At 57.9% G+C, this 54,369-nt stretch carries 65 protein-coding genes and 1 pseudogene (1 of these 66 only partly in view); 40 read left to right on the top strand and 26 right to left on the bottom strand.

From position 1 onward, the window contains the following. Window positions 1-203: 203 nt before the first annotated feature. Window positions 204-824 (bottom strand): transglycosylase family protein, encoded by a 621-nt coding sequence (locus HMPREF2878_RS07155; RefSeq protein ID WP_070653135.1) that lies wholly within the window; start codon window positions 822-824, stop codon window positions 204-206. An 870-nt stretch (window positions 825-1,694) separates the two neighbouring features. On the opposite strand from HMPREF2878_RS07155, the gene HMPREF2878_RS07160 reads away from it, so the two are divergent. Then, entirely contained in the window at window positions 1,695-2,126 is a 432-nt protein-coding gene (locus tag HMPREF2878_RS07160) for a cold-shock protein (protein ID WP_005511873.1), read from the top strand. 72 nt (window positions 2,127-2,198) lie between these two features. Here the strand turns inward: HMPREF2878_RS07160 and HMPREF2878_RS07165 are convergent, their stop codons facing one another. Continuing rightward, window positions 2,199-2,693, bottom strand: a complete 495-nt coding sequence (locus HMPREF2878_RS07165) for a DUF2771 family protein (RefSeq protein WP_016423315.1) — start codon at window positions 2,691-2,693, stop codon at window positions 2,199-2,201. 122 nt (window positions 2,694-2,815) lie between these two features. Beyond that, window positions 2,816-3,976: a glutaminyl-peptide cyclotransferase gene (locus HMPREF2878_RS07170; protein ID WP_070653137.1), complete on the bottom strand. Its 1,161-nt coding sequence runs from the start codon at window positions 3,974-3,976 to the stop codon at window positions 2,816-2,818. 23 nt (window positions 3,977-3,999) lie between these two features. Between HMPREF2878_RS07170 and HMPREF2878_RS07175 the strand changes: the two genes are divergently transcribed. The 3 genes from HMPREF2878_RS07175 to HMPREF2878_RS07185 all read left to right on the top strand — a co-directional run bounded on the left by HMPREF2878_RS07175 (window position 4,000) and on the right by HMPREF2878_RS07185 (window position 7,247). Beyond that, a complete protein-coding gene (locus HMPREF2878_RS07175) occupies window positions 4,000-4,692 on the top strand; it encodes a DUF3027 domain-containing protein (RefSeq protein ID WP_224433761.1) in 693 nt (230 codons plus the stop codon). A 158-nt stretch (window positions 4,693-4,850) separates the two neighbouring features. Continuing rightward, a complete protein-coding gene (locus HMPREF2878_RS07180) occupies window positions 4,851-6,365 on the top strand; it encodes an NCS2 family permease (RefSeq protein ID WP_070653139.1) in 1,515 nt (504 codons plus the stop codon). Window positions 6,366-6,374: 9 nt separating this feature from the next. Further along, window positions 6,375-7,247 carry a TrmH family RNA methyltransferase gene (locus tag HMPREF2878_RS07185; protein ID WP_070545908.1) on the top strand — a complete coding sequence of 291 codons (873 nt, stop codon included), beginning with the start codon at window positions 6,375-6,377 and terminating at the stop codon, window positions 7,245-7,247. A 3-nt stretch (window positions 7,248-7,250) separates the two neighbouring features. On the opposite strand, the gene HMPREF2878_RS07190 is transcribed toward HMPREF2878_RS07185, so the two are convergent. The 3 genes from HMPREF2878_RS07190 to serC all read right to left on the bottom strand — a co-directional run bounded on the left by HMPREF2878_RS07190 (window position 7,251) and on the right by serC (window position 10,574). Next, complete coding sequence (locus HMPREF2878_RS07190; RefSeq protein WP_070595312.1) at window positions 7,251-8,156, bottom strand: DUF6928 family protein; 906 nt, start codon at window positions 8,154-8,156, stop codon at window positions 7,251-7,253. A gap of 15 nt (window positions 8,157-8,171) precedes the next feature. Then, window positions 8,172-9,296, bottom strand: coding sequence for a septation protein SepH (gene sepH, locus HMPREF2878_RS07195; protein WP_083295721.1), 1,125 nt, complete (start codon window positions 9,294-9,296; stop codon window positions 8,172-8,174). Window positions 9,297-9,437: 141 nt separating this feature from the next. Beyond that, a complete protein-coding gene (gene serC / locus HMPREF2878_RS07200; RefSeq protein ID WP_070605449.1) occupies window positions 9,438-10,574 on the bottom strand; it encodes a phosphoserine transaminase in 1,137 nt (378 codons plus the stop codon). A gap of 725 nt (window positions 10,575-11,299) precedes the next feature. On the opposite strand from serC, the gene HMPREF2878_RS07205 reads away from it, so the two are divergent. Together HMPREF2878_RS07205 and HMPREF2878_RS07210 are read left to right on the top strand one after the other, a co-directional pair. Beyond that, window positions 11,300-12,595, top strand: coding sequence for a citrate synthase (locus HMPREF2878_RS07205; RefSeq protein WP_016423307.1), 1,296 nt, complete (start codon window positions 11,300-11,302; stop codon window positions 12,593-12,595). Window positions 12,596-12,810: 215 nt separating this feature from the next. Beyond that, entirely contained in the window at window positions 12,811-13,170 is a 360-nt protein-coding gene (locus tag HMPREF2878_RS07210; RefSeq protein WP_005511805.1) for an FKBP-type peptidyl-prolyl cis-trans isomerase, read from the top strand. 244 nt (window positions 13,171-13,414) lie between these two features. On the opposite strand, the gene HMPREF2878_RS07215 is transcribed toward HMPREF2878_RS07210, so the two are convergent. Then, entirely contained in the window at window positions 13,415-14,896 is a 1,482-nt protein-coding gene (locus tag HMPREF2878_RS07215) for a carboxyl transferase domain-containing protein (RefSeq protein WP_070653141.1), read from the bottom strand. Window positions 14,897-15,004: 108 nt separating this feature from the next. On the opposite strand from HMPREF2878_RS07215, the gene HMPREF2878_RS07220 reads away from it, so the two are divergent. Then, window positions 15,005-15,991, top strand: coding sequence for a ribokinase (locus HMPREF2878_RS07220; RefSeq protein ID WP_070653143.1), 987 nt, complete (start codon window positions 15,005-15,007; stop codon window positions 15,989-15,991). Between the two features lie 113 nt (window positions 15,992-16,104). Here HMPREF2878_RS07220 and HMPREF2878_RS07225 read toward each other — a convergent pair whose 3' ends face one another. The 4 genes from HMPREF2878_RS07225 to HMPREF2878_RS07240 are packed head-to-tail and all read right to left on the bottom strand — an operon-like array spanning window position 16,105 to window position 19,167. Further along, a complete protein-coding gene (locus tag HMPREF2878_RS07225) occupies window positions 16,105-17,370 on the bottom strand; it encodes an ABC transporter permease (RefSeq protein WP_016423304.1) in 1,266 nt (421 codons plus the stop codon). Then, window positions 17,367-18,272 carry an ABC transporter ATP-binding protein gene (locus tag HMPREF2878_RS07230; protein WP_069359659.1) on the bottom strand — a complete coding sequence of 302 codons (906 nt, stop codon included), beginning with the start codon at window positions 18,270-18,272 and terminating at the stop codon, window positions 17,367-17,369. Before HMPREF2878_RS07230 ends, HMPREF2878_RS07225 begins: the two co-directional genes overlap by 4 nt. A gap of 59 nt (window positions 18,273-18,331) precedes the next feature. After that, window positions 18,332-18,901: a hypothetical protein gene (locus tag HMPREF2878_RS07235; protein WP_049189717.1), complete on the bottom strand. Its 570-nt coding sequence runs from the start codon at window positions 18,899-18,901 to the stop codon at window positions 18,332-18,334. A gap of 2 nt (window positions 18,902-18,903) precedes the next feature. Further along, entirely contained in the window at window positions 18,904-19,167 is a 264-nt protein-coding gene (locus HMPREF2878_RS07240) for a helix-turn-helix transcriptional regulator (protein ID WP_042388879.1), read from the bottom strand. Window positions 19,168-19,300: 133 nt separating this feature from the next. On the opposite strand from HMPREF2878_RS07240, the gene HMPREF2878_RS07245 reads away from it, so the two are divergent. The 6 genes from HMPREF2878_RS07245 to gcvT all read left to right on the top strand — a co-directional run bounded on the left by HMPREF2878_RS07245 (window position 19,301) and on the right by gcvT (window position 27,187). After that, window positions 19,301-20,167, top strand: a complete 867-nt coding sequence (locus HMPREF2878_RS07245; protein WP_069359658.1) for an aldo/keto reductase — start codon at window positions 19,301-19,303, stop codon at window positions 20,165-20,167. Between the two features lie 61 nt (window positions 20,168-20,228). Then, window positions 20,229-20,981 carry an enoyl-CoA hydratase gene (locus tag HMPREF2878_RS07250; protein WP_048733677.1) on the top strand — a complete coding sequence of 251 codons (753 nt, stop codon included), beginning with the start codon at window positions 20,229-20,231 and terminating at the stop codon, window positions 20,979-20,981. A gap of 41 nt (window positions 20,982-21,022) precedes the next feature. After that, window positions 21,023-23,476 carry an HAD-IC family P-type ATPase gene (locus tag HMPREF2878_RS07255; protein ID WP_070653145.1) on the top strand — a complete coding sequence of 818 codons (2,454 nt, stop codon included), beginning with the start codon at window positions 21,023-21,025 and terminating at the stop codon, window positions 23,474-23,476. A 226-nt stretch (window positions 23,477-23,702) separates the two neighbouring features. Continuing rightward, complete coding sequence (locus tag HMPREF2878_RS07260) at window positions 23,703-24,080, top strand: DUF485 domain-containing protein (RefSeq protein ID WP_070437585.1); 378 nt, start codon at window positions 23,703-23,705, stop codon at window positions 24,078-24,080. A 2-nt stretch (window positions 24,081-24,082) separates the two neighbouring features. Continuing rightward, window positions 24,083-25,735 carry a solute symporter family protein gene (locus tag HMPREF2878_RS07265; RefSeq protein WP_016423297.1) on the top strand — a complete coding sequence of 551 codons (1,653 nt, stop codon included), beginning with the start codon at window positions 24,083-24,085 and terminating at the stop codon, window positions 25,733-25,735. Window positions 25,736-26,014: 279 nt separating this feature from the next. Beyond that, a complete protein-coding gene (gene gcvT / locus HMPREF2878_RS07270) occupies window positions 26,015-27,187 on the top strand; it encodes a glycine cleavage system aminomethyltransferase GcvT (RefSeq protein ID WP_070602777.1) in 1,173 nt (390 codons plus the stop codon). A 190-nt stretch (window positions 27,188-27,377) separates the two neighbouring features. Here gcvT and HMPREF2878_RS07275 read toward each other — a convergent pair whose 3' ends face one another. Then, window positions 27,378-28,013 (bottom strand): hypothetical protein, encoded by a 636-nt coding sequence (locus HMPREF2878_RS07275; RefSeq protein ID WP_070653147.1) that lies wholly within the window; start codon window positions 28,011-28,013, stop codon window positions 27,378-27,380. A gap of 280 nt (window positions 28,014-28,293) precedes the next feature. Here HMPREF2878_RS07275 and HMPREF2878_RS07280 point away from each other — a divergent pair, with 280 nt between their 5' ends. Then, window positions 28,294-28,869, top strand: coding sequence for an RDD family protein (locus HMPREF2878_RS07280; protein WP_016423294.1), 576 nt, complete (start codon window positions 28,294-28,296; stop codon window positions 28,867-28,869). Between the two features lie 14 nt (window positions 28,870-28,883). Here the strand turns inward: HMPREF2878_RS07280 and HMPREF2878_RS07285 are convergent, their stop codons facing one another. The 7 genes and pseudogenes from HMPREF2878_RS07285 to HMPREF2878_RS11570 form a co-directional block, all read right to left on the bottom strand. After that, a complete protein-coding gene (locus tag HMPREF2878_RS07285) occupies window positions 28,884-29,744 on the bottom strand; it encodes a siderophore-interacting protein (protein ID WP_016423293.1) in 861 nt (286 codons plus the stop codon). A gap of 254 nt (window positions 29,745-29,998) precedes the next feature. Further along, window positions 29,999-31,141, bottom strand: a complete 1,143-nt coding sequence (locus tag HMPREF2878_RS07290; RefSeq protein ID WP_070653149.1) for a site-specific integrase — start codon at window positions 31,139-31,141, stop codon at window positions 29,999-30,001. A gap of 24 nt (window positions 31,142-31,165) precedes the next feature. Beyond that, complete coding sequence (locus tag HMPREF2878_RS11275; RefSeq protein ID WP_245621857.1) at window positions 31,166-31,462, bottom strand: hypothetical protein; 297 nt, start codon at window positions 31,460-31,462, stop codon at window positions 31,166-31,168. Beyond that, window positions 31,463-31,555 (bottom strand): annotated as a pseudogene (locus tag HMPREF2878_RS11635) (DUF2335 domain-containing protein); the annotation flags it as partial. It lies immediately after the preceding gene. Between the two features lie 41 nt (window positions 31,556-31,596). After that, window positions 31,597-31,779 (bottom strand): hypothetical protein, encoded by a 183-nt coding sequence (locus HMPREF2878_RS11280; protein ID WP_053412745.1) that lies wholly within the window; start codon window positions 31,777-31,779, stop codon window positions 31,597-31,599. Between the two features lie 96 nt (window positions 31,780-31,875). Then, entirely contained in the window at window positions 31,876-32,748 is an 873-nt protein-coding gene (locus HMPREF2878_RS07300) for a DNA adenine methylase (protein ID WP_053412744.1), read from the bottom strand. A gap of 360 nt (window positions 32,749-33,108) precedes the next feature. After that, entirely contained in the window at window positions 33,109-33,237 is a 129-nt protein-coding gene (locus HMPREF2878_RS11570; protein WP_255456356.1) for a hypothetical protein, read from the bottom strand. Between the two features lie 394 nt (window positions 33,238-33,631). Here HMPREF2878_RS11570 and HMPREF2878_RS11285 point away from each other — a divergent pair, with 394 nt between their 5' ends. Next, window positions 33,632-33,778, top strand: a complete 147-nt coding sequence (locus tag HMPREF2878_RS11285; RefSeq protein WP_168165347.1) for a hypothetical protein — start codon at window positions 33,632-33,634, stop codon at window positions 33,776-33,778. 134 nt (window positions 33,779-33,912) lie between these two features. Here the strand turns inward: HMPREF2878_RS11285 and HMPREF2878_RS07310 are convergent, their stop codons facing one another. Genes HMPREF2878_RS07310 through HMPREF2878_RS11290 form a run of 3 tightly spaced genes read right to left on the bottom strand, consistent with a single transcriptional unit; the run spans window position 33,913 to window position 35,735 of the window. Continuing rightward, window positions 33,913-34,227: an ImmA/IrrE family metallo-endopeptidase gene (locus HMPREF2878_RS07310; protein WP_070653198.1), complete on the bottom strand. Its 315-nt coding sequence runs from the start codon at window positions 34,225-34,227 to the stop codon at window positions 33,913-33,915. A gap of 49 nt (window positions 34,228-34,276) precedes the next feature. Continuing rightward, window positions 34,277-35,275, bottom strand: coding sequence for a RhuM family protein (rhuM, locus tag HMPREF2878_RS07315; RefSeq protein WP_070653195.1), 999 nt, complete (start codon window positions 35,273-35,275; stop codon window positions 34,277-34,279). Next, complete coding sequence (locus HMPREF2878_RS11290) at window positions 35,268-35,735, bottom strand: hypothetical protein (RefSeq protein WP_168165348.1); 468 nt, start codon at window positions 35,733-35,735, stop codon at window positions 35,268-35,270. The genes rhuM and HMPREF2878_RS11290 overlap by 8 nt, the downstream gene beginning before the upstream one ends. Window positions 35,736-35,856: 121 nt before the next feature. On the opposite strand from HMPREF2878_RS11290, the gene HMPREF2878_RS07325 reads away from it, so the two are divergent. Further along, on the top strand, window positions 35,857-36,123 hold the full coding sequence (locus tag HMPREF2878_RS07325) for a hypothetical protein (RefSeq protein WP_070653153.1): 267 nt from the start codon (window positions 35,857-35,859) through the stop codon (window positions 36,121-36,123). A 72-nt stretch (window positions 36,124-36,195) separates the two neighbouring features. Then, on the top strand, window positions 36,196-36,366 hold the full coding sequence (locus HMPREF2878_RS11295; RefSeq protein WP_156324826.1) for a hypothetical protein: 171 nt from the start codon (window positions 36,196-36,198) through the stop codon (window positions 36,364-36,366). On the opposite strand, the gene HMPREF2878_RS11575 is transcribed toward HMPREF2878_RS11295, so the two are convergent. Together HMPREF2878_RS11575 and HMPREF2878_RS07330 are read right to left on the bottom strand one after the other, a co-directional pair. After that, window positions 36,367-36,501, bottom strand: coding sequence for a hypothetical protein (locus HMPREF2878_RS11575; protein ID WP_256375039.1), 135 nt, complete (start codon window positions 36,499-36,501; stop codon window positions 36,367-36,369). A 201-nt stretch (window positions 36,502-36,702) separates the two neighbouring features. Then, a complete protein-coding gene (locus tag HMPREF2878_RS07330; RefSeq protein ID WP_070653155.1) occupies window positions 36,703-36,972 on the bottom strand; it encodes a hypothetical protein in 270 nt (89 codons plus the stop codon). Between the two features lie 123 nt (window positions 36,973-37,095). Between HMPREF2878_RS07330 and HMPREF2878_RS11180 the strand changes: the two genes are divergently transcribed. Then, window positions 37,096-37,512, top strand: coding sequence for a hypothetical protein (locus tag HMPREF2878_RS11180; protein ID WP_141753123.1), 417 nt, complete (start codon window positions 37,096-37,098; stop codon window positions 37,510-37,512). A gap of 46 nt (window positions 37,513-37,558) precedes the next feature. On the opposite strand, the gene HMPREF2878_RS11185 is transcribed toward HMPREF2878_RS11180, so the two are convergent. Further along, a complete protein-coding gene (locus HMPREF2878_RS11185) occupies window positions 37,559-38,380 on the bottom strand; it encodes a hypothetical protein (protein WP_141753124.1) in 822 nt (273 codons plus the stop codon). Between the two features lie 495 nt (window positions 38,381-38,875). Here HMPREF2878_RS11185 and HMPREF2878_RS07340 point away from each other — a divergent pair, with 495 nt between their 5' ends. From HMPREF2878_RS07340 to HMPREF2878_RS07375, 7 genes are all read left to right on the top strand, one after another. Beyond that, entirely contained in the window at window positions 38,876-39,115 is a 240-nt protein-coding gene (locus HMPREF2878_RS07340) for a helix-turn-helix domain-containing protein (protein WP_070653159.1), read from the top strand. After that, a complete protein-coding gene (locus tag HMPREF2878_RS07345; protein WP_053412340.1) occupies window positions 39,116-39,427 on the top strand; it encodes a hypothetical protein in 312 nt (103 codons plus the stop codon). Between the two features lie 308 nt (window positions 39,428-39,735). Continuing rightward, window positions 39,736-40,239, top strand: coding sequence for a hypothetical protein (locus tag HMPREF2878_RS07355; protein ID WP_141753125.1), 504 nt, complete (start codon window positions 39,736-39,738; stop codon window positions 40,237-40,239). A gap of 596 nt (window positions 40,240-40,835) precedes the next feature. Next, entirely contained in the window at window positions 40,836-40,973 is a 138-nt protein-coding gene (locus HMPREF2878_RS11300) for a hypothetical protein (protein WP_168165349.1), read from the top strand. 2 nt (window positions 40,974-40,975) lie between these two features. After that, complete coding sequence (locus tag HMPREF2878_RS07360; RefSeq protein WP_070653165.1) at window positions 40,976-41,362, top strand: hypothetical protein; 387 nt, start codon at window positions 40,976-40,978, stop codon at window positions 41,360-41,362. A gap of 440 nt (window positions 41,363-41,802) precedes the next feature. Continuing rightward, the gene (locus HMPREF2878_RS07370) at window positions 41,803-42,864 is read left to right on the top strand and encodes an HNH endonuclease (RefSeq protein WP_070653167.1); all 1,062 of its coding nucleotides are present in this window, start codon (window positions 41,803-41,805) and stop codon (window positions 42,862-42,864) included. 315 nt (window positions 42,865-43,179) lie between these two features. Further along, entirely contained in the window at window positions 43,180-43,803 is a 624-nt protein-coding gene (locus HMPREF2878_RS07375; protein WP_070653169.1) for a hypothetical protein, read from the top strand. Window positions 43,804-43,992: 189 nt separating this feature from the next. Here HMPREF2878_RS07375 and HMPREF2878_RS11510 read toward each other — a convergent pair whose 3' ends face one another. Then, the gene (locus HMPREF2878_RS11510) at window positions 43,993-44,175 is read right to left on the bottom strand and encodes a hypothetical protein (protein ID WP_246821935.1); all 183 of its coding nucleotides are present in this window, start codon (window positions 44,173-44,175) and stop codon (window positions 43,993-43,995) included. 435 nt (window positions 44,176-44,610) lie between these two features. Here HMPREF2878_RS11510 and HMPREF2878_RS11305 point away from each other — a divergent pair, with 435 nt between their 5' ends. The 15 genes from HMPREF2878_RS11305 to HMPREF2878_RS07445 form a co-directional block, all read left to right on the top strand. Beyond that, on the top strand, window positions 44,611-44,775 hold the full coding sequence (locus HMPREF2878_RS11305) for a hypothetical protein (protein ID WP_168165350.1): 165 nt from the start codon (window positions 44,611-44,613) through the stop codon (window positions 44,773-44,775). Window positions 44,776-44,779: 4 nt separating this feature from the next. Beyond that, window positions 44,780-46,213 (top strand): terminase TerL endonuclease subunit, encoded by a 1,434-nt coding sequence (locus HMPREF2878_RS07380; RefSeq protein WP_246821938.1) that lies wholly within the window; start codon window positions 44,780-44,782, stop codon window positions 46,211-46,213. Continuing rightward, on the top strand, window positions 46,207-47,652 hold the full coding sequence (locus HMPREF2878_RS07385; protein WP_070653173.1) for a phage portal protein: 1,446 nt from the start codon (window positions 46,207-46,209) through the stop codon (window positions 47,650-47,652). Before HMPREF2878_RS07380 ends, HMPREF2878_RS07385 begins: the two co-directional genes overlap by 7 nt. Before the next feature lie 27 nt (window positions 47,653-47,679). Then, a complete protein-coding gene (locus HMPREF2878_RS07390; RefSeq protein WP_141753127.1) occupies window positions 47,680-48,894 on the top strand; it encodes a VG15 protein in 1,215 nt (404 codons plus the stop codon). Window positions 48,895-49,454: 560 nt separating this feature from the next. Further along, a complete protein-coding gene (locus HMPREF2878_RS07400; RefSeq protein WP_053084324.1) occupies window positions 49,455-49,985 on the top strand; it encodes a hypothetical protein in 531 nt (176 codons plus the stop codon). Window positions 49,986-50,028: 43 nt separating this feature from the next. Next, window positions 50,029-50,955 carry a phage major capsid protein gene (locus tag HMPREF2878_RS07405; protein WP_048731102.1) on the top strand — a complete coding sequence of 309 codons (927 nt, stop codon included), beginning with the start codon at window positions 50,029-50,031 and terminating at the stop codon, window positions 50,953-50,955. Window positions 50,956-50,959: 4 nt separating this feature from the next. Beyond that, a complete protein-coding gene (locus HMPREF2878_RS11310; RefSeq protein WP_160309997.1) occupies window positions 50,960-51,109 on the top strand; it encodes a DUF7302 family protein in 150 nt (49 codons plus the stop codon). A gap of 29 nt (window positions 51,110-51,138) precedes the next feature. Continuing rightward, window positions 51,139-51,630: a hypothetical protein gene (locus tag HMPREF2878_RS07410; protein WP_053084323.1), complete on the top strand. Its 492-nt coding sequence runs from the start codon at window positions 51,139-51,141 to the stop codon at window positions 51,628-51,630. Further along, entirely contained in the window at window positions 51,627-51,986 is a 360-nt protein-coding gene (locus HMPREF2878_RS07415; RefSeq protein WP_070653178.1) for a hypothetical protein, read from the top strand. The genes HMPREF2878_RS07410 and HMPREF2878_RS07415 overlap by 4 nt, the downstream gene beginning before the upstream one ends. After that, window positions 51,976-52,233 carry a hypothetical protein gene (locus tag HMPREF2878_RS07420; protein WP_083310831.1) on the top strand — a complete coding sequence of 86 codons (258 nt, stop codon included), beginning with the start codon at window positions 51,976-51,978 and terminating at the stop codon, window positions 52,231-52,233. The genes HMPREF2878_RS07415 and HMPREF2878_RS07420 overlap by 11 nt, the downstream gene beginning before the upstream one ends. Before the next feature lie 3 nt (window positions 52,234-52,236). Next, entirely contained in the window at window positions 52,237-52,611 is a 375-nt protein-coding gene (locus HMPREF2878_RS07425; protein WP_070653180.1) for a DUF3168 domain-containing protein, read from the top strand. Between the two features lie 37 nt (window positions 52,612-52,648). Continuing rightward, window positions 52,649-53,275: a phage tail tube protein gene (locus tag HMPREF2878_RS07430; protein ID WP_048731096.1), complete on the top strand. Its 627-nt coding sequence runs from the start codon at window positions 52,649-52,651 to the stop codon at window positions 53,273-53,275. 88 nt (window positions 53,276-53,363) lie between these two features. Continuing rightward, a complete protein-coding gene (locus HMPREF2878_RS07435) occupies window positions 53,364-53,612 on the top strand; it encodes a hypothetical protein (protein ID WP_070606487.1) in 249 nt (82 codons plus the stop codon). A gap of 116 nt (window positions 53,613-53,728) precedes the next feature. Further along, window positions 53,729-54,001, top strand: coding sequence for a DUF5361 domain-containing protein (locus HMPREF2878_RS07440; protein ID WP_141753128.1), 273 nt, complete (start codon window positions 53,729-53,731; stop codon window positions 53,999-54,001). 9 nt (window positions 54,002-54,010) lie between these two features. Continuing rightward, window positions 54,011-54,369, top strand: partial view of a tape measure protein gene (locus HMPREF2878_RS07445; protein ID WP_070653183.1) — the start only. The gene runs 5,002 nt beyond the window's last position; the window shows 359 of its 5,361 coding nt (coding positions 1-359); the start codon lies at window positions 54,011-54,013; the stop codon falls past the right edge of the window.

Consider the following 54,369-nt stretch of genomic DNA (forward strand, 5'->3'; position numbering starts at 1 on the left):
CAAGCCATTTTTCGGGCCATTTTTGTCATAAACGCAGTCACTAACTCGCGTTGGCACGCCGTCGCCAGCCATAAACGCAGGCAGTAATTCACGCAGTCACTATCTCGCGTTGGGTCGGCACCGCCAACCTGCGGAAGGCAAAAAGTAGCCCCGAGGGGGATTACCCTCGGGGCTACTGTGATGAGCTGGCTAGCTCGAAAGTCTTAAATCAGACCCTGCAGCTTCGACAGGTCGAACGGAATGGCTGCGACCAGTTCCTGCGGGAGCTCAACCTCGCCGGTCAGTGCACGGAACTCAGCGATGAGTGCCTGAGCGTCGGACAGGCTGTTGACGTTGGACAGGCGGTCAGCGAACTGCTGAACCAGGTCAGTCTTGGAGTCGGAAGCAGCAGCTGCCGGAGCGGCCTGTGCGCGAACAGGAGCGGAGCCCTGGCTCGGGTGCGGACGATCGGTCGGGCCGGAGGAGAGACCCAGGCTTGCGGAGCAAGCCGGCCATGCGCCCCAACCCTGCTGAGCCAGAACCTTCTCAGCAACGTAAATCTGCTGCTCGCGGGAAGCCTGATCAGCGGTCGAAGCGAACTCGTTACCACCGAAAGCGTTCCAGGTGCTTGCGGAGAACTGCAGACCGCCGTAGTAGCCGTTTCCGGTGTTGATGTGCCAGTTGCCACCGGACTCACACTGTGCCAGGCGGTCCCAGTCGGAGTCCGGAGCTGCAGAAGCGGTCGGTGCGAAGATAGCGGCACCGGCACCGAGGATTGCGCCGGTCAGTGCAACCTTTGCCGAAGTGGAAGCGAAGGTGTTGGTCTTAGCTGCGTGGCGAGCCATATGAAAATTTCCTTTTCGTCGATTTTCTTTGTGGCGCCAGTGGGGCTAATGCAACCCCATCTCACTCTTATGGAAAGTTCTTCACGTTATTGATAACGGGCCGATGTCATCGCACTGGAGTGAGATGAAGGCGATCTATGCGACTTCGTCCGTTAAACGCGTCGATTGCACACCGTAGCGGTTGATAACGAAATAGTCACGCGAATCGCCGGATTCTTAATTTTGAGCGCAGGTGGGAAATATGCATAAAAGTAGGTGAAACTGCAGGTAAGAGACGTGACTGTTATTGGTGTTGTGTAAGTTAAAACTTCAAAATGTGATAAAGCTCACGTTATCGTCTTGTTATTTTTCCTGTTTTGGCGCGTCTCCGGTACTTGAAAAGAGGTCATAAGAGATAGCCATAAAGAACCAACGCTGGCAGTTAGTTGCCGTCTCGGTGTGTCAATCCGCGAGCGTGCTCGCTTCACTCAAATCCGTCTTCCCTTTATGTCCCCATCTATGGGTATAATTGAGTTCTTTAGGTAATCGGAGGTGACGTGCACATGCACGCCGCTACCGCTGCCGCCACTTCGCACTAGTAAGCAGTAATAAATAATGTGTTCCCCGTTGGAGTGCGTCCTGTTTTGGTCGCACCTTAATTAAAGGAACACCATTAAGACAGCGCCCGGCCCGGCATATCCTCGCGATCCTGTCTGGCCAGGCTCGCCGCGAGCGAGCCTCTAACTCTGGCCGTTTGTGCGTGCGAGGACGGTGGCAAATGCGGAAGAATTGCATCTCCGATCCGAAGACCCCGAAGGGCAGTCACCGCTGCACAAGGGGGAACGAGGTTGAGTGCCCCCAGTCACAGGGCACGGGAAGGTTAGGTGGAAAGTGCCCATCGGTAAGGTCAGGTGGTACGACAAGGATCGCGGTTTTGGCTTCGTTTCGAATCCGGACGGTGAAGATGTCTACATCGGCAAGAACGTGCTGCCGAAAGGTGTGGAAGAACTCGTAACTGGTCAGCGCCTGGAGTACGACTACGCTGACGGCCGCCCAGGCCCGCAGGCCCTCCGGATCAAGGTGCTCGACGAGGGACCGCGCGGTGCCCGTCACCGCCGTGGCGGGGCAGGTGGGGGCGCAGGAGCCCGTCGTCAAGCAAAGAAGCACAGCCCCAGCGATCTCAACGGCATGATTTCGGACATGATTTCCATGCTGGAGTCGACGGTGCAGCGTGACCTGCGCGCCGGGCGTTACCCGGAGCGTAAGGACGGCCACCAGATGGCTGAAGTCCTGCGTGCGGTCGCGCGCGAGCTGGACTCGTAAGTCGGTAGAAGATGTGAAAAACGCCCGCTCACGAAGGTGGATAACCTCAGTGAGCGGGCGTTTTGCTGTGCTTTACGACGGTTCGTTGACGATCGACCAAGTAATACCGTAGGTGGTCTCTTCACCCTCGGAGTTCTTTCCGATGAGCGCGGTGGAAACCTCCACGACCCCGAGTGGGGTGCGTTTGCCGGCAACAGCTGCGGAGCCGGCGATGGTCTCGGTCGTGGCTTCGCCCGGATCCTTGCGAGAGGTGGAGTTGACCGCATCGTCGGAGAAGAAACGCTGCAGAGTCCAAGAGTTAGAGCCAACAGTGGAGCCGACGTTAACCTCAGCTGTCTCCTGCTCGCCCAGGGAGATCTTGGCGGCGTTGGCCTCAGTCGTGGTGCAGGCATTCTTCTCAAAGAGGTCGCAGACACGGTAGGGAAGAACCTCTGTGGTTTCGCCGTCCTGAATGACCTCGATGGACAGCGCGTGCGGGTCGTCGATTGCCTGGTTGGTCCACTTATTGACAGCAAGGACAATGCCGGTGACGACAAGACCCACCACGACAATAGCGCCGACAACCATGAACGCCTTACTATTCTGTTGCCAGCGGCGCCTACTCGATCCCATCAACTCTCACTTCCCGACATTCGTAACGGAATTGAAGCTACGTTCAGTCACACTAGCCGTTTTCGGGCCAGATACTGCTATTCACTCACGGTAACACGGTAGGCCGTGGGCCATTTCTTGCCTGTGAGCAGGAACTGGCGGGGGCCATTGGGGGAGGTAGAGGAAGAATCCGGCATTAGAGCAATGCCGTTGAGCACATCAATACTGTTTTGCTCTGCTGGGGAGAGCTGCGCGTACAAGTCGCGGAAGAGTTCGGTGGCATCGACGATACCTGTGACCTTTCCGTCTTCCGGGTTGATGCGGTAGATGAATGGACTCTGCCAGACGTTGGCCCAAATCTCGCGGTGCGATTGCGGGGAGTTTGGTCCGTCCGCGTTGCTCTGGTTGTTTGAATCGCTCGTGTCCGCTGGTGCTTCGTCCGGCACTTCGTCCGGAGCTGCGTCGCCGTCGACAGTGACGCACTCGAGTTCGTTGAGCCACGTTGTCTCTGTACCTGCTGCAGTGACGGGCAGTTGACGCTGGGAAGAGAGGTCATCGGGGGCGCGGAAAGTGAGGGTGCCACTGCCGTCGGAGGTCACGATGGTGTCCTCGAAGGAGCACGCGCCCCAGCCCTCGGTGTCGAAGGGAACCTCGCGACGCTGCTTGAGAGTAGCCGCGTCGCGTTCAATGGCGCGTCCTTCCTTCCACGTCAGCTGCCACACGGTATCTCCATGACGGGTAATCCCCTCGCCGAAGAGTTCAGGCTGTAAATCTTCCACGTTGGTCGGCTCGGCTGCAGAGTTGTCGAGCCACTGCGGTAATCGGTAAATCTGGGACTCGCCGTAGAGGCCAGTACCCATCAACAAAGAGCCATCGGGTTCGAACTCAAGGCCCTGGACAAAAGGCGCAGCGACATTCTTCTCCGTGGGAAGTGGTGGAGCCAAGACAGGATAGGACTGCTCGATGGCCAGTTTCAGTGTCGGAACGTCACCGAGCCCCGGCACCTTATCGGCACCGACCAGCTCGGAGGGATTAACCGATGCCGAAGTCGACCTTGGGGCGGTGCCGGAGTTCGAGTCCGCACTAGCGCCACTAGAAGGGGCCTCGCCTGAGGGATCGCCACCTGAACCAGTTTCAGCCGCACAGCCGGCCAATAGGGCGGCAGTTGCCACGGAGAGGATGGCAGCTCGGACCGTCGTAAAGCGTGATGAGTGGAAAGGGCGGGCGAGTTTTGCATCGCCCGACGGGAATCTGTCCATAGCTTCACTCTAGGATAGGAAACGTGACTGAAAATCGACGACGTTCCCGAAACAGCCGCCGACGGGGGAAGGTGATGAATCACCAGGCGGTCGACACTGCCCGTACCGCGATTGAAGAGCTCGGGGAGGGGCCTGCCGGCGCGCACACCGGTGTAAGTGTCGTAGGCGAGGGCGTTGCGGTGCATCGTTTTGCGGCTGACCTGCCCGGATACAGGGGCTGGGAGTGGCATGTGGTGGTCGCGTGCGCGCCGGGCACTCAACAGGCGACGGTCAGTGAAGTGGCTCTTGTCCCTGGCGAAACCGCGCTGCAGGCGCCTGAATGGGTGCCCTACGAGGAGCGGCTGCGCCCCGGTGACCTCGGTCCGCGCGATTTGTTGCCGGCTGCAGTGGGAGATGAGCGACTCGACGGCGATGACTTGCAGACCCGCACCTTGTCGGCGCGTGGTGTGGAAGACACCGAGCAGCGTTGGGAAGAGGGCGATACCGGCCCCGAGAGTGACTTTGCTCGGGAAGCATTGCACCGCTGCCGAACCTGCGCCTTTATGGTCCCGCTGACCGGTCCGCTCGGTAAGAACTGGGGCGTGTGCGTTAACGAATGGACATTCGATGCCACGGCCGTAAGCTTTGACCACGGCTGCGGTGCTCACTCAGCTATCCCGGAAGTAACGGGGCAGGGTGCACCGGTGGCGGAACCCTACCAGGATTCCCACCTGTAGCTTTCCACCTAGGCAAACGCGATGACGAAGAAGGTGCAGTTTCGACGCCACTGTGGCCCCAGAGACTGCACCGTTACGGATTTCGGCACAAAAATTCCGCTCTGACACGGATAAACACGTGACACGGATAATAAAGAGACTCTAGAGAGGCATAAAAAATGGACAAAGGTACGTCCACCTCTGCAACATCCTCAGATGAGGCGAAGGACTCCAAGCCTGCACGGAAGGGGAGCCATCTTTCGGCAGTGGACCGCTATTTTCACATCACGGAGCGCGGTTCGACGACCGTGACCGAGATTCGCGGTGGCGTAGTGACCTTCTTCGCGATGGCCTACATCATTCTGCTCAACCCGCTGATCCTCGGCAATATCGAGGATGTCAACGGCAATAGCCTGGGGATACCACAGGTCGCTGCTGTCACCGCGCTCGCCGCGGGTGTCATGACCATTACTTTTGGTCTCTTTGCCAAGTACCCCTTCGGCATTGCGACGGGCCTGGGCATCAACACCCTGGTTGCCGTGACATTCGTTGCTAACGAGGGGCTGGCCTGGGAAGAAGCGATGGGCCTGGTCGTGCTGGACGGCGTGATTATCGTGCTGCTGGCGCTGACCGGATTCCGCACAGCTGTCTTCCACGCGATTCCGTCCGATATGAAGGCCGCGATGAGTGTGGGTATCGGCCTATTCATTGCCATGATTGGTCTGGTCGACGGTGGCCTGGTTCGCCGTATTCCCGATGCCGCTGACACGACTGTCCCGGTGCAGCTCGGCATCAATGGTCAGATTGCCTCGTGGCCGACCGCCGTGTTCGCCCTCGGGCTGATTATCTGCGGCATCATGGTTGTCCGCAATATTCCAGGTGGCCTGTTCATCGGCATCGTGCTGAATACCATCATTGCGCTCGCAGTCGAGGCCTTGACGGATGCGGGCCCCTCCTTCGCTGATGGCAAGCCAGTGCCGACCGGTTGGAATCTCGCGGTACCGACTCTGCCGGACCGCGTAGGCGGCATGCCGGACTTGTCCCTCGTTGGAGCTGTGGATCTTTTCGGATCCTTTGCCCGCGTCGGTGCCCTCAGCGCCACCATGCTGCTGTTTACCTTGGTCCTGGCGAACTTCTTCGATGCCATGGGCACGATGACTGGTCTGGGCAAGCAGGCCGCACTTGTCGATGAAGACGGTGTGCTGCCGGACATGAAGCGCGCACTGGTTGTCGAAGGCACCGGTGCCATTGTCGGTGGTGCAGTCAGCTCCTCGTCGAACACCGTCTTTGTGGACTCCGCAGCGGGCATCGCCGATGGTGCACGCACTGGCCTTGCCAACATTGTCACCGGCATCCTCTTTCTGGCAGCGATGTTTTTCACCCCGCTCTATGAAATCGTGCCCATCGAGGCTGCCGCGCCAGTGCTGGTCATCGTCGGTGCCATGATGATCGGGCAGATTACCGAGATTGATTTCACCCGTTTCGACATCGCACTGCCGGCATTTTTGACTATTGTCACCATGCCGTTTACCTACTCGATTGCAAATGGTATCGGCATCGGTTTCATCACCTTTGCTGCGATGGCTATCTTCTCGGGTCGTGCCAAGTCCGTACATCCGCTGATGTGGATTGTCTCCGGCCTGTTCATCATCTACTTCGCCGCCGATCCGTTCACCGCTCTGCTGGGCGGCTAAAGAGTTTCCATGAGTACCACCACATCCCTCGAACGCTTTGCGCCCATCGTCGTCGACGATCCCGCCGACAGCCGTCTCGATGACATCCGCAACCTCAACAAGTCCGATTCCCGCCCCGATTTGCCCGGTGGGAAGGGGCTGGTCATCGCCGAAGGCACGCTCATTGTGCCGCGGTTAGTGCGCTCACGCTTTCCGCTCCGCGCAGTCTTTGGTACTCGCCAGAAGCTCGCATCGCTTGCCGACGGACTGACCGCGAGCGAGGCCGCTATTGCGGAAACGGTGCCCTGGTTTGAACTCGACCGCGAGGTTCTGGCCGCAGCGGCCGGATTTGATCTTCACCGCGGCCTTCTGGCCACCGCTGACCGCGCGCCGGAGCTATCGGTGGACCAAGTTCTGAGCGGAGCCACCACCTTGGCCGTGATGGAGGGAGTCGGTGACCACGAGAACATCGGAGCCCTGTTCCGTAACGCGGCGGGCATGGGCGTGGATGGGGTCGTCTTCGGCGCGGCCTGCGCCGATCCGCTGTATCGCCGCAGCGTGCGCGTTTCCATGGGGCATGTGCTGACAGTCCCATTTGCGACTCTGCCCGGTACTACGACCACCTGGCAGCGAAGCCTGGACCAGCTCAAAGAGCAGGGCTTCCGCGTGGTGTCGATGACCCCTGCGGGCACGGTGGACCTGTGGGATGCCATGGACACGGACAAGGTCGCGATTCTCGTTGGCGCTGAGGGGCAGGGGCTTACCGAGCACGCGATGGCAGCCACCGATGTGCGTGCTCGCATTCCCATGTCACCGGGAACTGACAGCCTGAATGTGGCTACCTCCGCGGCGATCGCGTTCTACGAGCGACTGCGCGTTCAGTCGCAGCGCGCAGGGCGGTAGAAACTATTTCCCGAACTTGCCTCGCGCCCGCTGCCAGGTGCGGCCAGCGAAGTTCTTGGCCTTAGCCCCAAAGCGACTGAGCTCCTCCAGAAAGTCTCGGTTCGGCTCTGCGTTGTGAACTTCGTAGTCGTCGTAGGCGCGGTCAAGCTCTGCGCCAGACTCGGACGAACCCGGCTCACCCATTAGCCCGCGTGGACTACGAGACGTCGAATACGAAGCCCCGGGAGCCGCACGACGGCCATCCACCGCAAAACCACTAACAGGGATATCGGTAGCGGGCGAATGCGGGTCGAATCCGAGCCAGTCGGTGATGACGGCGTCGGCAAGCTCTGCCGGAACGAACGGCAAACCGACCCCCTCGCGTGGACGTGAACCCGTACCTTCGAAAGCATCGGGCAGCGGGCGGTGCTTGCCCGCCCAGAAGCTGCCCTCTGCGGGGCAGGGAAGACCGATGTCTTCCAGTGTGCGGTAGCGAGTAGCGGAGAAAGCACGCTTGAGCTCACCATCGTGCCAATGCGCAAAGGCACCGAAGCCCGTGGATTTATTCGACACACTCGCGTAGACGTCCGTGGCGGCAATCTCCTGGCGCAGACGAGGCGACAGCTTGGACAGCTGCGAGACATCATCGAGAACCGTCTGCAGTACGGCAACGCCCTCAAATCCACCGATGTAGTATTCACCGTCACCGGTTTCCGCCGAGCGGTTGAGCGGGAAATCACCAATCGGTGTTACCGGCAACGTCGAGTCATAGAGAGCTAGGAAACGACGCCCGAAACCGCGGTCATGCTGAACACCTGTCTCCAGGGTCGCAGCAGGGTCATTGGTGCTGATAAACCAAATCGTGACTACACCGCGGCGAATCGCGGAGAATTCGAAATCAGAAGCGTTGCCACTGTTCATGGAGCTCATTGTCGAGGGAAACTCCTACTTCTTCGGGCCGTTCGGACGTACGCCGAGTAGCACATCCTCCCACGACGGCATGACAGTCTTCTTCTTGCGCTTCGGCTGCTCCGCGTCCGGGTGCTGCAAGAACTCCGCCTCGTCAACATCGTCGTCGACGTCGCTTTGCGACGGAACATCCTGCTCCCCGTGGCCTCGCTGCGGCTCCGCCGAAGACTGCCATGCGGCTGGCATCTCAGAGGTATCCGCGGTATCAGCAGCTCGATTGGCCTGCGGAGCCAAGTCTCGGTTGCGGCGGGCAAAGTCGGGGTCAATCAGCTCTGCTGCCAGCTCATTGCGAGCAATGGTGAGTGCGGAAAGTCCCTCCGCCTGGTAACTCCACTCAGCTACGTTGGTGGTGTGGCCGACATTCCAAGTAACCGTCACAATCCACTGTCCACTCGGGTCGCGGTAGGCATCCCACGAGGCATCGGCGAGTTCCTGGCCACGAGCGGCAAAAGCGGTGGCGAGAATCTCCCACAGGGACAACTTGGCCGGGCCATCAATGCGACGTGGCTTCGACTGCTTGCCGAGCTCCGCAATACGTGCGCGCTCTGCAAGCACCGGGTAGGCGAAGGACTCAATCTTGCGCGGCTGCATGCCGCTGTACTCAATGAGCTCCTCCACCGTCTGACCGCTGCGAATGCGGTCCTGAATTTCGCGCGGCGACAAAACTACGCGAGGCTCTTCCAGAACAGGCTTCGGCGCCGTTGGAGTCTTCTTCGGTGCCCCGCCTGCCGTAGCGGAGTTGCCGGCCGCCTCGCTGCCTTCGGCCGCGTCGCCGCTTGCGGTGGTGGCTTCCGCTGTGCTGCCACTAGTGGAACTTCCGTCGGTGGAGCCCCTCTCTGCGGTAGCACTCTCCCCAGAGCTACCGCTGGCAGTGGCGGTGGCGGCGCTGGATCCGTCGGCAAGCGATGCGGAATCAGCTGCAGCAGGGGAACCGGCGGCATCGGCGAGCTCGAAGTGCTCGACCAGGAAAGTGCGCAGGTTCTCGTCGAGAGGCAGCGTGAAGCGAAGTCCCTCCTGCCGTTCCTGCTCGGTGATATCGGCGGGAACGAGAATCAGTGAATCGGTCACATCGCCGTCCAGAACGGGCTTCAGCTCCCTCATGCGAGAACCTCCTTGTTGGTCGACGTTATAAGTAATGCTCACTAATCATGGTAAACGACAAAACTCCCGCGTCACGGACAAATGGGGCAATGCCCTTGCGCGTGGCGCGGGAGTTATGCGGCTGAGGCCGGTATTTGGCTGTTACTTTGCAGCGTAGCCGTTGTCCAGAACCCAGTCGATAGCGCCAGTCAGACGACGGATGTCCTCCGGGTCGATGGCCGGGAACATACCGATGCGCAGCTGGTTGCGGCCCAGCTTGCGGTACGGCTCGATGTCGAGGATGCCGTTGGCGCGCAGAACCTTGGCAATCTGTGCGGCGTCGATGTTGTCCTCGAAGTCGATGGTGCCGACGACCAGCGAGCGCTTTGCAGCATCGGTGACGAACGGAGTTGCCTCCGCGCGGTTCTCAGCCCAGTTGTAGAGGTGGGAGGAGGACTCGGTGGTGCGGGCAACCATGCCGTCGAGGCCGCCGTTGGCGTTCATCCACTTGACCTGATCAGCCAGCATCAGCAAAGTGCCGACGGCCGGGGTGTTGTAGGTCTGGTTCTTGCGGGAGTTATCAACGGCAGTCTGCAGGTTCAGGTAAGCCGGGATGAAGCGGTCGGAAGAATTGATCTTCTCAATACGATCGATGGCAGCCGGGGACATTGCAGCCAACCAGATGCCGCCGTCAGAAGCGAAGCACTTCTGCGGGGAGAAGTAGTAGACGTCAGCCTGGGACATGTCGACCGGGAGGCCGCCGGCACCGGAGGTGGCATCGATAGCCACGAGCTGGCCCTCGGAGCCTGCCGGGCGGGTGACCGGAACCATGGTGCCGGTGGAGGTCTCGTTGTGAGCCCAACCAATAAGGTCAACGCCCTCTTCGCCAGCGACAACCTCAGGTGCGGAACCCGGCTCTGCTTCGATGATCTGCGGAGCGTCGAGCCACGGAGCCATCTTGGAGGCCTTGGCAAACTTGGAGGAGAACTCACCGTAAGTCAGGTGAGCGGACTTCTTCTCGATGAGCCCAAAGGTGGCAGCATCCCAGAAAGCGGTTGCGCCGCCGAGGGACAGGACAATCTCGTAGCCTTCCGGAAGCTGGAAGAGCTCAGCCAGACCCTCGCGAACCTCACCAACAACGTTCTTCACTGCCGGCTGACGGTGGGAGGTACCCATGATAGAGGTACCGCCGTCAACGATTGCCTGAATCTGTGCCGGGCGAACCTTCGACGGACCGCAACCAAAGCGGCCGTCGCCGGGCTGGAACTCTTCAGGGAGGACTGGGAATTGATCGCTCATATGAGGCGCAACCTTTCAAAGTGCATTCAAAGTGAAGCTTGATATACAGCCGTTGTCTTCAAACTCTAGCGGTAATCGGGGGTACTTATAGCAAAAGGGTGGGGTTCAATTGCCCCCGCTTCCGTACTTTGCATAACAAAACAGGGTGGATTGGCGTATTTGCAAAGTTTGCGAAGAATTTTTTCCAGTTTTGTTGGTGCTGAAAACTTGGCGGTGTGGGGCCTCGGGCGGGCGGCGAGGGGTGAATTATTGTGGATTTAGTCGATGTGTTTTCGGGCGTCGGCTCAATGACTTTTGAACTTTTAAAGACATTGGCTGTTGAATGGGCTCCTGACCTCCTGATTAGTAAATGAGCAGTGACAACGTAATAAACCCGTTTTTTCCATTTGCATTTCGGGGTGAAGAAGGGTCAAGATTGGGTAAGCCCAGGCTGCCCGAATGGGGTAGAGGGTGTTGCACTGCTCACACTCTTTGATATTGTGTGTTCTAATCCACTGCAGGTGTCGGTTCTTTATGGTTACGACACGGTCGATGTGAACTAAGCAAACTTTTTTCACTGGGCAAGATGCAATGGAACGCAAATGTCGCGCATAATTGAATCATTGAAAACAATGCGACCCCGAAGGGGTGGCGTGGAGTTGGGAGGCAGCATGCTGTTTTCCGCTGTGCCTGCTTCCCCCGCACTCTGGAGTCGTTAAGAAGAATTTTTCTGTGAAAGGGAAGTTGTGGCTACTAAAGACGGCAAGGCTGTACTCCACTACCCGGGCGGCGAGTTCGAGATGGACATCGTCAAGGCAACCGAGGGTAACGACGGTATCGCACTGGGCAAGATGCTCCAGGAAACTGGACTGACCACCTTCGACCCGGGCTACACCGCCACCGGTTCTACCGAGTCCAAGATCACTTACATCGACGGCGGTAACGGCATCCTGCGCTACCGCGGTTACCCGATTGAGCAGCTGGCTGAGAAGGCTACCTTCAACGAGGTTTCCTACCTGCTGATTCACGGCCACCTTCCGTCTGAGGAAGAGCTTGCGCAGTTCAACCACGACATTCGTCACCACACCCTGCTGGACGAGGACTTCCGTCGCGCATTCAGCATCTTCCCGCGTGGCGCACACCCGATGCAGACCCTGGCTTCCTCGGTCAACATCCTGGCTTCCTACTACCAGGACGAGCTGGATCCGCTGAACGAAGAGCAGCGCAACCTGGCTGCGGTTCGCCTGATGGCTAAGGTCCCGATGCTGGCTGCATACGCTTACCGCGCATCCAAGGGTGAGCCGTACATGTACCCGGACAACAACCTGAACGCTCGCGAGAACTTCCTGCGCATGATGTTCGGTTACCCGACCGCTGACTACGAGGTTGATCCGGTAGTGGTTGACGCTCTGGACAAGCTGCTCATCCTGCACGCTGACCACGAGCAGAACTGCTCCACCTCCACCGTCCGCATGGTCGCTTCCTCCGGCGCTTCCATGTTCGTCTCCATCGCTGCTGGTATCAACGCTCTGTCTGGCCCGCTGCACGGTGGCGCTAACCAGGCTGTTCTGGAGATGCTCGAGGACATCCAGCAGAACCACGGTGGCGACGCAACCGAGTTCATGAACCGCGTGAAGAACAAGGAGCCGGGCGTCCGACTGATGGGCTTCGGTCACCGCGTCTACAAGTCCTACGACCCGCGTGCAGCTATCGCTAAGAAGACCGCTCACGAGGTGCTCCAGCACCTCGGCGGCGACGAGCTGCTGGATTTGGCTATGAAGCTGGAAGAGATTGCACTGGCTGATGACTACTTCGTCTCCCGCAAGCTCTACCCGAACGTTGACTTCTACACCGGTCTGATTTACCGCGCCATGGGCTTCCCGACGGACTTCTTCACCGTCCTGTTCGCCATCGGCCGCCTCCCGGGCTGGATTGCTCAGTTCAACGAGCAGGTCACTGACCCGGCATCGAAGATCAACCGCCCTCGCCAGATTTACACCGGCGAGACCGAGCGTGACTTCGTTCCGCGCGACCAGCGCTAAGGTTTCTAGCGATTACTGCGTAGGGGGTTCCTCGCAGGTAACTCAGCATAGAAAAGTCCAGCGTTGAAAACGCGAAAAGGCGCGTACTAGCCTTCGAAAGGTTGGTACGCGCCTTTTATTTTTCCTAGAATTCTAAGAAACCCCATTTAAGTTGGGTCCATTTACGTTGGGCTGAATACCAACTGTGAAAAAGCCAACTGTGATAGGAGATTGTCTTGTCCAAGCCAGAACTCACTGCTAAGTCCGGTCCGGCTCCGACGGAACTCGTCATCAACGACCTCACTGTCGGTGACGGCAAGGAGGCCACCCCGGGTGCTCGTGTCGAGGTCCACTACGTGGGTGTTGACTACGAAACCGGTGAAGAGTTCGACTCTTCCTGGAACCGTGGCCAGTCCATCGAGTTCCCGCTGAACGGCCTGATTGCCGGTTGGCAGGAAGGCATTCCGGGCATGAAGGTCGGCGGTCGTCGCGAGCTGATTTGCCCTCCGGAGAAAGCTTACGGCCCGGCTGGTGCAGGACACTTCCTGTCTGGTAAGACCCTGGTCTTCGTCATCGACCTGTTGGACGTTAAGTAGAAGTCCGCATGCTAGCTCTGTTGGCCGGCTGAGCTTCGCTCCGCTTCGCGGTTCCTGCCCATCCCTCCGTCGGCGGTTTGCAGGATTTCCGGCGAAGAAAGTGACTGCGTTTATGACACTTCAGGCGTGAAAAATTGCCCAAAAGTGTCATAAACTCAGTCACTTTCTTGCTTTCTGAGGTTGGGGTGGGGGGCTGAAGGCCCAAACCAGCCCCACGCCAGCCCCACACCAGGCCCCAGCCCCCTTACTCGCTCAGCGCGAAGCGACGGTAGTGGTCGAAACGCTGCTCACGGCCAACGCGAGCCGGATTCTTCTCTAGCTCCCAGAGGGCGTGCTCGATAGCACTCAGAGCACGGCGGGGCAGTTCGGCCGGATTCTCAGGTTCGGCCACAATCTCGTCGATGACCCCGGTCTTCAGCATGGCCTCGGCGCCAACGCCCTGCTCCTCCATCATTTCCGGGGCATGCTCGGTGTCTCGGTAGATAATCGCCGAAGCACCCTCCGGCGGCAACGGAGACATCCAGGCATCGTGCATTGCCAGCACGCGGTCAGAGGGCAGCATGGCCAGCGCACCGCCACCGCAGCCCTGGCCGAGAATGAGTGACACGGTCGGAACCTTCAAGTTCACCAGCGTGGTCAAGGTGCGGGCAATCTCGCCGGCCATGGCATTTTCCTCGGCGTCCTTGGTCAACTCAGCGCCTGGGGTGTCAATGACCGTGACCAGCGGAATGTTCAGGCTTTCCGCGATGCGCATCGCACGGCGGGCAAAACGCAGCGAACCCGGCCCCATTGGATGCGTGCCCAGCGGCGGCTGGTTATGGCGATCCTGGGCGACCAGAATCACCGGCCGCTCACCAATCCGCGCCAGGCGAGCCCGAACCGACAGCGACTTGTGGCCATCGCCAGTGCCGGAAATCGGCACGGAGCAGTCGACAAGGGCATCGATAATGTCGCCGCCACCTGGACGAGAAGTATCGCGGGTGCGCAGGATAGCTTCCCAGGTATCGCAACCGTCAATGGCTGCTACTGGCGGTGGGGTGGGTTCGCTGGGGTCTCCGTCGGCAAGCACGTCGATGGTGCGGCGGACAGCGCCGCGCAGACCTTCGAGCGGAATGATGCCGTCGATAATGCCCTGCTTGAACAGGTTCTCGGAGGTCTGAACGCCTTCGGGCATGGGTTCGCCGGTAGCGAGCTCGACGACGCGCGGGCCGAGGAAGCCAAGAAGCGCGCCGGGCTCTGCGAAGGTGAAGTGGCCTGCCGACCCCCACGACGCCATGACACCACCGGTGGTGGGATTGCGCAGGTACACCAGGAATGGCAAGTGAGAATCCTTGTGGCGCGCCACTGCGGTGGTAATAGAGATCATGAGCGCGAACGCCGCAGTGCCCTCCTGCATGCGAGTGCCGCCCGAGGTCGGGGAGAGCAACAGGGGCAGCTGCTCCGCAGTCGCGCGCTCGATGCTGCGAATAATACGACGAGCGGTTGCGGCGCCGATAGAACCGCCGAGGAAGCCGAACTCAGAACAGATGACGGCGACGCGCTTGCCGCCGACGGTGCCTTCACCGGTGATAACGGCCTCATCGAGACCGGTTTTCTCAGAGGCTCGGGACAGTGTGCCGCGGTAGGACTCGTCGATGTTGCCATGCTCGGGCGCGCCGTCCCAGGAGGTGAAACTTCCGTGGTCGAGGACGGTATCTATTACTTGTTGGGCGCTGATTCTAGCCATACCTCCACGGTAGTAAACAAGGGGTAAACCGGCTTAGTTGATGGTGGGCGGAAAGGGGTAGCGCTATTGTCGGAACAAACGTGTCCGCACTACCGAGGAGTCGAACCAATGCCGATTACTGAGCGCCTCACCGAGCTGGCTGAACAGAGGCCAAACGTATGTGTCGTCGGTTCCATCAACGCAGACCTGACTGTCACCGTGAAGCGCCTGCCGCATGGTGGCGAGACTATCGAGGGCAGTCCTCTGCGCATTCTGCCGGGCGGTAAGTCGGCGAATCAGGCGGCGACGGCTGGAAGACTGGGCGCGGCCGTGGAACTGGTCGGCGCGGTCGGTTCGGATCCCAACGCGCAGTTGCTGCGCGACGCGCTTACCGACGCTCACGTGGACATCTCCGCAGTTGAGACCGCCGACTCCGCCACTGGTACAGCCATGATTGTCGTCGATGACGCGGCGGAGAATTTCATTGTCATCTCCGCTGGCGCCAATGGTGAAGTCGATGCTGAGATGGTGCGCAGTCATGCGGACAAGATTCAGCGGGCTGGGTGCCTCGGTCTGTGCCTGGAGATTTGTGATGAGGCTGTCCTGGCCGCCGCACAGATTGCCCACGATGCGGGTGTGCCGGTGGTGTTCAACCTGTCGCCGATTCGGGCGGTCAGTGAGGATCTGCTCGCGCTGGTCGATGTCCTCATTGTCAACGAGCACGAACTCGCAGCCATCATCGGCTCCGAGCGCGCGGTCGCCGGTTGCGAGCACGGTCAGTGGGATGCGGTTGGGCGCGTGCTTGCCGACGAACACGGGATTTCCACGGCCATTGTCACACTTGGCGGGGAGGGGTCTGCGGTCTTGAGGACGTCGGAAAGCGAGGTGGCAGTCACTCGCATTCCAGCGCTGCCCATCGAGGTCGTGGACACCACGGGCTGCGGTGATGCGTACATGGGTACGGTCCTCACCGCGTTGGCCGCGGGCGATGATGTGGTGACGGCAGCTCGTCTTGCGGCGGTGGTCTCGGCTCATGCGGCGACAGGCGTGGGGGCGCAGACCTCCTATGGCGAGACAGGAAAAATCGCGAAGTTTGCGGCGGACCATGGTCTATAAGGTGCGCTGCGCAAAGGCCTATAAGGTGCGCTGAGCAAACTACGCGATTGACGATTATTCGGTTTTAGGTGACCGTGGCCGAAGGAGCCACGCTCTTTTGGGCAGGGCTGGGGCTAGCTCTTGGCTGTCAGAGCCTTCTTCCAGCTGACCGCGGCACCGGTGCGCAGGACATTGCGCGGGTAGATCCAGGCGGCGAGTGCGATGACTGCGGCTACTCCCACAACCATGATTAGCAGCGAAGCCGCCAACTGGAGTGCGGAGAAGTTGCCAACGGCGTACTGCATCGGGGCAGTGGTGATGGAAACCGGTGGAATCCACGCTGCAATCTGCATGACGGTAGAGTCCAGCTTGCTCCAGCCAAACAGCGGAACATACATCGTGATCAGCGAGAACACCAGTACCGGCATCTGTGCGCCCTGGAAATCTTCCATACGGCTGACCAAGGATGCGGAGGCTGCATACAGCGCGGCGAAGAAGAAGTAACCGAGGATGAAGCACGGGACCAGCAGCCAGACTGCGGACCACGGCACATCGAAGCTCTCCGCCAATCCGGTAATCATGAGGGCAACTGCGGCGCTGGCGGTCAGCACGCTCATCATGATGATGCCAGCCAGACCGGCGCCGAGGATCTTGCCAGCCAGCAGGTGCGCCGGGCGAACGGTCGAGAGAATGATCTCGATGACGCGGGAGGACTTCTCCTCGATGACGCTGGTGGCCACCGCGCCGCCGAAGACGAGGATGGCGGTCATCATGACCATCACACCAATCAGTGTGATGACCACTGCGGGCATCTTCTCGTCTTTGGCTTCATCCAGCGACTCCACCGACACGGCTGCGCTTTGAGTCTTGGAGAAAAACTCGCTGGGGTTGATTCCGTTTTCGCTGAGCAGCATGGCTTCATTTTGTTTCTGCAGCGATTCCTGCAGCATTGGGGCCAGCCAGGATGGGGCGTCGTCGGCAAGCAGCTTCCACGAGCCCTCCTTGCCTTCTGCGGTGTCGGGGACGAGAGCGGCGTCGGCGTCGCCGTCGGTGACGGCAGCGCGAGCGGCCTTGTCGTCTGCCGCGGACGTAATCTCCAACGGTGAGAGCGATGCTGTGGCAAATGCGCCGGCTGCGGCATCCGCGCCTTCAGCATCCTTTATTTCGGCGGTAGCGTCGGCGAGAGAGTCCGCGAACGGCGCTTCTCCGACGACCGCGATTTTTACGGTGTCATTATCGGACTTGGAGGTCATGTAGTCGGCAACGAAGATACCGCCGACGGCCGCCACTGCCATGATGATGAGCGTGATTAGCGAGCTTTTCTTCAGCAGATGCTCGCGGAGTTCGCGGACGAAAACAGTCTTGACGGCCGTTGAGGCGTTGTAAGTGTTGGTGCTCATTGCTGTACGGCCTCCTGGTAGAGCTCGGTAAGTGGAATTTGCAGAGGTCCAAACGAACGGACCGTTCCCGCTGCCATCGCGCTGTGTAGCAGCTTCTGGTCGGTGTCGGCGGGGGCGTTGGAATCGAGGTGAACGACGGTGGCACCATGGGTATCACGCTCCACGCTTGTCACGCCCTCGACGGAGGTCGCCCAATCCTGGGGCGCACCATCGAGCTTGACGACGAAAGCCCGTGGGCCCCGTGCTCGCAGCTCATCAACAGTGCCTTCCACGAGCATGCGGCCGTCGCGGATGATGCCGACGCGGTCACACATGCGCTCGACAAGGTCGAGCTGGTGGGAAGAGAACACAATCGGGGTGCCGCGGTCGGCGTACTCCTTGAGTACGGAGCTCATCACCTTGACCGCAACTGGGTCGAGACCAGAGAAGGGCTCGTCGAGGACTAGTATTTCTGGGTCGTGGACGAGGGAGGCTGCCAGCTGCACGCGCTGCTGATTGCCGAGCGAGAGCGTGTCGACCTTGTCGTTGGCACGCTCGGTGAGACCGAGGCGCTCCAACAAGTTGTCGGCATTGGATTCCGCGCGCTTGGTGGGCACACCGTGTAGGCGAGCAAAGTAAATCAGCTGCTTGCGGACTTCAGCCTTGGGGTAGAGGCCGCGTTCTTCTGGCATGTAGCCAATCGTGCGGCGCAGCGAGTCATTCATCGGGGTATCGCCGATGCGCACCTCGCCTTTATCGGTGGCCAGCACGCCCAGGGCAATGCGCATAGTGGTGGTCTTGCCGGCACCGTTAGAGCCGACGAAGCCGTAGATTTCTCCAGGGTGAACTTGGAAGCTCATGCCACGGAGAACCTGCAGGTCTCCGTAGGACTTCTCAAGCCCGTCAATAATGAGGCTGTTCATGGTGATCCTTAGATTGAGGAGTGAAGGGCAGAGGAGGGATATGAGTTTTTGAGCCCGTACTAGTCGTCGCGCAGATTCCAGGCGTAGACGACGGTGGGCAGCGTGGAAATGTAGAGGAAAGCGATAATTCCGAAGATTCCGAAGCTGTACGGAATGTAGCGTCCCCAGTCAGGTTGCGCGTTCAGGACATAGGTGCCCACCAGAACGAGAGCAAGGAAGGCCACCAAGCCGAAGTAGGTGAAGCAGCGATATGTCAGCCCCCGCAGGTTCAGAATCTGTTCCTGCTGGTATTCGTCCAGTAGCGAGGTCGGTGCGCTGTCAACCATGTCGACTGTGATGTTGAGGCTGGTCCAGACGACGACCATAATGAGGGAAATCACTGGCCAGAGCAGAGAAAGCCATCCCGGGAAAATATCGGTCAGGCTACCGAGAAGCGCGATGCCGCTCAGCAGCATCAGCACAAGGCACACCTCGAATGCGATGACCAGCTTCCGCCGCGCCGCCTGGTTGCGCCACTTGGGCAACCAGCTCGACATCTGCTCGACACGCTTTGTGTACTTCGCTTCGCGCCGGGCTTCTAGCTTTTCGAAAAAGTTCGGTGTTGCGTCTTCAGTCCGAATAGCTGGCATCGTTAGCTTTCCTTTCGGTATAGGGCAGAGGACATGGGCTTGAATTCCTCGCGAGAAAACACCGCCTCAACGGGGAGATCGAACACCGCGCAGATGCGAAATGCCAGATCCAAGCTGGGGTAGTGGTCACCTCGCTCCAACGCGCCAATCGTTTGAGGATTGACCTCTACTTGTTTGGCTAGTTCGGCTCGGCTGAGTCCGTGTTCTGCCCGCAGCACTGAAATTCTGTTGAATATCGGTTCTTTGGGTTTAATCTTTGGGGACACACTCCAAAGTGTTATATAAACACAACGCTACGTCAACTGTTCGCAACAAAATGAAGCGCACTCACCTTTCTAAACCGCAGGTCAGCGGGGTAGAAAAAATCTAAAAAATTTTCAGTCCGTACACTCGGTTGGCATGACCACACTCAATCTGAAGTACGATGCAGCGACAACCGGAATTGCCAACGTGGAAATGGTCGATGGCAACGCCATCCCGATTCTGGGGTTCGGTACCTACAAGCTTGACGATGAGCAGGCGCGCGAATCCGTGCGCTACGCCCTGGAAATCGGCTACCGCCACATCGACACCGCATCGCTCTATCGCAATGAGCGAGGGGTTGGGCAGGGTATTGCTGATGCGGTCGCTGCGAACGTCGTAAAGCGTGAAGATATCTTCGTGACCACGAAGGTCTGGAACGATGCGCAGGGGTCGGCGGCGACGCGCGAGTCCGTGCGGGCATCTTTAGAACGGCTCAGCCTTGACTACGTTGACCTGGTGCTTGTGCACTGGCCGGTGGAGAAGCAGGGGACGTTTGGGCAGTGTTTCGATACGCTGCTGGAGCTCAATCGTGAGGGGCTGATTCGCTCGGTTGGTGTGGCGAACTTTTACCCAGAGGTGCTCGACCAGCTCTCGGAGACTCCGGTGGTCAACCAGATTGAGCTGCATCCGCAGTTCCCGCAGAATGAGCAGGTTGAAGACGATCGTCGTCGCGGTATTGTCACGCAGGCTTGGTCGCCGTTGGGGCGCGCGAAGTACTTTGAGGGCTCGCCGATTGCTGAAATCGCAGATCGCCTGGGTAAAACTCCCGCCCAAGTTGCTATCCGCTGGCACCTTCAGCGTGGCATCGTGGCCATCCCGAAGTCGGGCACGCCGTCGCGCATCAAGGAGAACTTTCAGGTCACCGACTTTGAGCTCACCGACGAGGACATGGAAACGATTGCGTCGATGGCGCGTGCCGACGGGCGCCTGAGTGGCGACCCGCGGGTATTCGGCAACGAATAAGCGAATTTAGATTTGCTTATAGCCCCATCACTATTGGTGTTTCGCGGGTAGCCTAAATGCTATGACGAACCCAGCATCTGAAATCCGCGTCGAAGCCGACGGCGCAATTGTCACTATCACCATCGACCGAGATCATAAGCGCAACTCCCTGACTGCCGACGTGTGTCGTGACATCGCCGATGCGGTGGAAGCTGCCGCTGAGGTTCCAGAGCAGCGCGTTATCCTGCTGCGCGGCGAAGGCCGCGCTTTCTGTGCGGGCGCCGACCTGAGTGGCCAGCACCATGAAGATTCCTTCCACGAACAGCTCCGTCGAATGCTGCGCACAATCGAGGCCAGCCGTCTGGTGGTTATTGCGGATGTGCAGGGGCCGGCTGTCGGCGCTGGCATGCAGCTGGCGATGGCAGCTGATTTGCGCGTCGTGGGTGAGCGCGGCTGGTTTATGATTCCGCCGGTCAAGCTCGGTATCGCTGTCGATGCCTGGACAATTCGCCGCGTACGCGTACTCGTCGGCGGTGCCCGCGCCCGCACTATTTTGTTGGCGGCCGAGCGCATGGATCAGGAAGCCGCCCGCGGTTGTGGTCTGGCTTCCTACCTTGGTGGTCCGGACAAGGCGGAGGAGGTAGCGCTTCGTATCGCCACCTACGCGCCCCTGTCGCTGGCCTACCACAAGGCAGTGCTCAACGACGATGAGACACATAGCCCGTTGAAGGACTACCAGCAGGAGCTCTACGACACGGTGTGGGCTTCCGAGGATGCTGCGGAGGCATCGAAGGCGCGAGCCGAAAAGCGCGAACCAAATTTCATTGGCAAATAGGTCGAATAGGTTCAGCAATTAGGCGAATAGGGTAGGCAGGCATGGGCTCGTGGAAAACTCCCGACAGTGGTCTTACTCAACAGCAGGTCCAGCAACGCATCGAGTTGGGGCACGTCAACGAGCTGCCGCCAACATCCGGGCGCAGTGTGTGGGACATTATCCGTGCCAATGTGTTTACCCGGATTAACGGTATTCTCGCTGTTTTATTCGCAGTCGTGCTCTATACCGGCTCAATCGTCAACGGTGCCTTTGGTCTGCTGATTATCGCCAACTCTATCGTCGGCATCATCCAAGAACTGCGTGCCAAGCGCACACTGGACAAGCTTTCCATTGTCGGCCGTGCAAAACCCATGGTCATTCGCGACGGGGAGCCTGCTCGCGAGATCGACCGCGAGTCCGTCGTCCTCGACGATCTCATCGAGGTTGGTCCCGGTGACCAAATCGTCGTTGACGGTATTCTCCGCTACGCCTCTGACGTGGCTGTCGATGAGTCCTCTCTCACCGGTGAATCCGATGCCGTCGATAAGAGCGTTGGGGACATGGTCTACTCGGGTTCCTCGGTCGTGGTGGGGTCGGCGCGATATCAGGCCACCAAAGTGGGCAAGGAGGCTTACGCCGCCAAGCTCGCAGCTGAGGCCAACAAATTCACGCTGACTGATTCCCAGCTCTTCCGCGGCATCAACAAGATCCTGACCTACATTTCCTGGATTCTCATTCCCGTCGGCGCCTTGGCAATCTATACGCAGCTCTTTGTCGCCGGCGATGATTTCAACGATGCGCTGCTGGGGATGGTCGCCACGCTGGTGCCCATGGTTCCTGAGGGGCTTGTCCTCATGACCACCATCGCATTTGCCCTTGGGGTGGTGCGCTTGGGGCGACATCGCGTGCTGGTCAATGAGTTGCCCGCCATCGAAGGTCTCGCGCGTGTCGACACCGTGTGTGTCGACAAAACTGGCACGCTCACTGAAAATGCGATGCAGCTAGTGGAAGTCGACATCGTATCGGGTGACGGTACCTCCCGCGATGAGGTCGACTCCGCACTCATCGATCTGTGCAAGCTCGACGATCGCCCCAACGCAACGGCTCGTGCACTGCTCGAGGGGCTTGCGGACGCAGGGGGCGTCGTAAAGCATGAACAAACCAAAACCCGCCCCTTTACCTCGGCGAATAAGTGGTCGGCGCTGACGTATCACGGCGGTGCGACGTGGGTTTTCGGCGCGCCCGATGTGCTTGTCGACGACTCCGCGGTCGGCATGCAGAAAGCTCGGGAGCTTATGGAGGAAGGACTTCGTGTGCTCCTGCTCGCGCGGACCTCAGTTGGGGCAGATGACCTGCCCGGCGGTGCGCTGCGGAAGAGTGGCGAGGTGGAGTTGGAGCCAGTCGCACTTGTCGTGCTGGGGCAGAAGGTGCGTTCAGATGCGGCGGACACGGTGGCCTACTTCTATGAAGAAGGCGTCGAGGTCAAGGTCATTTCTGGTGACAATGACCGCTCCGTGGGGGCTGTTGCACGTGAGCTGGAAATGGAGGGGGCTAACAATCCTGTCGATGCGTCTGAGCTTCCGGTCAGCCGCGATGAGAATAGCGAAGCCAAGCCCACCGAGATCCGCAACGAGTTCGCAGACATTGTGGAGTCGCGGCAGATCTTCGGCCGTGTCACGGCGGAGAATAAGCGCGATATGGTTCATGCGCTGCAGTCGCGGGGGCATCATGTGGCGATGACCGGTGATGGTGTCAATGATGTGCTGGCGCTAAAAGCGGCGAACCTGGGCGTGGCTATGGGCGATGGGGCGCCGGCGACACGTTCGGTTGCGCAGTTGGTGCTGTTGGATAATCGCTTCGCCGTGATGCCGATGATTGTGGCGGAGGGGCGTCGCGTCATTGGCAATATCGAGCGTGTGGCCAACCTCTTTTTGACGAAGACCATCTACTCGGTGGTGCTGGCGCTGGCTGTGGGGCTGTGGGGGATGGATTATCCATTCGAGCCGATTCACGTGACGATTACGGGTTGGTTCACAATTGGAATCCCGGCGTTCGTGCTGTCGTTGGCTCCTAACTTGGAGCGTGCGCGCGATGGTTTCGTGCGGCGCGTGTTGCGCTTAGCGATACCGGCGGGCATCACGGTGGGGTTGTTGACCTTCATGTTTTGGTTGTGGGCAAACCCGGGAGTCGACGCCAGCGATGCGGCACGAGGGGAGGCGTCTACTGCGACCCTCATTGTGCTGATTGTTTCGGCATTTTGGGTTTTGGTGGTCGTGGCTAGGCCATACACCTGGTGGAAGGTTCTGTTGCTGGCGGTATCGGCAGGAGCCTACCTGTTCATCTTCTCGGTTCGTTCAGTGGCCACAGTGCTTAATCTGTACTGGGTAGGGCGGGAGCTGTTGATTCCCGCGCTGATCGTGGGGGCCATCGGCGCGGTCATTATCGAAGCGCTGTGGTGGTGGCGTCAGAGTAAGCCATTGCCGGAAGAAGCGGAGAACACGAGTACAACGGCGTAAATGGGGGTAGTAAAAACGGCGCCTAAGTATGCAGGTAATGGCGTTTTTGGGGGTGCCTTAAGGCTCGCTGAGAAGTAGTTAGCCGCATTTAACTTCTTTGCTAACTGTGTTCCAGGTAACTTTGTTTCCACACATAATGAAAAATGTGGTGCATGGCACACCCTCGGGGTGGCTGTGCTGAACCTCATTACGAACACCTGCATAACTTCCTGGAAAGGATTAGCCCGTGTCCGCAACTCCCTTGCCGACAGACCGGCATAAGCCACAGGCGGCCGAGTACCGCTACGTGCAAAACTCAGCGCAGTTCCAAGAGCTCCGCTCTACATTCCGTTCTTTCGCCATCCCGATGACCGTCGCAGGTCTGGTGTGGTACATCGCATTCGTTTTGCTTGCGACGTTCGCGCCGGATCTCATGGCGACTCCCGTACTGGGCAATATCAACCTGGGCATCGTCCTTGGTCTGCTCCAGTTCGTGACCACCTTCGCCATCACCTGGGTGTACATCAACTTCGCCAACAAGAAGCTTGAGCCGATGCAGGCAGAGCTGCGCGAGGCACTGGAAAGCGGAGAAATCGCTGAAATCGTCGCAAAGAAGGAGGCATAGGCATGCTGACTAGTTTCTTTGCTGCAGATGACACTGCAGCAGCAGGTAACCCGATTCTCAACATCGCGGTCTTCGTCGCCTTCATTGTTGCGACCATGTTCATCGTTACTCGAGTGGGCAAGGGCGGAAACAAGGGAGCATCAGACTTTTACACCGGTGGCGCACAGTTCTCCGGTACCCAAAACGGTCTTGCCATTGCGGGTGACTACCTCTCGGCGGCTTCCTTCCTCGGTATCGTCGGCGCCATTGCGCTGACTGGTTACGACGGATTCCTTTACTCCATCGGCTTCTTCGTAGCCTGGCTGGTCGCGCTGCTGTTGGTTGCAGAGCCGCTGCGTAACGTCGGTAAGTTCACCATGGCCGACGTGCTGTCCTTCCGTCTTAAGCAGCGCCCGGTACGTACTGCGGCTGCTATCTCGACCCTCGCGGTGACCCTGTTCTACCTCATCGCGCAGATGGCCGGTGCAGGTTCCCTGGTCGCCGTGCTGCTCAACATTCACGACTCCACTCAGCAGTCCATCGTTGTCGCGGTCGTCGGCATCATCATGGTTGCTTACGTTCTCATCGGTGGTATGAAGGGCACGACTTACGTGCAGATGATTAAGGCCGTCCTGCTGGTCGGTGCTGTCATCATCATGACTCTGATCATCCTGGTTGGCGTTAAGGGTAACTTCTCCCAGCTCCTGCAGGACGCAGTGGACATGCACGCGAGCTCGGATCACATCGCCGAGAAGGGCTACGAAGCCTCCGCCATTCTTGAGCCGGGTCTGAAGTACGGCGGCTCCTTCGTTCAGCAGCTGGACTTCGTCTCTCTGGGCCTGGCACTGGTCCTCGGTGTTGCTGGTCTGCCGCACGTGCTCATGCGCTTCTACACGGTGCCGACTGCAAAGGAAGCTCGTAAGTCCGTGACCTGGGCAATCATCCTCATCGGTGGTTTCTACCTGTTGACCCTGGTACTCGGTTATGGCGCCGCCGCACTTGTTGGTCCGGACCGAATCAACGCCGCCCCGGGCGGAGCCAACGCTGCAGCTCCGCTGCTGGCCTTCGAAATCGGTGGCTCCATCTTCATGGCAGTGATTTCCGCAGTGGCGTTCGCTACCGTGCTGGCCGTGGTCGCTGGTCTGGCAATTACCGCTTCCGCGTCTGTCGGCCAGGACCTCTACCAGGCCGTGATCCGCAAGGGACAGGCCACGGAAGCCGAGCAGGTTCGTGTCTCCCGCATTACCGTAATCGTGCTGGGCGTTGTCGCCATTATCCTCGGCATCCTGGCCATGGGGCAGAACGTCGCCTTCTTGGTGTCGCTGGCCTTCGCAGTGGCAGCATCCGCAAACGTACCAACCATCCTGATGTCCCTGTTCTGGAAGCGCTTCAACACCGCAGGCGCAGTTGCCTCCATGTACACCGGTGTCATCGCCTCGCTGGTTCTGATTATCTTCTCCCCGGCAGTTTCCGGCAGCGAGTCCTCGATGATTCCGTCGGTTGACTTCTCCTGGTTCCCGCTGACCTCGCCGGGTCTGCTCGCAATCCCGCTGGCGTTCCTGGCTGGCATCATCGCCACCTACATGGGCAAGCCGGATAACTTCGATGACCTGGCAGCTGAGATGGAAGTTCGCTCCCTGACCGGTGTTGGCACCGAGGCTGCGGTTGATCACTAATAACCACTGCGTCCTTGGCTGGCAACGCTGCCCGAACAGCTCAGCCAATCGCAATTAACTGAATAGACAAATGCAAAGGCCCCGTTATCGTCACTGGTAGCGGGGCCTTTGTGGTGGGCGCGGGGTCGTCGTCAAGCATGTGCGAATCAGTGCATGATAGTTAATGGACGGGCCTGTTGCCCTGGATCCGCAGGGGCTCGCGGAAGCGAGCACGGAGTCTTAGATATAAGGTGGGAAGGTAACAATCTGGTTTGCCCCACCGCAATAATTGGAGTGTGTATGACTGACAATTCTGGCGCTTCTGAGAACAACAATTCTTTCCGTAGCGCCCTGCATGATGAGCACGTAAGCCTTGGCGCAGAAATGCGCAATGTTGGTGGCTACGAAGTGCCGTTCCGCTACTCTTCGGAAATTGCAGAGCACAACGCAGTGCGTGAGGCCGTTGGTATTTTCGACCTGTCGCTGATGGGTATCATCCGCGTCACTGGTGAGGATGCGGCGGCGTTCCTTGCACACTCCCTGATTTCGGCAATCAAGCCGCTGGCGTTGGGCCGTGCCAAGTACACCATGATTGTGCAGGAAGACGGCGGCATTATTGATGACCTCATCATTTACCGCCTCGGTAGTCACGAATTCATGCTGGTGCAGAATGCCGCAGCCGCTGAAGATGTGTACTCGACGCTGCGCGAGCGCGTTGGTGGCTACAACGTCCAGGTTGAGAGCATGAATGACAAGAATGTGCTCCTGGCCATTCAGGGGCCGAAGGCTGCGAAGCTTCTGCGCCGTCTGCTGCCGCAGGATCTGCACGCGACTCTCGATGGCATGAACTACTACTCTTGCACCCTGCTCGAGGTCGCAGGTGTGGAAATGATTGTTGCCCGAACCGGCTACACCGGTGAGGACGGCTTCGAGATCTTCCCGCCGGCTGACCGCGCCGTCGAGGTCTGGCGTGCAATCATTGCAGCAGGTGGCAAGGTGGAAAACCCGGAGGATCCGGCTGACAACGGCGCTGACCTCGGCCTGCTGCCGTGTGGTCTGGCCTGCCGCGACACCCTGCGTCTTGAGGCCGGTATGCCGCTCTATGGCTACGAGCTGACTCGCGACCGCACTCCGCTGGAGGCCGGCCTGAAGTCCATCATGGGGCCGACCAAGGGGCAGTTTATTGGTCGCAACGCACTGATTAATCGTCCGCAGTCGAAGGAGCTACTGGTTGGTCTGCGTTTCTCCGGTGATGAAGCTCCGAAGCGTGGCACCAAGCTCATTGATGCGGAAGGTAACGAGGTTGGCGTGCTGACTTCCGCCAAGGTGTCGCCGACTTTGGGTCACCCCATCGGTTTTGCATACGTTCAGCGTTGGCAGTCCTCCACTGGCACGGAGCTGACCGTTGAAGGCGCCGACATTACCGCCACCGTCGTTCCGACGCCGTTCTACAACCGCCGTCACCGCAAGTAGGGGAGCGCCACGATTTCTGCTGTGCGGTGGCGAGCCGAAGTTTCCTTCAGGCTCGCCGCTGCCTGAGTGATTCTGCAATCACAAAAATCCGCTGCAGTATTGTTGCAGCGGATTTTGGTGTTTTAGGGCGAGCTAGTGCACCTTACCTAACTAAGTCCCGAGCCGACGAACCTCGCAGCCAGAGACGAAGCTAGCGGAACAGGCCAGTGAGCCCTTGATTATCTTCGCTCGGCCGCTCTTCTTGCTCCGATTCCGATTCTGTCGGCTCGCCGGAGGTTGTCGGAGTCGTTGAAGTATCGGGCGGCGTGGAAGAATCAGAGGTCGTCGAGCTCTCCGTCTCACTTGTCTCCGTTGTGCTCTCACTCGGAGTCGTCGGCTCAGGTTCCTGAGGCAGTGGCTCAGTGGTCGTCGGAGTAGTGGAGATCCACATTTGCTGCGATGTCGGGTTCGCGGGGGTTTGCTGCAGCACCGTCCACACTTCCTGCTCGCCGACTTGTGCGCATTCAAGATTCTGGCCGTTGGCGCTCATTCGTATTTCGCCGGTCTGGTTCGGGCACAGGTGCCCGATGCGCGGCGTACCGCCTTCTCGAACCTTTGGTCCCGTCGTTGTCGGCGAACTCGTCGTCGACACCGTAGTAAGTTGGCTTGACGACGAGGTTTGCGTCGCGGCAACCTCCTCGCTTTCGCTGTTGGCACAGCTGGTGGCCGTGGCTGCGAAGGTGAGGAAGCAGCAGGCCAGCGCCAGCTGCCGGCGGTTCTTGCGCCGGACGGCAGTGAGTTTAGGGTGCTGTACGGCTGACAGCTGAGTTCGCGTATTCACATCCATCTCACTTTCTGGGCTTCTCGGGCCTGCGTCGCGTGGTTTAATTCTCGGCTTTCTGGGTAGGGACTCCTGAAAAACCACTGGGGGTGCCAGCTATAGGGGAACTTGCCGAGCTATTGGCAAGGAAGCTGCTGACACCCAATAGATAGGTTGATTCAACCGGCAACTATACAGTCGACTTTTCGATTTGCATACTGGATGCTTCTAATCGTGGCAGAACGGGTGCGGTAGGGAAAGGCAATTCGTCTGTGAAGTCATAAGTGGTTTTGATAGCGTGTGTCCCATGTATCGGCGCACCCCGAATCGATTCCCCGTAAAGAGTAATGCGGATTTGTTCGCTCGGCGCAGTGGCGCGTGGATACTGGATTCGTTCCTTGTAGGAATCTTTGTTGCCATCATTGTGGCACTTGGCAAACTTGCGTGGGAAGCAGCCATGGCGAACTGGGCGCTGCCGAGTCCGCCAGAGTTCAGGATTTTGTATGGTGTCATATTCCCAGCTGTCTTTTTCTTTGTGCGCGTGGTTGCAGAGGCTCGCGGTGAACAGACGTTTGGTAAAAGCGCATTTTTGCTACACGTTGTTCCAGCGCGGAAAGCAGACTCTGGGGCAACTCCGTTCGAAGTCGCTCAGCCAGAGGGAACATCGGAGCTCGAATCAGGAGACGATTCTTGGCACAGAGGTTGGCGGGCAGCGGTACGTAATTGTTACCTATTGTCGCTGATTTTCTTGCCTACGGGTTTTGAGCCAAACGTTGAACTGTTTTTTGGTGTCCTGATGATTTGGGTTGCTGTTTGCCGCTGGCACCCATTCGACTGGTTGGCAGGAAAACGCGTCGTTGTTGAAAGGCGTAGCGAGCGCTAACGTTCGAGCAAGCGTCAGGCCCTGGCTCTTTCCTCCTCGGCCTCAACCTCAGCGTTGAATTCTCGTTTAGAAGACTGCCACTGGTCTTCGGTCATACCGATACGCCAGTAGCCAGAAATGGAAACGTCTTTCTTCGGGATCTCAGATTCGACGAAGAGGAAGCGGCGCAATTCCTTGATCATCTCGGCGACACCGTGGATGAACCAGCTAGTTTTCTTACCTTCTGGAATGCCCGCCTCGCGCACTGCGCGGGATAGCTCTGTGCCGTGGGTTGCGCCGTTGCGGAGGACCCAATGGACTTCCACACCCTCTCGGGTTGGGAGCTCAAACTTCCGATCTTCGGACTCGATTTCGATGTATGCGGTTGCGGTCGTGCCTGCTGGGAGGTGCTTCAGTCCGGCGCTGATAGCTGGCGCTGCGGACTCGTCTCCGGCGAGTACAAAGTGTTCATATTCTGCTGCAGGTCCCCATGCGCCTCCTGGCCCTAAGAAGCCACGCTTGTCTCCGATTTCGGCTACGCGTGCCCACGGTCCAGCCAGGCCGGAATCGCCGTGGGTGACGAAGTCGACGTCAAAGTCGCCGGTTTCGGAGTCCACATTAATCAGAGTGTATGTGCGGGTGATTGGCAGTTTGTCTCGCGGCTGTTCGGCGCGAATTTTCGCAATATCGAACGGCCAGGAGTAATCAGCGTCCTCTGGCACAAACAATAATTTGATGTAATGGTCGGTAAACTCCAGCTCCTTGCCCACAAATGCAGGCGAGTTCATGCTCAAACGAACAAGGTCTGGGGAAATCTGGCGACGTCCAGTAACTGTTGCCTCGTGTGCCTTACGGGGCTTACGCTTCGGTGCTGCTGCTTTAGCTAGGCCAGCCATAGTTGTCACTGTCCTTCAACAAGTCTTGGGCTGTTTTGTACTGGCGGAAGTCTACACGCCACGTGATTAGGTAAGCCTAACACAAGTGTTTCTGGAAATTGCTGGGTGATGCGTTCTCAGGAGGGGGCGTAGTGGCCGGTCGTGAGAAAAACAAAGAACCCTCGCGCCCTATATGTAAAAGGTCACGAGGGTATTTGTGCCCCAGAGAGGAATCGAACCTCTGGCACGACCGTATATATGCAGGATATGGAAGTTTAGTCGGCTTTTTGGCTCACTTTTGGCTCACCCTTGTTCTTTCTTCGAGACCCAGCAGCACGCTGCGCACGACCAACAGCATCAATCACTGAATCAAGATCTTCGTCAAAAAGACCAGAGTAAATATCCAGTGTTTCCTTCGCGCTCGCGTGCCCAAGCTGAGCCTGAACGACCTTTACAGAAGCCCCATTAGAGATAAGCAACGACGCCGCAGTATGCCTCAAATCATGGGGGGTAAGCAAAGAAGGAAAACTACTGTCCTCAGCAACACACGCATCCACAGCAGAATGCCACCACGACCGCTTCGACGGCGTAGTCAAATGCCCACCACCACGCTTCTCCCACAACAGGCAATCAGGACTCTTCCCAGCCATCAGCGGAACCAAAAGCTCAAAAACGGCCGGCGTCGCAGCAATCACACGATCACGACGCCCCTTAGTCGCTCCAACCACAACCCGGCCACCGACAGTCGACGCGGACTTAGTCACCGAAATACGGCCCCGCAAAGGATTCACATCACCAACCGTCAAACCCACAGCCTCGCCCCAACGGCAACCAGACGTGCCCAACAACCAAACCAGCGCCTTCTTATCGTCCGAGCACTTCGACGCCAGGGCCTCCAACTGCTCCAAAGACAAGAACACCTGCTTCGGCCGCTTCCGCGCCGGGCAGTGCACGGCAGTAGCCGGATTTGTGCTGAGGCGTTTGTTGGTGACGGCAAGCTCGAGCAACCCGCGGATAACGCCTAGGCAGCGTTCGACGATAGTGACGGATTTATTCTCAGACAGGTCTACTATCCAGGTCTGTAGTTGCTCGGTGGTGATTTGGTTAATAGGCGTTAATCCCCAGCGGGGTTTGACGTGGGTGCGCCAGGCGGAGTCTAGTGGCTTCCATGTTGAGGTACCGTGGCGCATTTTCTTGATTGCTATCCATGGATCCCATAGCTCGGATAGGGGGATGTTGGACAGAGCGGGATCTACCCACGTGCCTTTTCTTTGTGCGACGCCTTGGTCTTCTATCCAGGCTTGGGCTTCTGCTTTGGTTGGGAAGCCGCGTTTGCGGGTACGTGAACCATCTGGTTTCGTGTATTGCACTTGCCAGCGTCGGCCGCTTTTCGTTTTGTAGTAGGAGACGGTAGCCATGACAAACGCCTTCCTGCGGCGAGATTACTCCTGCGGTGAGGAGCTTTTGTCTTTATTACTCCAGCTAGTCATCGCGCGCGGTGCTAGTAGGACTCCTAAGCCGCTTAATGCGGCTAGGAATGCGAATGCGGTTGTGCCGCTGGTGCCACTGACGGAAGTTAGTACGGCACCCACAATCAAGGTTGCGGTGAGCGCGGCAAAAATCCATTGGGCGCGGCGATGTGAGTTTGCATCTTCGCGGATTGAGTAGGCGATTGCGTTATTCACTTCGGCTTCGGATAGTGTGGCCTCGTTCGCAGCAGAGATACTTCCTTCGGACATGCATACAATTCGTTCTGCAATTCCAGGGAAGGCTTGCTCGTATCGGGCTAGTTCCTCGGCTGGAGGAAGCGGACCTTGCCGAATTTGAAGCATTCGGGCGAATGCTTCTGAGTTTTCGGATACTACTTCGGCTGTTATCGCGTCATCGCTCCGTAATGGTCCATTGCTTTGCGTAGAGCCGTGCCTGTCTGTTCCCAGCCCTTCCGAAAGTTTTCCGATGGGTCGTGAATCGGAGTCGCTCGAATCACTCGACCGTCCGTCGAGCGGGCGATTACTGGAGTCTTGCGACGGCTCATGATGTACTCCAGGTTGGTCATCGGTCATCACTCCTCGCCTTCTGGTTAAACTGTTGGGGACGTGACAAAGCCTACTATACGGAAACGTTGAGGAACATAGGGGTCTACGATATGCGTCTACGTAGTTACCCACTCTGCTGTTCGGCCTCTGGTGAGCTGTACGTCTGGTACGTGGAGCGAGTCTGAATAGATGACAGCTTCTGTTCCGATGTGTTGCTTATGTGCTGTGTGGGCGATGGGGAAACGTGCGCACCGCACGTTTCGATAGAGGATGTCCGTAATTCGGGGATCATCGTCGTAGGTGAGCATCCATGGTGCGTGTGTATCTGCGAGTTTGCTTGCCAGGTCTACGTGCGCTGCTTCGTCGAAGGCATGCAGGTATAGGCCGTCACCTTGGACAACGTAGGGAGGGTCTGCGTAGATGAATACTTTGGAGCCTAGATCTGAGATGGAGTCGAGGAAATCTAGGCCTTCCATCTGCGTGACGTGTATTTGGTGTCGGTATTGTGCGAGATGCTGTACACGCGTGATTAAACCGCTCTTGTTGTAGCGTGCGTCTATTTTCCATGTGCCTTTTTGGTCGTGGCCACCGATGGGGCCGGCGTGGAGGATTCCCGAGCGGTTGGTTCGGTTAAGGAAGAAAGTTGCGAATCCTAGTGCGAGATCGTTTCCTGTCTCTCCTGCGAGGTAGGTGACACGTTGTTTGTGCCATTCGTCCAGGTTCACTGCGGTTTCGGAAATCAATTCGCAGAATTCCTCTGGGGCGGTGGTGATGCTGCGCCAGAAGGCTGCGATGCCGGGGTTAAGGTCGTTGAGGTGTATTTCTTCGACGATGCCATCGGTGAGAAGCTTCAATGCTGCGCCTGCTCCGCCCGCGAATGGTTCTGCGTAGTGCGTGGGTCGGGGTGTTTGGGCGGTGATGAGTCGCTGAAGGTAGGGGGCTAGTCGTGCTTTGCCTCCTGGATAGCGCAGCGGTGAAAGATACCTCATGAATCAGTATTATTGCGTAGTTTCTCGTTCATGGCCACCAGCAGCGGCTCGATGCGGTCGAACCAAACATTTGCTGCCGAGGTGTCTTATTGCTTCATGAGTCTCATGGTTCGTTGATGTCGACGCCGTGTTTGGTGGGGTGATTTTTGACGGGTGAGCCTGGGCGGTTTTGGTGCCAGGTTTTGATTTCTTCAGCGTCCCAGAGGGGGGCTGATTTGCCCCAGGTTGCTACCGGTTGGGGTGTGCGTTTGTTGGCGTGGTAGTTCGCCCAGGTCCTGGGGCTAACTCCGATGTGGGTTGCGCATTCGGCGCTGTTCCAGAGTCGGCGGCCGGTGTCTTCGTCGATGATGATGGGGCGCATTAGGAGATTTTCTTTCGGTTGTGGTCGATGGCGTAGCCGATGGCGAGGAAGGCTGGGATAAAGAATGGTGATGCTCCGGCCAGTGTCATGATGGTGGCGGTGCATGCTCCGATGAGTATGAATCGCATTACAGTGTGTCCTTTCGTGTAGTGTGGTGGGGGAAGTCCCCCGGCTAGCTGCTTTAGCCGGGGGCTTCTTTATTTGTTCCTGGTGTCTAGCCAGATGATGATCATGACTACCAGGGTTATGGTGGCAATGATGTCGGTGTAATCCACATCTTTCACCTCTCCTTCTAGTGCGTTTCGCTCGCGCACTATAACCATTATAACGTAAATATGCGTTATGTGTCAAGTTTGGAAACCAAAGGTGCCATCGGGAAACAACAACCATGTAAGCTAAAGAAGACGCTCTGATAGCGTCCCCTTTCCTAGCGGTGCGAAAAGTCTCCACCGCAAGCGCGTGGAACTGGAATAGCACCAGCTAGTTGGGTCCACCTCCGTTTAAGGAAGGGGGTGAGATGAAATGCCGAAACCGGAAACCGGCGATAAGCCGGAAAAAGGGAAAGCTCGGAAAGCAATTGGTGAGATTGCAGTCCGAGCCTTCACGGTGTTAGTAGCCAATGAACTCGCGGATGCGGTTCGCGAGACGATAACTTGGCTAACTAACTAGTCTCACGAAGCCCTCACGTTTGCTTGGCGGCGGCGTGGGGGCTTCGCCTTATCGGTGACATGGGGCGCGTTGGGCGACGATTCATGTCAAGCCCAACTATAGCGAACCAATCTAACTAACGTAAGCCAAGCCCCTCACACAGTGCGCCTTTCATACATACCCCGCCATATGGCAAGTACTTCGTTTGTAACCCCTAATTCCGCTGCAATTAACTGTGGACGTGCCTCGTAAATCTGTTCCGCGAGCGCATATTCAACCGGTGATATGAGTAACCGAGCCGCGAAACGATCAGCTTGCCGCTCTTGTCTATTGCTCGCCGGAGCTGGGTGGCCTAGCCACATGTGAGCGAGTTCGTGGGCCATAGTGCAGCGGGTGGCGGCGTCGTCCATGCCGTGGCGCAGGCTAATGCGTCGCTCATAGGGTATCCATGCCCCTTTGGGGCCTCTCATGTGCCATGTGACGCGCACACCGGCGGCTTCGGCGATGGAGATGAGCTCGTTAGTCGATGGGGTTTTCACCTCGGCTCAGTTCCTTTACTTCCTGCTCCAATTGCTTCATGTCCAACTCATTAACCCTGGTATCAAGGGTCCTTTGATACTTGTCCCACTCGGTGTTTGCTTTGCTGATTGCCTGCTTGCTTGACCTTGTCCCGTAGCCTTGTAGTACTTCTCTATCGTTGAAGACGAGCCAGGCGTCAGCTTTGGCTATCCAGTCCTTTAAGAGAACAGATTTTCTGCGTTCAGCCTGGTCTTCCGCATAATCAAGGAACATGGATGTGAGCCTGTTCATTCTCCGTAGTTCGTCGCTGGTGAGGAAGTTCTTTGCTATCGCCATATCCGCTTTGTGGGGCGATTCTCCCGCCCACGTCGTGAGGCCTGCGTTGGTCTTTGTGTGGTCGGCGCGCATAAAAATGATTTCCGCAGCGGTGTGATGGTGGGTTGCGAAGTGGAGCCTATTTTGGATGCTGGCGAAAAAGTTCTTGACTTCGGCGTAGTTCTTTTTCTCTTCGTAATCATCGCTGGTTTTTGCAATAACGTCGCAAATCTTGCGGAAGAATTGTCGTTCTGAGGCGCGGATTTCCCGGATGCGTTCGAGCAGTTCATCGAAGTGAGTGTCTGCGCCGTCGTTTTTGAGGCGTTGGTCGTCCATCGCGAACCCTTTGGTGAGGTATTCGCTGAGCACTTCGGTTGCCCATTTTCGGAATTGCGTGCCTCGGGGGCCGCGTACCCGGTATCCGACAGCGAGGATCATATCGAGGTTGTAGTGGTTCACAGACCTGCTCTGACCGGGTACTTTCAAAAGTTGTTTGAAACTGCCGGATACTTCTTTTTCCCTGGTTATGTTCTGTACGTGATGTGAGATGGATGCGCTAGTGACGTCGAAGAGTTCGGCCATTTGTTTTTGGGTTAGCCATGCGGTGCCTTGGGTGAGTTGGAGGCGGACGTGTCTCTTGCCGTCTTCTGTGGTGTAGATGGCGATGTGGTCTGGTCTAGTCAATGGGGTCTTCACCTCGTTTGATTCGCTCTTCGTTTTCGTCTGGGCTGCTATCGGCGGCGGCTGGTTTGCTGCCGTCCCATTCCGTGACGGTGCCGTCATGTGTATCAGCCGGGGCGGATTCAGGCCCGGGGAATTCGAACACCGTAGCGTTGAACGCATCATTCTGCTCACGGGCGCGAAGCCTGCGAACGATCTCCTCCGATAGCTCAACATCGCTATATGCATCGAGGTCTCCTTGTCGATGGAACTCTTCGAGATCTGCATTAGAGATACATCCTCCAGCGAGCAGGCCGTAAACAGGGTTTGCGCTGTAAACGGTTGCTAGTTCTATGACCGTGCTTGCGGTGTCAGCTTTTAGCCGTCTTTGAATCGTGGAGTGCGTTGTACCGAGTTCATCTGCGATAGAACGCCAGGATGCGTCATTGGTGATGTTTTTGACCCATTCAGTAAGTGTTTGCATGTCGCCAATGGTACATAAATAAGCCACCTCGAACAACTGTGACCTGGGTGGATTGTAAATAAGCCACCCCGCGAAAGGGGTGATGGTTGCCAGGTAGGCCATCGTGGCTTAAGGTTAAGCCATGACGGTGAATGAGAAGCGCGGAGGTGATTCAGTGAGCTACGCAGTCAAGGTCAAGCGCGAGCAGATGAACGAACTGCGCCGATTGACCCGAAAGAACGAGACCGAGATGGCCAAAACCATCGGAGTTAGCCGGGGAACATACCGGCGTGCGATGGAGGGCGAAAACGTATCCGCAGCATTTATCGCGGGAGCGTCACTAGGTTTCCAAGTTCCGTTTGACTCACTGTTCTACACAGTCGAGACGGCAACCAAGCAGGCGGCATAAGAAAAATCGCGCCGGGCACTGGGGAAGGTGCCAGGCAACAACCGTCGACAAGCGAAAAAGGAGATTGCAGTTATGGGCGCAAAAGTAGCGAAGCTCAATATCGAGGGCACTGATACAGGAGTCAACATCGATGTAGACGGTGCCAGTGAGGGAATCCACATCGAATACGAAATTCTGGCGAATGTGATGGCAGTAATCGTGCAGGAGGCCCTGGACGCAACGAAGCACGACCAGGGCAACTAACTACTTCTTACCCCTAGACCGAGTCTCGGAAACCGTGGTCTTCGGGTGGCGAGCAGCGGTAGAGGCCTTCACGAAGCGTCCTGTAATAGCGCTGCGGTGAACCTTGCCAGAACTCTTGCCAGCAGATTTAGCCAAGACAATCACCTCCTTTCTAACGCAAAAGCGTTATCGAGGAGGTTACTAAACCAGCGTGACACGACCGCCGGGCCCTGGGGAAGGTGCCGGGCAACAACCGTCGAAAAGCGAAAGGAGGAAATAGAGATGTGTGAGAACAAAAACGAATGTCCCACCGCGCGAATGCTGCGAGTACCACAGTCGACGCGATGGGACAGTGACCTAGTCGAGCGGATGTTCGCCGACTTGCCGTTCAAGCCACGCGATACGTCGTTCCAGTCCAGTAATCGTGTGGACAACTTCTTGAAGCGAACGGTCAACGTGGCTGAAAAAGACCCCGGCCGGATTGATTTCACTCTGCTTAACAGATGCATTCCGAACTCTTGCAAGCAGAACAACCAAATCAGCCGAATCATTCAGACCAGCCTGACGAAGCGCGAACTCTACGTCTTCATTGCTGTAACCGCGTGGGCGGGCATCTGGATCCTCCACAGAAAATCACCTCCCAACCGGGGAAGCGTCCCCTAAGCGGGAATCTTATCCAACTGAATAGCTGCCCAGTGCTGGGGAAGGTGCGGGGCAGCTGTCGACAAACGAAAGGAAGGAAACACAAAGATGGCATGGATATTTCGAGCCCAAACCACAACGAATCTCGCAATGCTGGGGCTGCTCAACGCGCTTGGCACAAACTTGGCTGACGGCGGCACCGTTGCGAATTCTCTTGGCCGACTAGACGCGCGCGGAAAACTACTGGCGCTTTCCCTCGCGCAACGCCTAGCCGGCGCATTCGGAGTAGCGCTTGCAATCGAAGATGAACGACTCCAACGAGCACTACTTGAACTCAACAGTGAACGGGACGTGTTCGGACAGGTTCATCATCTCAATCACCTCCCTTCCGGGGAAGCGTCCCCTAAGCGGGAATCTTATCCAACTGAAGAGCTGCCCAGTGCTGGGGAAGGTGCTGGGCAGGGCAACCGTCGACAAGCGAAAGGAGGAAGCGGCGATGAAGTACATGAATCTAGCCAAAGCTAGAGGCCAACTGCGTCAACGAATGTTAACCAGACTCCATGACAGTGGCCTAAGCCAGTATCTCGTCATCAACGATGAAGAGTTGCTCGAACAACTCGATGGTCTTACTGAGATACATTTCTGCGTTGGCCATTCGGTCATCGAGGCTCCAAACACCGTAGCTGCGGGGAATGCGCTGGACCCAGTCGGCTACATCGAATTGGAGACGCCAAGTGATATCTACTCCGTCATTCGCGTTGAGTTCGACGCCGCGGCGGAGAGCGATCCACGCGGCTTCCAACTCCTCATCACCCCGGATGAAAGCCTCGAGCTGATTGCATACACCACAGCGCGAGGCGTCGATGGCCGGGCTGTTGGAATTGACCTGCAGCTCGATGATGCGCCACACGAGGCAATGCCCACGTCGATGGCGGTCAATTCGAGCGAGCTCATGAATCCACCACAGCGCACTTCCGCTGAATCCTCCGGTGGCGTGATAGGGCTGCGTGCGTTCAATAGCTCGGCGAATCCTATCGGAAACTCCATAGGTATTGCACGAGGCGAAAGCACCGGCAGATCTGCACAACGGGTAGGAAATCCGGCCGGCATTTGGCGGAGGGTCCAACTTGGTTTCTCGGACAACGATTTCGTACATCAGCCCATCGAGAGCGGCACGAAGTTGGTACAGCCACTCTCCGAAGACGAGGGACAGCTCGGTTGGCACAGGTGCGGTCGCCTGGAGACGAAAGGAACGGATATCGCCGTCGCCTACAACCCGGCGCTCAATCGGGTTCGCCTTCAGATGTTCGACACCAAGACTCCACAGCTCATGGCGGTGCGAAGCCGCTCGCTCTACTCGAGCTACGAGGCGCCGGAATTCGTTTTCACTCATGGACAAATCGTAACGGCTGACACTAATGCAACTGCGTCAACAAAACCAGGGCAGTAAAGGGGAGCACACGTGGAATTAAAAGCAGCAATCGGAAACACGAGAATCGACGCCAACGAAAGCGAAATCACAATCACCAATACGGACAACGACACATCAGTGTCGATTCCTTACCGGGCAGTCGGCACCGTTGTCGAAGTGTTGGAGCTCGCAGATAGGTGTCGCACTCCTCTTACACATCCATATGTAGCCAGAGCGGTCCCTTGGTCGGACTACAGCAGATTGGCGAAATAAGAACAGCCCGAATGGTTACTCAGGGGTTCGATTCCTCTGCCGGGCACTGGCGCGTAGGCGATATGAGAATCGGTCGCCGCAAGCCAGCCACAATGCCGTGGGCCTTTCGCACGGCGGTTTGGCTGCGCGCCGCACAAACCAAATAAAAGGGCCCGCCCCCGCTAGCACCAGGGACAGGCCGAAAGTGTTGAAAGGAACACTGCCATGAAGCATACACAGTCTACGGAGGTAACCATGATCGCCAGACGGAGAACTCTGACGCCGCGCGAGTTCGCCGACGAATTCGGCATAGATGTTCAACGCGTCTATCGCTGGTGCCAGGCGGGACGCCTTCGCACGATGCCAAAGACCCCTGGGAGTCGCCAGCACTGGCGCATCTTCAGCTCCGAAGTTGATCGCGTTATGACTGTTGGGTTCCCGAGCGATCCACGGGAGGCAGCATAAATGAGTAATCCAAACGTTAAGTTCAGCCGCTCAATGTGGCGCGACGCCTACGATTTGCTGGACCACGTCAACACCAGGAACAAATTGCAATGGGCAATGTCGCTGATTCTTGCCGCATCCTCTTTTGTAATGGTCATCATTACTGGCTACGACAATTTCAATTTTGTGCCAATCATTTGGACAATCACAACAATTTTTTGGTTGTGCACGGCGGTCTTTATTTCAAAGTCTGTCAAAAGCATTGAGCGTGTTCTCCAGATGAAAAAGAACAACAGTGGCGTTTCTGCGACCCGGTATTGGCCGGAGGCATGACATGAAACAGCTTCGTCGAGTTCGCTCACCGAAGAATCGGTGGGTGCTCGTAGTAGTCCCCGTGCCCCGAGGTAACAGAAAACCGGCCACGATTGATTTCGAGGTGTCGTTCGGTGATGTGATGTCAGAGATGCCTCGTAGTCTGAGGTTTCCGGCAACGCTTCCTCGGCGGTTAGGCCGGCATGGGGATGGGCAGCAGTTCATCACCAGAGGGGCCTTGGAGAACCTGGTCACTTTCAATAAGGATGACAAGCGCGTTATGCGCCAGCTTGAGGAGTTCATCGAGCACATCGCAAGTGAGGTGCAAGGTGAACCAGAAAGATAAGCCACGGTGCGCCCGCCGAATCTCAGACGGTCGCTGGCAGGTAGCAATGGCAGGGATTCCGCCGGCCGTGATCTGTAATTCGCTGCAAGATGCCTTGAAGACCGCGGTGGGTATTGAGGAAGTTCCGCCAGGCGGTGATGAGGTGTGCCGGCTTGATGCTCGGGGGCATGTTCTTGAGCTCATAGAACTGGGAATGTCAGTAGAACATATCGCTGAGTCAGCTCGAGTGCGCTGTGAGGCAGTGGAAGCAATCATCGCCGGTACTGCATCCGTCGCTATGGCTGACGTCAATGCGATGGCGCAGGTTGAGTTTGAGCTGTCAGATACGGAAGCCACTGCGCTAGATCTCCTGCACTTCACGTCATTAGGGGCCACCCTTCGGGAAGCGATTGCATGGTGCCGAAAACGGGATGGCCTGTCGGCGCAGAAAGCGTGGGCTGCAGTTCCCGTCGTCAAGCAGCGTATGGAGGGGCTGAAATCAGCATGATGCGCAGAAGATGGCTGATTTTCCAGATGAAGGTCGAAGCCCACGTGTTGCGGATTGTCCACCGCGGCGAAAAGCACTAAGCAGCCGATAGTAGTCAAACATGAGGAGGAAAAATGCCACGCCAAAGGGTTTGTAGGCACTGCGGTTTCCCTATCCGGTGGGCGTGCACACCATTGGGGCATCGACTTGCCCTTGATGCATCGTCTGATCCAGATGGGAACGTGCAGATCGTACATGGTGCTGCTGTGTTCCTCAGTGCGGAAGAAGCTCTGCGGAAGCGGTCTCAGGGGTATTTGCTGTTCCAGCGGCATGTGTGCGCTGGTGCTCATGGTAAACGGCGAGCGGGCATGCCTGAGCGGGAGAAACAGCGCATGCAACAGCGACGTGTTGCGCGTGAGCGCAGACGGCTTAATGAGATGACGAAGAACTATAAAGCGACAGCTAGATGACATCAGATGAATCAGCTGCGCAGCGTTGGTGGGAGCAGCAGCAAACGCGACGCCAAATTCAGATTTACCGATTCCTTGGCCCTCGTAAGCGCCCCGCCCGCACTGAGATTCCAGGGCAATTAACCATTGATGGACAGGAGATACGCGATGACCACCAAGAAGATTGACAGTGACGCAGAAGACCAGAACCAAGACCACAGGGAGCCAGAGACGCCCGAGTTGCAGGAGGATGCCCCGGCCAAGTGCATTGTCGTCAACGCTCGTCCGCTGGGAGGCGTGGCGTAGCCATGACGCTCCAGGTGAAGAAGACGGGAAGCAGTTTGTTGCCGTGGGTTGTTGAGGACGATACCGGTGGCATCGCGTGGTGTGGCTCGTGGGAAGACGCTGTCAGTACTGCGAACGAGTACGCCCGCGCGGTGGAGGTCCAGCTCGTGCGGCCGGACAAGCTGTTCATTGAGCATTGCTACTCATGGGATGTTGGGCGTTACGGCCGTGATATCGCACAGTTCGGCGATGTTGAAGCATCTCGGAGTATGTCCGCCTGTGGTAGCCCCCAGGTTCGCCTGGGGGACATTGAGTTCGCCTCAGTCGACGAGGCTCGTCGGACGGCAGCGCAGTTGCTGTCTGCATGTCAGTGGGCGCAACGGCCGGCAGTAACGGGGAAGGTTTCTTGATGGGTGACAGCGGCGTAAGCAATAACAAGGCCGTCAGGCAGTTCTGTGTGGTGGCGTCAACAGATGGTGGATACACATGGAATTCATTGCGCGTCGCTGGGGTGACATGGATGAGCGCAGAACAGGCACAAGATGTGCACCAGGCGTGCAGTCTGCGGGCCCGCACATATGGCTTGCCTGTGCGGTACCGGGTGCTGTCCCGCACTGTTTCTGCGAACACCATGTGGCCTTATCCGTCTGATGAAGGTGATGACCAAGCCGGTTATCACGAGGAAAGCGAGGATTAGCCGTGGCGCTACCAGTGCCTTGTTGTAGAGATCCGTAAGCAGTTGTGTTGGTTCATTTTGTTACCGCGCCGGTTTTTGATTTGGAGTTCGAAGAATGATTGTTACCGCTTCCCATATTTCTGCTGGGCAGCCCCGGTCCGGGAGTGATGCACCATGGCATGGGTAAGGGTCAGCGATACTTTCAACGAGGCCCCGGAGTGGATGCGAGCCTACGAGCTGGCAGCCGAACGTGGCGATGACCGTCTGGTCAGTGAACTCAAAGGCGCGGCGTCAGCGTTGTTTACGCATTCTGCGCAGCAGTGGACGGATTACAAAATCACCTATGGTGCAGCCGTCCGGCATATCGGCATTAGCCGGGTGGAGCCTGTACTTCAGGATCTGATCACTATCGGGATTATCACCGAGGTGGAGTCTGAAGGTGAGCGGCAATTCGTGCTCGTTGAGCGTGAATCGTTTGTTCATGTCATCCGCTCCGATGCGAAGTCGAAGGCAACGAAACGCCGTAACGATCAGAACCGTGCTGGGTTGCAGGTGCCGGTCATGCTCCGTGATGGAGACCAGTGCCGGTACTGCGGTGATGAAGTGGTCTGGGGCGATAAGAAGTCCGATCGTGGCCGTGAGTACGACCACCGTGACATCGATGCGCCGACGACCCCAGACAATTATGTGACGGCATGCCGTGGCTGTAATCAGCTGCGGCATGAATTAGGCGAACGCGCCGAGGAGGAACTTCCGCTCCTCGACCCACCAGAGTCTCCAATGTATGGCCCGGAGCTGCGTAAGAAGCTCTCCCGCTGGGAGGGATTCGTTGCGCGCTGGTGCAAGAAGGAGGGACTCCCGAATCCGCTTATCGCGGACGAGGTTGAGGCCCAGGACAACCCGGCAGCCAGTCGGGCAGTGACCCCTTCTCAGGAAGAAAAAACGGTACGCGTTAAGTCCCCGGCCGCGGGCCCAAGCCAGGAGCCCGGCAAGCCGCAGTTCCCCAATACTGATTCCCATGGCCAGGTTGAGTCTGAGGGTAGAGCCGCCAAAGGGAGTTCTCGGCAGCCAGCCGAGACTATTCAAGTCAATGTTGTCCAGTCGCTTCCGGCACTCCCCGCACACCATGCGGGCGGTGCGCCGCAGGGCCGTAAGGCATCGCACGTGCGCGATGCCGGTCCCGCCAAAGGAGCGGAGCCTTTCGCACGTCGCCGTCGCCGACGCCGCCGCAACTAGTTTTCGAGTACACGCCCCGCGATAGGAGGGGCGAAAAACAAACGAGCATGCGGTGCGTCTAAGAGAGCCTACGCGCTTTTGACGACGCGGCCTTTGTCGTACCCAAAAACTTTCCCGTCGACGAAAAAACCGTTCGACAAGGGGAGTAGTTGTCGGGGTGGCACCGGGTCGGGACGGGCCGGGTCGGGACGGGTCGGGTCGGGACGGGTCGGGTCGGGAGGGCTTTTAAATATCCCTCCCCCTCTCCTTCTTTCCACCCCCTTACCTTTGTTGGTTCTCTAGTTCTTTTTGTTGCGGCTTGTTGATTGGAGCCTTATGCCACCGTTGTCGCCGGACCAGGTTGAGCAGCTTGGTCGTGCATTGTCCGCGATTGAATCTATGGCCCCCGCCCTCGCTGAGATGATGGTCCCCTCTCCGCCTGCCTCCGGGGTCAATGGGGGACGGCCCCCGAGTACCCGGGGGTCTCGCCCGCCACTACCGGTGTACTTGCTGGATGTGGAGCACGCGGCGGAGTTGTGTCTGTGGGACTGGGCGCAGGCGCTGGCCTACGAGGTGCAGTGTCGGCCGCCAACCAGCCGACGCCTTGAGCACGTGGCTCGTTGGCTTCATGATCGTGTGCATGATGTCGCGGAGCGTTCGTGGGCTGATGGTGTGCTCGTCGAGGTGGAGCATCATCGGCGGGTGATAGGCGATAGGGTGAGTCCACCTGAGCCGGTAGCGCGGCGGGAGATTCCGCAGCAGGGTTCTGCGCGTCAGGTTGCCGACGCGCTCGCGGTGCTGGGTGTGCGTGTCAGTCACACGTCGTTGAGGAAGTGGGCGAAGCAAGGCGAGATTCCAACGACGCTGAGCGATGAAGGCGTGGAACTCTTCGACATCGCAGACTGCATGCGCGCAGTCGCAGCACATCAGTGTGGCGACGACACGCGGTCGACAGGCTAGAGTTTCGTGACCTGCGGTTTACAGTCCGTGTGCTAAGCTACGCTTGACTGAAGCGCATGCTCTTAAACCGGACTTAGGTTTGAGGGCATTTTCTTGTATGCGGCTCTCCTCGCCAGTGGCACAGCCGGGAAGGGATTCCCAATGTCCAGAACTGGAAACATTCACTACCGAGCAAAAAGAGCTCGCTTACTAGCTGGCGACGGGCTTGTCTGCGCCCGCTGCGGTCTGCCTATCGACAAGACACTGAAGTTCCCAGATCCATTCAGCGCGACGGCTGACCACATCACCCCAGTAGCCGCCGGCGGCCATAACCTCGGCCCCCTCCAACCGATGCACCTGTGCTGCAACCAAGCAGAGGGAGCCAAAGGGCATCGGGCAGCAAAGGTGAAGCCTAAGCACGTTAGAAACTGGTAGCGCATGTGAAGTCCCTGGGGAGGGAACCCTGTCCCGGCCACGGAAGCAAAAGGGGCACTGCATTGCCTGGATACCTCCCCTGACCTGCAAAAATGAAGTGTGACCAGGTAGGGACATCCTAACAAAAACAGAACAAAGGAGCAGCCAATGAATCAGCGGCTTACATGCATCGTCTGCTCCACACCCCTGACGGGGCGGCAACGGTTCTACTGCTCAGGCCGATGCAGAAAACGCGGCCAACGCCACCCCGACCTCTACCCAAAACCACAAGCCCGAAAGCCCAACCCCACGGCACAACCGCCCGCAGAGATACCTCGCGCCGGGCGCATCACTACCGCGGTCCGCCGCAACAACAAGCAAGACGTACTGGACGAACTGCTCCTACGCCTTGCAATGGAAATCGACCAGGCGACCGACCCGAAAACAATCGCCCCGCTGTCAGCACGCCTCATTGATGTCCTCGACCGAGTAGAAGACGCAGACACCGATTCGCAGAAGGGAGGAAGCTTCCTTGACGAACTCACTGCACGCCGTGCCCAGCGCCCCGAGGCTGGGTAGCCAAATGCCAAGCTTCCTCGCCAAGCCGAAAACCCCCGTAGCCGACATCTACGACGGCGAAGACTACATCGCCCTAGCCAGCGCCTGCGGCCTTATCCCAGACGAATGGCAAGAAGGCATCATCACCGGCATCACAGCCAGAGACAAAGACGGGAACCTCGTCGCAAAGCGCGCCGGGCTGTCTGTTCCTCGCCAGAATGGTAAGAACGGTGCCCTTGAGGTTTTGGAGCTCGGGCAGATGGTTTTGTCCGGGCGGAGGATTATTCATACAAGCCACGAAGTGAAAACGTCGCGTAAGGCGTTTATTCGTTTGGCGTCGTTCTTCGAGGAGAACGATGAGCTTGCGAAGTTGGTGAAGAATATCCGTAAGGTCAATGGCCAGGAGCAGATTATCCTCACCAACGGTGGCTCGTGTGAGTTTATCGCTAGGTCAAAGTCGTCGGGGCGTGGCTTCACGGTGGATACTCTGGTTCTTGATGAGGCGCAAGAGCTTCGGGACGAAGCGCTAGAGGCTTTGCTGCCTACGATCGCGTCGGGGCCAGCCGGAGACCCTCAAATCATCATGACGGGCACGCCGCCGGACCCGACAGACATTAACGGTGAAGTGTTCCGGCGAATGCATGATGCTGCGCACTCTAACGAAGATGACACTTTGTGGTGGGCAGAGTGGTCTGTCCTCGCCGATGACGATGTCGAGATAGACGCTGATGATCGCGACCTGTGGTACCAAGCGAACCCGGCGCTTGGAAAGCGTATGCGTGTCGAAACTGTCGCTGCGGAGCGTGCAGCTATGGCGGATTCGTCGTTTCGTCGCGAGCGGCTTGGCATGTGGGAGCAGGAACGTAGTGCGCGAATCTTGCCGATTGAAGATTGGACAGCGTGCGCTGACCCGAACTTGTCTGATGATGGGGAGCCGGTGGCGTTAGCAATTGATATTGCTCCGTCGCGTGATTCGGCGTCTATCGCGGCTGCCGGCATGACTGTTGATGGTCATGTGTGGGCGGATGTGATTGAAAACCGCCGCGGCACACCTGAGTGGGTTATCCCGCGGTTGAAGGCAATTTTGGAGAAACAGGAAGCCCGCGCGGTACTCATCGATGTGTTGTCGCCGGCTGGCTCGCTGATTGACCCGTTGGAGGCGGAGGGCATCAAAGTCTCGCGCATCGGGTCGAACATTATGGCGGCGGCAACGGCGCAGCTTTACGACGCTGTGATGTCGCATGATTTCCGGCATTTGGATCAGCCCTCTCTGAACCTTGCCGCTGCAGCTGCCAGGAAACGAAAACTTGGTGACGCATGGGCGTGGAACCGGTCGAACCCGGACGCGGACATCACACCACTGGTGGCAGCGACGCTGGCATGCACAGGACGGACATACACGAGGGCGAAGCGCCCGGTGAAACCGGTGAGGGCTAGAAGGAAGGTGACGGTATGGTAGCGGATGTTTTCTCCCGCGAGGAGAAGGCGCTGGTGGATTCGATGCTGGCGCAGATTGCGTCCCACTCGGCGGCGAACCGTGAGCATGAGTCGTATTACGACGGCTCATTCACCGCCCACCTGCTGAACATCTCCACTCCGGAGCATATCGGCAGGATGCTGAAAACCGTCTCCGGCTGGGCTGGCACAGCAGTTGATGTGCTCGAGGAACGCCTGGACTTTCTCGGTTACGCTGATGATGACTTGGTCGAGGCTTTTGAAACGAACGCGCTGGATGAGGAGTCCGGGCAGGTTCACCTCGACACACTGATCTACGGCATCGGGTTCGTTTCAGTCACTGGTGGCGGTGAGGGGGAACCGAAGCAGCTCATTCGTGGCCACGACGCAAACAACACCACAGGCATGCTTAACCCGCGCACCCGACTGTTCGACGCGGCACTAACTCGCGAGGTCAAAGACGGTGAGGTCGTTGGTGTTGACCTGTGGCTACCGGACCAGGTTGTCAAGGCCCGCAGGCAACGCCATGGTTCCCCGTGGGAGATTGTCGACCGGAAACGCAACAACCTCGGCGCGGTACAGATCGTGCCGTTTATCAACCGTGCCCGCATCGGCGACCGGGGCGGCAAATCAGAAGTAACCGCTCCACTGCGCCGCTACGCAGACGCAGCAGTGCGAACCCTGATTTCCATGGACGTCAACCGTGAGTTCTTCTCCGCGCCACAGCGCTACGCCATCGGCATGAGCGCTGATGATTTCGTTGGCCCTGACGGTCGCCCGTTGAATCCGTGGCAGATCCTCACTGGGCGCGTGTGGTCAACCGGCGAAGTCGGCGACGATGAACGCGAACCAAAACTCGGTGAATTCGACCCACAACCACCAGGGCCATTCCTTGACCAAATCGAGGGACTAGCGCAGTTGGCTGCTGCCGAGGCTGGTTTGCCGTCACACTACTTCGGTTTACGCGGTGACCAAGCAACATCAGCCGACGCTATCCGTGCGATGGAAGCCCGCCTCGTCAAGCGCGCGGAGCGCCGCCAAAAATCATTTGGCCGCTCTTGGTCGCAGGTTTCCCGCCTGGTACGCGCCGGGCGGGACGGTATGCCGGTCGCTGACGTTGAGGCCTCGCGTACACGCTGGGGCAACCCGGCGACACCAACGGTTGGTGCGACGATGGACGCGATGGTCAAGGCCGTGCAGGCGGGGCTCGCGCCGGGTAATTCTCGGGTGATTTGGGATCGTGTCGGTTTCACTCCGGAGGAACAGCGCTTGTTGGAACGTGAGGTGGCGCAGCTGCGGTTAGAGAATCGTGTGGCGCTGATTTCGGGCGCTTCGCGTGCCGTAAGTGATGAAGCCAAGGCTTTATCTGGTTCTGAGCAGCCAGTCGCAACGGAAATCGGGATCGATGAGTTTATACGTGGCAGTGATTCCAGCGGTCTGTAGCGGAGGTGAGCAAACATGCCTTCCGGGATGGATGAGTACGCATTTGCGCTTGACCAACTGAGGATACTGGCGCAGCAGGATTTGGCGGACTGGTGGGCTAACACTGATGGGTTGGCGCCGCCGGTGCGGATGGATACGCTGCGTGAGGCGTTCCATGCGATACAAGCGACATATGGAGAGCAAGCCGCGTACTTGGCTGCAGACTATTTGTTTTTGCAGCGTTCTTTGGATGACACGCTGTCTGAGTTGGAGTTCCCGGAGGTTTCTAACCCGGCAGGGTATGAGCAAGCGCGGGCTGGGTTTAACTGGGCGACGGCGAAGTATCGTGAGGAGTTCGCCCCGGAGTTAGTGCCGATGGCGCGGGAGAAACTGGCTGGGGTACTTAATCGGCTGGTTTCTCAACCTGCTCATGACACAGTTGCCAAGGCAGTAGAAACCGCTGGCACAGGGTATGCGCGTGTCCCAGAGCCTGGGGCATGTAGTTTCTGTCTCATGCTGGCATCACGAGGAGCGGCTTACTCCAAAGCGTCGGTGCAGTCGGCAAACGGGTACCACGATAATTGTCGGTGTGTTGGCGTCGAAGTCAAAAGCGATGCCGACTTGCCGAGGATTAACCGTGAGCTCCATGAGCTGTGGCAGGCGACAGGCAAGAAGCTCGGTGACACGCCTACTGACAGGCAGTTCCAAGAGGCGTTGCTGAGGTACAGGAATAGAACCCCTGACTGGGTGCCTTTCGAAGCAATCAGGATAAAAGAAAAACCTCAACATCAACGAGGAATGCATCCAGGAGTTAAGACCATTCCTGACTTGGAAAAGCATGCGCTTGTTGAATCTGTGTCGACGTTGCCAGGTACCAAGCGCTCAAAGCGAGAGCAACAAGTTTACGAAAATGAGCAGAGCGTTATTGAATGGTTGGCTGGCAACGGCGCGGTGAAGATTCAAAGGGTTGGAATTGCGAACGACGCTATTCCCTCATTGCCGGAGGGGCAAAAGAAAACTCCGGACTTAATCGTCGATGGCATGACTGCCGATGTTAAAACAATCACCTCAAAACGCGGGATTCATAAAAATGCGAAACGAGGTTCCCAACAGTCAACCTTGCTGATTTATGATGCTCGAAAATCAGGGATTGATGAAAAAGATCTTGTCACGTCAAGCAAGAATGCAATACGCGATTATGGCGACAGACTTGATAGAATCGTGATTATTAGTGATAAAACTACGTTGTTTTGGGAGAGGTGAGCATGATGAGCATCTATCCGACTATTGAAATAATTTCGGGGCCGACGGCGCCGAGCGAGATAGAGAACGTCATCCGGCATGTACTCCCCGAAAAGTCACTGCCGATGGGAGAATATCGGCATTCAATGTTGGATATCACCCATCAAGACGATGGATCTACGAGTATCTCGACAGATGCACTCGATGAAGTCCCACTTAGTAGGTTCGCAAAACTGTTCACACAGTTATGCGCTGAGACTGATTGGGAGTTACGTCTCGACTGGGATGATTTGGAATCAATCGACCCGGGTTCGAGAAGGGAATATCTGTACCGACCGCTTGGCGGCGGACAACCGAGAGAGTATGCCCCAGAGGGGGCCTAGCGCGTGTAGGTTTCTTAGCCCCGTTCCACTGTGGTGGTTCGGGGTTTTCTCATGCCCAAAAATAGAGGCCACCTAGTCGGGTAGGGCAGGGTGCAATTCCCTGTATGGCCACGGCATTGACCCCACATTCCCCTGGCGGGCTCTGTGGGGTTTTTGCGTACCCGAAGTGTTTTTCTCCCAGGAGGGGCAAACAAATTTATGTCTACGAATGAAGCGGCTGCTGATGCGCAGACCACCGATTCCACGTCAGATGCTCCGGCGCAGGCTGAACCTGCTCGCGAGACTAGCGGCGCGGAAGAGAAGCAGGAAATGACCATCGAGGATTACAAGTCCGCGTTGGAAAAGGTTCGTCGTGAGGCGGCTAAGTATCGCACGGAAAACAAGGAGCTTCGCCCTCTGGCGGAGCGCGCTAAGGAAGCCGAAGAGGCTGGAAAGAGTGAGCTGCAAAAAGCCCAGGAGCGGATTGCGGCATTGGAGGCGGAAAAGCAGGCAAGTGTTCTTGCCGCAGCACGCGCAGAGCTCGCAGCTAAGCACGGTATTCCTGGTGAGTTGATTACGGGTGATGATGCCGAATCGATGGCGGAGTCTGCGGCGGCTATCGCTGCGTATGTGGACAAGCGGCTGGGGGAGTCGGCGAAGCCGAGTCTTCCGGTTGTTGAGTCGGTCGGCCGCTTAAGTGGTGGCGTTGATCGTGACTCGCAGGCCAGGGCAATCCTCGGCCTGAAATAACAAGACTAGGCCACCATGTGTGGCAGAAAGGACAGGTAGCATTATGGCTACTCTGACTGCAGAGACTCTGACTGGGGGAAACGGCGGCTCCGCGCTGCTGCCCCGCAGCGTCTCTGATGAGATTTGGAACGCAGCGACCGCACAGTCGATTGTGCCGACGCTGGCGAAGGCTCACCCGGTGATTCTGGGTGAGAACATCATCCCGGTGCTGACTAAGCGCCCGTCCGCGTCGATTGTCGGCGAGCTGGGCAACAAGCCGGACTCCGAGTTCGAGGTTGGCGCGAAGTCCATCAAGCCGATTAAGGCTGTTGTGGGCCTGGAGTTTTCTATGGAGACTCTGGTGGCTAACCCGGCGAACACTATGGACATGATGAGCGAGGAACTGTCGGCAGCTCTTGCCCGCCAGATTGACCTTGCAATCATCCACGGCCGCCAGGCATCCGACGGCGCCGCACTGTCCGGCAACCCGGAGTTCATCAACCAGACCACTAACCGCGTTAAGGTTGCCGGCACTCCGGAGACCGCGGACTCGGAGCTATGGCAGGGCTACGACCTTGTTGTCGGCGGCTCCACTGCACGCGATTTCACCGGCTTCGCTATGGACCCGCGCATGGTGTCCATGCTGGCCAATGCCCGCGATAAGGAAGGCCGTCGCCTGAACCCGGAGATTCCGATGGGCGGCCAGGTCACTAACTACGCAGGCCAGCCTGTGGCTGTGTCCCGCTCGGTGTCTGGCCAGATGGACGCATCGGCGGACACGAAGGTTCGCGCGTTCGGTGGCGATTGGAATGCTCTGCGTTTCGGTCGCGCTCTGGATATTTCCCTCAAGCGCATCGAGTACGGTGACCCGTTCGGCAATGGTGACCTGCAGCGCCGCAACGCGGTGGCTTTCCTGACGGAGGTTATCTTCGGCTGGGCAATTCTCGACAAGGACGCATTCGTTGCCTACGAGCTCGGTAGCGAGGGCTAGAGCGATGAAGCTTGTCAACAAGGCGAACGGCGTCGAGGTGTCTGTGTGTGATGAGCGCGGCCAGGAGCTGCTCTCGGAGGGCACATGGGAGCGTATCGACGCGCCCAAGAAAACCACGCGGCGGACTTCGCGTTCGAAGACAGCTACTGAATAGCAGCTCTGCTGCTAGGGGAGGAGGAAGTGATGCCAGTCATCATCACCGTTGAGGACATCCACGTTTTCAACAAGGACATCCCCACCGAACAGGCCGAGATTCTTATCCGTGATGGTTTGGCGCTCGCCAGGCGTGTAGCGCCCTGCATCGACGATGAGGAATTCGCATTCGCTGATGCTGCAGCGGCGATTATCCGTGGCGCGATTCTCCGTTGGGCGGAGTCCGGCTCCGGTGGTATCACGCAGCGGCAAATGTCGGCTGGCCCATTCGCACAAAACCTGTCGTTCGATAACCGGCAGTCGCGGCGCTCGCTGTTTTTCCCATCGGAGATAACGGAGCTGCAGGATCTCTGCAAAGCATCGAATACGGATGGGGCGTTTGGTATCGACACGATTGCCGACCGTCCGTCGCGGTGCGTGCGTGACTACGAGGGCTGCCCGTACCTGATGGGGTCGGTTAACTCGCCGTGTGAGGCATGCGGTGAAACACTCCGGCCTGGCTGGTGGTTGGGGGCGCGATGACTAGTCCGTACCAGTGCGAATATGCCGTTGAGGTGCTGCGGCGTGCCGTTATTGTCAATGAGTTCGACGATGAAATTGAGGTGCCAGGAGCACCGGAGACCGTCGCCGTTTTTGGTTGGTACGTCGGCGGGCGCGTGGAAGGCCGACCAGACGGGCACGTCTATCAGGTGGAGTGGGACGCCACACTCTACGCCCCGGTGGAAGCCCGTATTCATGCCGGTGACCGTGTCCGCCTTCCTGGTGTCGGCGAGTTCACCCTGGTTGGTGAACCGTCCAATTGGGATAACAACCCGTGGTTCAGCCCTGGTCTCGTAGAAGTCAGGCTTAAAAGAGTAGGTGACCGCGATGGATCTTAAGTTCAACGTCAAGCGCGTGAAGCTGCACAACTCCGCTTTTACAGAGATGCGCAAAGACGCCAACCTAGTAGCCGATTTGGAAGCCCGCGGCCACGCTATCGCCAACGCTGCAGGCTCCGGCTACGAGGTGTCCTCCTACTCCGGTAAGACCCGTCACCGCGTATCTGTGATTACCGAGTCGTATGAAGCCGCCAAGGACACAGCGGAAAACAACACACTGCTCAAAGCACTGGACGCGGGGCGATAACCGGTGGCTATTCGTTCTGCGGAAAAAGTCGCACTACAGATTCTCCGCGACGCCGGTTTCCGGGCGCATGTGACACCACCTCGTGACGCCACAGCGCCCTATATCCGAGTCAATCGTGTCGGCGGCATCATGTCGAACCTGGTGACCGACGCTGCGATGCTGGCTGTGGCCGCATACGCGGCTGACCCAGCAGAAGCGGCAAACATGGCAAACAAAGCACGCGAAGCCTTATTCGCGGCGCGCACAACAATGGTTGGGGACGCATGGGTGCGGTGGTGGAAAGAATCAGCCGGGCCCGCGAACTTCCCTGACCCAACCTCAAAACTGACCCGGTACCAATTCTCCGGGCAGCTGATGATTGCAACAAACCTCGACTAACACAGTCGGGGTTTTACTCATTTTTAAGGAGAAAACCATGGCACTTGGAAACACCAAGAATGTTCTCGCCGGTATCCCTGATGTTGCCGGCGGCCTGTGGGTCAAGGACCTCATCACCGACCCAAAGGAGTACCCGAAGGCAGGCGCTGACCTCAAGGCAGAAGGCTGGACACACGTCGGCTTCATCTCCGAAGACGGCGTAACCGAAGCCAACGAGCGCGACACCGAGAAGGTCAAGGCATGGGGCGGCGACACCGTGCGCGTCCTGCAGAACGACCACACCCAGACCTTCGCATTCTCGTTCTTCGAGCTCGGCAACCCGGAGGTTCTGAAGCTCATCTACGGAGACGAGAACGTCACCGTTGGCTCTGACGGCAAGGTCGAAGTCAAGCAGAACTCCAAGGTTCTGCCGCACAAGTCCTTCATGATCCAGGTACTCGACGGCGACACCAAGATTGACAAGTTCATCCCCGATGGCCAGATCATCGAGACCGGTGAGCTGCAGATGACCCACTCGGCGGTTATGTCGGTTGAGGTCACTGTGGAGGCGTTTGTCGATAAGCAGGGCAACAAGGTCTACACCACTCAGTCCACTGCTGCGGCGCCGGTTGGCGGGGCTGAAACGTCTGGCCGTGACACTGGCTCAGAAACTAGCGACCAGTAGCTAGGCAGCGCGCCGGGCGGTCGCGCTATAGGGAAGTCACCGCCCCTCTTTTCTCTCATTTCACTGCAAACAAAGAAGGACAGTTTCTATGGCTCTTGAAAAGTTTCACCACGAGTTCGACGGCAAGAAGTTCACGCTGCCGAAGTTCGACCAGCTGCCGTTTGGCGTTATCCGTAAGCTCCGCAAGCTGCCGGATGAGGAGCAGTTTTTCCAGATGTTCGAGCTCGCCGCCGATGATAAGGCGCTGGCTGTCATCGACACGATGGGCATGAAGGACATCGAAAAGCTTGTTGAGGACTGGCAGAAGGACGCGGGAGTCACCCAGGGGGAATCCTAAGCCTGGTCGACAGGCTAGAGGACAGTGAGAAACGGCGGGCGCTGGAAGCCGACCTCATCAATGCCGGGATGAGGCTGCGTTGGTTTCCAGCCCCCGATTACACCTGGGGCGATCTCGTGGCGTTCGTTTCAGGGCTCGACCACAGTTCTGCGTCTGTTCGCGCGGAGCTTGGCGAGGACGCGATGTGGGGGTTGCAGGAGCAGCTGCTGGCCCTGAATGCGGATTATCTGCGGATTCTGATTTGGCAGAGAACCCCGGACGGGCAGAAGGGCCGGAAGTTCCCGAAACCCATCAAACGACCCGGCGTTGATGACGGCGTTGACAGAAAGAAGATTGGCGGCACTACGAAGGTGCCAGCTGAGGAGCTCGCGAAACTCCTCGGAGTGTAGGAGGTCATCGTGGCAACGAATCTTGCGACCGCATATGTGGAGATCATTCCGTCTGCGAAGGGGATTGGTTCGGCGATTTCCCAGGAGTTGTCTGGCGTTGAGCCGAAGGCAACGTCGCATGGCTCGAAGATCGGCTCCAAGCTGTCTGCGGGTCTTAAGTCTGCGATGAAGAAGGGCGCGCTGGGCGCTGGTGCGGCTGCTGGCGCTACGTTGGGGCGTGCTCTGCAGAAGGGTTTTGGTCGCCTGAATGCTATCGAGCAGGCACGAGCTAAGTTGTCCACGCTTGCGGACAGCGCGGCTGATGTCGATGCTGCCATGGATAGCGTGACAAAGGCTGTGACAGGCACTGCGTTCGCTACATCGGAGGC

The sequence above is a fragment of the Corynebacterium sp. HMSC065H09 genome (assembly GCF_001812845.1).
GTDB classification, from domain to species: Bacteria; Actinomycetota; Actinomycetes; order Mycobacteriales; family Mycobacteriaceae; genus Corynebacterium; species Corynebacterium jeikeium_D.

Coding starts and splice junctions, on each gene's coding strand:
- HMPREF2878_RS07290 (WP_070653149.1), bottom strand. CDS start 31,141: ATGGCTACCGTCTCCTACTACAAAACGAAAAGCGGCCGACGCTGGCAA.
- HMPREF2878_RS07435 (WP_070606487.1), top strand. CDS start 53,364: ATGGCTCTTGAAAAGTTTCACCACGAGTTCGACGGCAAGAAGTTCACG.
- HMPREF2878_RS07310 (WP_070653198.1), bottom strand. CDS start 34,227: ATGAGAGGCCCCAAAGGGGCATGGATACCCTATGAGCGACGCATTAGC.
- HMPREF2878_RS07245 (WP_069359658.1), top strand. CDS start 19,301: ATGACCACACTCAATCTGAAGTACGATGCAGCGACAACCGGAATTGCC.
- HMPREF2878_RS07230 (WP_069359659.1), bottom strand. CDS start 18,272: ATGAACAGCCTCATTATTGACGGGCTTGAGAAGTCCTACGGAGACCTG.
- HMPREF2878_RS07255 (WP_070653145.1), top strand. CDS start 21,023: ATGGGCTCGTGGAAAACTCCCGACAGTGGTCTTACTCAACAGCAGGTC.
- HMPREF2878_RS07225 (WP_016423304.1), bottom strand. CDS start 17,370: ATGAGCACCAACACTTACAACGCCTCAACGGCCGTCAAGACTGTTTTC.
- HMPREF2878_RS07420 (WP_083310831.1), top strand. CDS start 51,976: ATGGATCTTAAGTTCAACGTCAAGCGCGTGAAGCTGCACAACTCCGCT.
- HMPREF2878_RS07215 (WP_070653141.1), bottom strand. CDS start 14,896: ATGGCTAGAATCAGCGCCCAACAAGTAATAGATACCGTCCTCGACCAC.
- HMPREF2878_RS11510 (WP_246821935.1), bottom strand. CDS start 44,175: ATGCCCTTTGGCTCCCTCTGCTTGGTTGCAGCACAGGTGCATCGGTTG.
- HMPREF2878_RS07410 (WP_053084323.1), top strand. CDS start 51,139: ATGCCAGTCATCATCACCGTTGAGGACATCCACGTTTTCAACAAGGAC.
- HMPREF2878_RS11275 (WP_245621857.1), bottom strand. CDS start 31,462: ATGTCCGAAGGAAGTATCTCTGCTGCGAACGAGGCCACACTATCCGAA.
- HMPREF2878_RS11180 (WP_141753123.1), top strand. CDS start 37,096: ATGGCATGGATATTTCGAGCCCAAACCACAACGAATCTCGCAATGCTG.
- HMPREF2878_RS07360 (WP_070653165.1), top strand. CDS start 40,976: ATGACGCTCCAGGTGAAGAAGACGGGAAGCAGTTTGTTGCCGTGGGTT.
- HMPREF2878_RS07170 (WP_070653137.1), bottom strand. CDS start 3,976: ATGGACAGATTCCCGTCGGGCGATGCAAAACTCGCCCGCCCTTTCCAC.
- HMPREF2878_RS07155 (WP_070653135.1), bottom strand. CDS start 824: ATGGCTCGCCACGCAGCTAAGACCAACACCTTCGCTTCCACTTCGGCA.
- gcvT (WP_070602777.1), top strand. CDS start 26,015: ATGACTGACAATTCTGGCGCTTCTGAGAACAACAATTCTTTCCGTAGC.
- HMPREF2878_RS07325 (WP_070653153.1), top strand. CDS start 35,857: ATGACGGTGAATGAGAAGCGCGGAGGTGATTCAGTGAGCTACGCAGTC.
- HMPREF2878_RS11185 (WP_141753124.1), bottom strand. CDS start 38,380: ATGAGTGAAAACGAATTCCGGCGCCTCGTAGCTCGAGTAGAGCGAGCG.
- HMPREF2878_RS07370 (WP_070653167.1), top strand. CDS start 41,803: ATGGCATGGGTAAGGGTCAGCGATACTTTCAACGAGGCCCCGGAGTGG.
- HMPREF2878_RS07220 (WP_070653143.1), top strand. CDS start 15,005: ATGCCGATTACTGAGCGCCTCACCGAGCTGGCTGAACAGAGGCCAAAC.
- HMPREF2878_RS07430 (WP_048731096.1), top strand. CDS start 52,649: ATGGCACTTGGAAACACCAAGAATGTTCTCGCCGGTATCCCTGATGTT.
- HMPREF2878_RS07235 (WP_049189717.1), bottom strand. CDS start 18,901: ATGCCAGCTATTCGGACTGAAGACGCAACACCGAACTTTTTCGAAAAG.
- HMPREF2878_RS11300 (WP_168165349.1), top strand. CDS start 40,836: ATGACCACCAAGAAGATTGACAGTGACGCAGAAGACCAGAACCAAGAC.
- HMPREF2878_RS11310 (WP_160309997.1), top strand. CDS start 50,960: ATGAAGCTTGTCAACAAGGCGAACGGCGTCGAGGTGTCTGTGTGTGAT.
- HMPREF2878_RS07185 (WP_070545908.1), top strand. CDS start 6,375: ATGAGTACCACCACATCCCTCGAACGCTTTGCGCCCATCGTCGTCGAC.
- HMPREF2878_RS07405 (WP_048731102.1), top strand. CDS start 50,029: ATGGCTACTCTGACTGCAGAGACTCTGACTGGGGGAAACGGCGGCTCC.
- HMPREF2878_RS07300 (WP_053412744.1), bottom strand. CDS start 32,748: ATGAGGTATCTTTCACCGCTGCGCTATCCAGGAGGCAAAGCACGACTA.
- HMPREF2878_RS07165 (WP_016423315.1), bottom strand. CDS start 2,693: ATGGTTGTCGGCGCTATTGTCGTGGTGGGTCTTGTCGTCACCGGCATT.
- HMPREF2878_RS07345 (WP_053412340.1), top strand. CDS start 39,116: ATGAGTAATCCAAACGTTAAGTTCAGCCGCTCAATGTGGCGCGACGCC.
- HMPREF2878_RS07340 (WP_070653159.1), top strand. CDS start 38,876: ATGAAGCATACACAGTCTACGGAGGTAACCATGATCGCCAGACGGAGA.
- HMPREF2878_RS11280 (WP_053412745.1), bottom strand. CDS start 31,779: ATGACCAACCTGGAGTACATCATGAGCCGTCGCAAGACTCCAGTAATC.
- HMPREF2878_RS07285 (WP_016423293.1), bottom strand. CDS start 29,744: ATGGCTGGCCTAGCTAAAGCAGCAGCACCGAAGCGTAAGCCCCGTAAG.
- HMPREF2878_RS11295 (WP_156324826.1), top strand. CDS start 36,196: ATGGGCGCAAAAGTAGCGAAGCTCAATATCGAGGGCACTGATACAGGA.
- HMPREF2878_RS07280 (WP_016423294.1), top strand. CDS start 28,294: ATGTATCGGCGCACCCCGAATCGATTCCCCGTAAAGAGTAATGCGGAT.
- HMPREF2878_RS07190 (WP_070595312.1), bottom strand. CDS start 8,156: ATGAGCTCCATGAACAGTGGCAACGCTTCTGATTTCGAATTCTCCGCG.
- sepH (WP_083295721.1), bottom strand. CDS start 9,296: ATGAGGGAGCTGAAGCCCGTTCTGGACGGCGATGTGACCGATTCACTG.
- HMPREF2878_RS11305 (WP_168165350.1), top strand. CDS start 44,611: ATGGAAATCGACCAGGCGACCGACCCGAAAACAATCGCCCCGCTGTCA.
- HMPREF2878_RS07180 (WP_070653139.1), top strand. CDS start 4,851: ATGGACAAAGGTACGTCCACCTCTGCAACATCCTCAGATGAGGCGAAG.
- HMPREF2878_RS07265 (WP_016423297.1), top strand. CDS start 24,083: ATGCTGACTAGTTTCTTTGCTGCAGATGACACTGCAGCAGCAGGTAAC.
- HMPREF2878_RS07250 (WP_048733677.1), top strand. CDS start 20,229: ATGACGAACCCAGCATCTGAAATCCGCGTCGAAGCCGACGGCGCAATT.
- HMPREF2878_RS07385 (WP_070653173.1), top strand. CDS start 46,207: ATGGTAGCGGATGTTTTCTCCCGCGAGGAGAAGGCGCTGGTGGATTCG.
- HMPREF2878_RS07390 (WP_141753127.1), top strand. CDS start 47,680: ATGGATGAGTACGCATTTGCGCTTGACCAACTGAGGATACTGGCGCAG.
- HMPREF2878_RS07380 (WP_246821938.1), top strand. CDS start 44,780: ATGCCAAGCTTCCTCGCCAAGCCGAAAACCCCCGTAGCCGACATCTAC.
- serC (WP_070605449.1), bottom strand. CDS start 10,574: ATGAGCGATCAATTCCCAGTCCTCCCTGAAGAGTTCCAGCCCGGCGAC.
- HMPREF2878_RS07275 (WP_070653147.1), bottom strand. CDS start 28,013: ATGGATGTGAATACGCGAACTCAGCTGTCAGCCGTACAGCACCCTAAA.
- HMPREF2878_RS11570 (WP_255456356.1), bottom strand. CDS start 33,237: ATGCGATTCATACTCATCGGAGCATGCACCGCCACCATCATGACACTG.
- HMPREF2878_RS11285 (WP_168165347.1), top strand. CDS start 33,632: ATGCCGAAACCGGAAACCGGCGATAAGCCGGAAAAAGGGAAAGCTCGG.
- HMPREF2878_RS07400 (WP_053084324.1), top strand. CDS start 49,455: ATGTCTACGAATGAAGCGGCTGCTGATGCGCAGACCACCGATTCCACG.
- HMPREF2878_RS07375 (WP_070653169.1), top strand. CDS start 43,180: ATGCCACCGTTGTCGCCGGACCAGGTTGAGCAGCTTGGTCGTGCATTG.
- HMPREF2878_RS07415 (WP_070653178.1), top strand. CDS start 51,627: ATGACTAGTCCGTACCAGTGCGAATATGCCGTTGAGGTGCTGCGGCGT.
- HMPREF2878_RS11290 (WP_168165348.1), bottom strand. CDS start 35,735: ATGCAAACACTTACTGAATGGGTCAAAAACATCACCAATGACGCATCC.